This is a genomic window from Bacteroides faecichinchillae JCM 17102 (assembly GCF_000614145.1).
GTDB classification, from domain to species: Bacteria; Bacteroidota; Bacteroidia; order Bacteroidales; family Bacteroidaceae; genus Bacteroides; species Bacteroides faecichinchillae.
Genome location: NZ_BAKK01000027.1, coordinates 1 through 57671, shown reverse-complemented (window position 1 = coordinate 57671; position 57671 = coordinate 1). Strand labels below are relative to the sequence as shown.

The window sequence follows — 57671 nt, the reverse complement described above, 5'->3', positions numbered from 1 at the left end:
GTATGCGAGCTTCTCGTAGAAAATGGAGAAGTTACCGGATTAGTTACAGCCTGGGGCGTTACTTTCAAAGCCAAATGTATAGTACTTACGGCAGGAACTTTCCTTAACGGCCTTATGCACGTCGGTCGTCACAAACTTCCGGGTGGAAGAATGGCCGAACCGGCTTCTTACCAACTCACCGAATCCATCGCTCGTCATGGCATCAATTATGGTAGAATGAAAACCGGTACACCAGTACGTATTGATGCTCGTAGTGTTCATTTTGATCAAATGGAAATACAGGAAGGGGAAGCTGACTTCCACAAGTTTTCATTCATGAATACCAGTGTCAGGCATTTAAAACAACTGCAATGCTGGACGTGTTATACCAATGAAGAGGTACATCACATTCTTCGTGAAGGATTACCGGATTCTCCTCTATTCAACGGACAAATACAAAGTATCGGGCCACGCTATTGCCCGAGTATAGAAACGAAGATCGTTACTTTTCCGGATAAAAACCAGCACCAATTGTTTCTGGAACCGGAAGGGGAAACAACACAAGAGTTATATCTTAACGGTTTCTCCTCTTCCCTTCCAATGGATATACAAATCGCCGCACTAAAAAAGATTCCGGCTTTTAAAGATTTAGTAATCTACCGACCGGGATATGCCATCGAATACGATTACTTCGATCCTACCCAACTCAAACATTCGTTGGAATCGAAGATTATTAAAAATCTATTCTTTGCCGGACAAGTGAACGGAACTACCGGTTATGAAGAAGCAGGCGGACAAGGTATAATTGCCGGCATCAATGCGCACATCAATTGTAATGGTGGAGAACCTTTTACACTTGCACGTGACGAAGCTTATATTGGTGTATTGATCGATGATCTTGTGACCAAAGGTGTAGACGAGCCTTATCGTATGTTTACCTCGCGAGCAGAATATCGAATCCTTCTTCGCATGGACGATGCGGATATAAGACTTACCGAACGGGCATATAAACTAGGATTAGTCAAGGAAGAACGTTACAATCTGCTCAAGAGTAAAAAAGAAGCTATAGATCAAATCGTAGCTTTCACACATAGTTATTCGATGAAACCGGCATTAATTAATGATGGACTCGAAAAGATAGGAACAACTCCCCTACGTCAAGGATGCAAGTTGATAGAAATTCTAAACCGTCCGCAAGTGACAATTGAAAACATAGCACAATATGTTCCTGCATTCCAAAAAGAATTGGATAGAGTAACAGCAATGTTATCGGACCGCAAAGAAGAAATCCTTGAAGCTGCTGAGATATTAATAAAATATCAAGGTTACATCGATAGAGAACGTATGATTGCAGAAAAACTTGCTCGCTTAGAAAGTATAAAAATCAAAGGCAAATTTGACTACGCTTCTATCCAGTCTCTATCTACGGAAGCTCGTCAAAAGTTGGTTAAAATAGATCCGGAAACAATTGCCCAAGCAAGCAGGATTCCAGGAGTATCACCAAGCGACATCAACGTATTGTTGGTACTTTCAGGACGATAAGTGGCAACGTTTCACGTGAAACAAAAGAATTAAAGAAACGACATAAAACAATGATTATGAGCAAAGAAACGCTAATCAAAAGTATTCGTGAAATACCAGACTTCCCCATCCCGGGAATCTTGTTCTATGATGTAACCACCCTATTTAAAGATCCTTGGTGTTTACAAGAGTTATCCAATATCATGTTTGATATGTACAAGGATAAAGGCATTACTAAAGTAGTAGGTATAGAATCAAGAGGATTCATAATGGGACCTATACTAGCTACTCGCTTAAATGCAGGATTTGTTCCAATCCGCAAACCGGGAAAACTTCCAGCAGAAACTCTTCAAGAAAGCTACGATAAAGAATACGGAAAAGACACCATACAAATTCACAAAGACGCAATCGACGAGAACGATATAATACTTCTGCACGACGACTTATTAGCAACAGGAGGAACAATGAAAGCAGCTTGTGCACTTGTGAAAAACTTAAAGCCTAAAAAAGTATATGTGAACTTCATCGTCGAACTAAAAGATTTGAATGGAATCTCAATGTTCGGAGAAGATGTAGAAGTAGAATCAGTATTGTCATTATAAACTTATTGATTATATTTGCAGGGCGTAGCTGTATAGCTACGCCCTTTTTATTTCAGTACTTCATCTCTAAAGATTATGAATACAAATTCAGCAAACTCAACCAGCGAATACCTGAAAGGTATTGTAGCAAATCTTCCAGAAAAGCCAGGTATTTACCAGTATCTAAATACCGAAGGTACTATTATATACGTTGGAAAGGCTAAAAACCTAAAGAAAAGGGTCTATTCGTATTTTAGCAAAGAACACGAACCGGGTAAGACTCGTGTATTGGTTAGCAAAATTGCTGATATCCGTTATATCGTTGTCAATTCAGAAGAAGATGCACTATTATTGGAAAATAACCTGATAAAGAAATATAAACCTCGCTACAATGTATTATTGAAAGATGATAAAACCTATCCTTCAATATGTGTACAAAACGAGTATTTTCCCAGGGTTTTCAAAACAAGAAAGATTATCAAAAATGGTTCTTCCTATTATGGCCCATACAGCCATATCCCTTCTATGTATGCTCTACTCGATTTGATAAAACACCTATATCCATTACGCACCTGCAATCTGAATCTTACTCCTGAAAATATTCGGGCTGGTAAATTCAATGTCTGCTTAGAATATCACATTAAAAATTGTGCCGGCCCTTGCATTGGACTACAATCACAGGAGGAATATCTAAAGAATATCGATGAAATCAAAGAGATTTTAAAGGGAAATACTCAGGATATTAGTCGCATGCTACTAGAAAAAATGCAAGAGCTAGCAAGTGAGATGAAGTTTGAAGAGGCACAAAAGATGAAGGAGAAATACCTTTTGATAGAAAATTATCGTTCAAAATCTGAAGTGGTTAGCTCTGTTCTGCATAATATCGATGTCTTTTCTATTGAAGAAGATGATTCCAATTCAGCCTTCATTAACTATCTACATATTACAAATGGTGCCATTAATCAGGCATTTACTTTCGAATATAAAAAGAAACTGAACGAAACAAAAGAGGAACTATTAACACTCGGTATCATTGAGATGCGGGAGCGTTATAAAAGCCTGTCTCGGGAAATTATTATTCCGTTTGAGTTGGATATAAAACTGAATAACGTTAATTTCACCGTTCCTCAGCGAGGAGATAAAAAGAAACTATTAGAACTTTCGATTTTGAACGTAAAGCAATATAAAGCTGACCGTTTGAAGCAAGCAGAAAAGCTCAATCCGGAACAGCGAAGTATGCGTTTAATGAAGGAAATACAGCAAGAACTACATTTAAATAGATTGCCCATGCAAATTGAATGTTTTGATAACTCCAATATACAAGGTTCGGACGCTGTAGCGGCCTGTGTTGTATTCAAAAAAGCCAAACCATCAAAAAAAGATTATCGGAAATACAATATAAAAACTGTAGTGGGACCTGATGATTATGCTTCAATGAAAGAGGTAGTAAGAAGACGTTATCAACGTGCCATTGATGAGCAATCACCGCTTCCGGACCTGATTATTACCGATGGTGGTAAAGGGCAAATGGAGGTTGTTAGAGAGGTTATTGAAGATGAATTAAAATTGAATATACCTATCGCTGGATTAGCTAAGGATAATCGTCACCGTACTTCAGAATTATTGTTTGGATTTCCACCACAAACCATCGGAATCAAACAGCATAGTCCCCTATTCCGTCTACTCACTCAAATACAGGATGAAGTACACCGCTTTGCTATTACTTTCCATCGGGATAAACGCAGCAAACGACAAGTAGCTTCTGCATTAGATACCATTAAAGGTATCGGGGAAAAGACAAAAACAGCTTTATTGAAAGAATTTAAGAGTGTAAAACGAATAAAAGAAGCGTCATTAGAGGATATATCTACAATCATCGGTGAATCAAAAGCCAAAATCGTCAAGGAGGGATTAAACCAGAATATTTAGTACCTGAATTCACTTTTACATAAACGGGTAAAGTAGTATTATACCTCGATCACAGGGCTCTGCTCTTCAATATTAAGGACAATACCAAGAAATACACTCTAGTAAAACGGAGTTTATTCATCGTATAGGATAGTAATTAACTTAAAGCCTTTCTTAATTTGCCTAACCAGAGGTTTACACTATCAGAGATATTGAGGTTGAATCTTCAAACAGGTATAACGAGAATAATATTCCCTCTATTCCATCATTTTATTTACCGAATTTCGTAAATTTGCCTTCTGTAAATAATAACAAAAGAATCAATGAGAGTAGTAATTCAACGTGTTAGTCATGCTTCAGTAACCATTGATAAACACTGTAAGTCCTCTATCGGTAAAGGAATGCTAATATTAGTTGGAATTGAAGAAACTGACGGAAAAGAAGACATCGACTGGCTTTGCAAAAAGATAGTAAACCTTCGCATTTTTGATGATGAGAACGGTGTTATGAATAAATCTATACTGGAAGATGGAGGTGAAATTTTAGTTATCAGTCAGTTCACTTTACATGCTTCCACTAAAAAAGGAAACCGTCCCTCGTACATCAAAGCTGCCAAACCGGAGATCTCTATCCCACTCTATGACCAATTCTGTAAAGATCTGAGCGGTGCATTAGGAAAAGAAATTGGTACAGGAACTTTTGGTGCAGACATGAAAGTTGAACTTTTAAATGATGGTCCTGTTACTATATGTATGGACACTAAAAATAAAGAATAAAATCAATCTGTGATGAGAGGAACCAACACCTTCCTATCAATGATTCAAACCACTTAAACCATTATATTATGACTCTGGAAGAAGCTCAGAAGCAAGTAGACCAATGGATAAAAACATATGGTGTCCGTTACTTTAGCGAATTAACCAATATGACTGTCCTGACCGAAGAAGTAGGAGAATTAGCGCGTGTCATGGCACGGAAATATGGTGACCAATCCTTCAAAGAAGGTGAAAAAGACAACATTGATGAAGAAATAGCCGACATTTTATGGGTACTTCTTTGCATTGCTAACCAAACAGGAGTCAATGTTACTGAAGCTTTCCAGAAAAGTCTGGAAAAGAAAACAAAGAGAGACAATAAAAGACATATTAATAATCCAAAACTGAACGATCATGGAAGAGAATAACTCACAACCTAGTAAGTATGAAATCGCTTTGGCGAAATACAACACCAATCTAAATGATGCAGATATACAAGCTCGCGTAGCTGATCTGATTGAGAATACAGTGCCGATAAACAATACAGAAGAGGTTAAAAAACTCCTATTCAACTGTATTGATCTGACTACACTGAACACTACGGACAGCGATGAAAGTGTCATGCGCTTTACTGAAAAAGTGAATCAATTCGATGATGAGTTTCCCGACCTGAAGAATGTAGCCGCTATCTGTGTATACCCTAATTTCGCCGCTATTGCCAAGAATACATTAGAAGTAGAAGATGTTAATATTGCCTGTGTATCAGGAGGTTTTCCATCGTCTCAGACCTTCATTGAGGTGAAAATTGCAGAAACTGCATTAGCTATCGCTGACGGAGCAAACGAGATAGATATCGTAATTTCCGTAGGCGAATTCCTGAATGGTGATTATGAAACAATGTGCGACGAAATCCAAGAACTGAAAGAGACTTGCAAAGACCACCATCTCAAGGTGATTCTTGAAACAGGCGCTTTGAAAAGCGCTTCCAATATCAAAAAGGCTTCTATCCTATCCATGTACTCAGGCGCAGATTTCATCAAAACATCAACCGGAAAACAACAGCCTGCCGCTACACCTGAAGCCGCGTATGTGATGTGCGAAGCTATCAAAGAATACTACCAGAAAACAGGAAATAAAGTGGGATTCAAACCTGCCGGAGGTATCAATACCGTAAATGATGCACTCATTTACTATACGATCGTCAAAGAAATTCTTGGCGAAGAATGGTTAAACAATCAACTTTTCCGTCTAGGAACAAGTCGGTTAGCAAACCTTCTGCTTTCTGATATCAAAGGCGAAGAAATTAGATTTTTCTAAAAGTCACATTTACAATTTAAATATAACTACTGCCCAACATTCGTATTTATAACGAATGTTGGGCAGTAGTATTTATTTAAGAAAAACTAAAATTACTTATTGTTACTATTTACTTTTTCACTATCTTTGTGATACATTTAGTTATTACATTTTGGTATAACTAATTGAATTAGAGAACGTTTTATTTATTACCTACTCCTGGAATTCGGCAAAATTCAAAGTTATGAGCGGTGATAAGCAAACGGGTCTCACGCACCTTCACGTATACATTTTTGTTATATATCGAATGGAGCGTGGGACTGTTGCTTGTATCGTCATAACGGCTTGCCGAAGCCCCAGGAAAGATATCAAGTGGCAGTTCTCACGCTTTTCAATAAATCCTATACCATATTATAATAAGAAGTATATTGATGAAAATGCACTTAAAGACCTTACGATATAACTATAACCCTTTAAATCTGATTCTCAATACAAAGAGAAAACAAGGATTACGTATCGGCTATATGCATGCTACACTTGAAAACTTTTGCCTCAATAGTATTGAGACAGGATTACCCAAACAAGAAGTAATCAAACTTCTCGCCAATAAATTCAACTGTGTTGATACTGATTCGACCTGCAATATGTTACAATTCCTGATGAACGAAGGAGACAGAATATCTTATGCTATACAAACTCCCTTTTTGCTATCAACAGACAATTTGAACGAGTTTGAAACAATAATACGTAAACGCTTTTTCGGAGTAGAACGGTTTGTTCAACAAGGCAAGAATCTATATAACTTCGTAAAATACGCAGAGGAAAGAAGAGATCCAATCATTTGGATTAATGATCTTGAAAGGGGAATTATCGGATGTGATATGGGATTAGCAGTCACAATTGCTCGTGCAGCAAATGAATGTGGGTATATTACTAGAGAGGAAACTTGGGAATATATCGAACAAGCAAACACTTTTTGTGCTGAAGTCCTCAGTACTCCAGAAGAAATAGATAAAAGTTGTCTGATCGGAAGAGCTATAAAATCAGATAGAATAGAGGATTGGGAACAACTAATTTTATGCTATTCGCTTTTGAGTAAATTCAGGAAATGATCACTTCTCACGATCGACTACATAATCCAGATAAGTCTCCAAAGCAACCCGCACCTCTGAATCTGGTAATATACTTAACAAATCAAGAGCTTTTTGCTTATATGCATTCATTGTCTGAATAGCATATTCAATTCCCCCATTTTCTTTGGTAAACGAAATCAAACAAGCTATTTCTTCCATACTGGCTGTACCCTCTTTTATCTTAAATGCAATTTCACGTATTCGCGCATCCTGAGTTGCATTCAACACATACAAAGCCGGTAAAGTAAGTTTTCCCTCAAGCATATCATTACCCGTCGGTTTACCTATCTCTTTGCTATCAAAGTAATCAAAAATATCGTCTTTAATTTGAAAACAAATACCTATATATTCACCCAATAGACGGGCAAATTCAGTATCCTCCTCTCCTACTTCTACTGAATAAGCTGCCGCTTTTGTACAAGCAGCAAAAAGAGCTGCCGTTTTCTTACGAATCACATCAAAATAGACCTTTTCGGAAAAACTGTGATTGCTTACATTCGACAACTGAAGCAACTCTCCTTCAGCAAGATCCTGTCCCAACGAAGACACAACTTGTATGATATCATGACTTTTAGTAAGCCCAGCATGAACCAGACTGGTAGCTAACAGGTAATCTCCTGTTAATACCGACACCTTATTATTAAAAACAGCATTCACTGAAAGTTGTCCCCGACGCTCGGTACTCTCATCCACTACATCATCGTGCACCAAACTGGCAGTATGAAGAAGTTCTAAAGATACAGCTGCATGAAGAGTACTCGGACGGATTTCACCATAGAGACGTGCAACTAAAAGGACGAGAATAGGACGCATCATCTTACCATTCCTCTGACGTATATAAGCTATTACACTATCGAGCAATGCATTCGAACTAGAGAGAGAACTGTCAAAAAGGTCTCTGAAATCCTCAAGTTCAGTCGTTATTGGTTTTTTGATGCAAGTGATACTATCCATTCACACACAATTTGAGTACAAATGTAATAATAAAACGTTTAATACGGTATTTTTTTGTACTTTTACCATGAAAAATTAAATAAATCTATGGAGTCAGACAATAAATTATTTCTTTTAGACGCTTACGCACTGATATATCGGGCATATTATGCCTTTATTAAAAACCCTAGAATTAATTCCAAAGGATTCAATACTTCAGCTATCCTCGGATTTGTCAATACGCTTGAGGAAGTGCTGAAGAAAGAGAATCCTAGTCATATAGGAGTAGCTTTCGATCCTGCCGGTCCTACTTTTCGCCATGAAGCCTTTGAGCAATATAAAGCACAGCGAGAAGAAACTCCGGAAGCCATTCGCCTATCCGTACCTATTATTAAAGATATCATTCGTGCTTATCGGATACCTATCCTTGAAGTTGCAGGCTTCGAAGCTGATGATGTGATCGGAACTCTTGCTACCAAAGCCGGAAAGCAAGGTATCATTACTTATATGATGACCCCTGATAAAGATTACGGTCAGTTGGTAACGGACCATATATCATGTACCGCCCTAAACATACCGGCGGTTTTGAAGTAATGGGTATCGAAGAGGTAAAAGCTAAGTTCGACATTCAATCTCCTGCCCAAGTAATAGATATGCTTGGTCTGATGGGTGATTCATCGGATAATATTCCTGGTTGCCCCGGAGTCGGAGAAAAGACAGCCCAAAAATTGATTGCCGAATTCGGAAGTATCGAAAATCTTTTGGAGCATACCGATCAACTGAAAGGAGCTTTGAAAACAAAAGTGGAAACGAATCGGAAATTGATCACTTTCTCCAAATTTCTGGCAACGATCAAAATTGATGTTCCCATCCAACTTGAAATGGATTCACTCGTTCGCGAACAGGTAGACGAAAATTCACTTCGTCAGATTTTTGAGGAATTGGAATTTAGAACTCTCATCGACCGTGTCCTCAAAAAAGAGAACTTCGGAAGTGAAACGGCAAATGGAAATAAAACAATAAGTAAAAGTCCCCTCTCTCCTCTTCCTCTTTTCCCGACGAAGAAGGGCCCGTACAAGGCGATTTGTTTGCGAATTTCACGAGCAACGAGACGGATGATTCAAAAAAAACAAATCTAGATACGTTAGAAACGCTAGGATGCGATTATCAACTCATTGATACAGAAGAGAAAAGAAGTAAAATTATTCAAAAGTTACTTACATCTAAAATTCTTTCGTTAGATACGGAAACTACAGGAACCGAACCAATGGATGCCGAACTAGTAGGAATAAGTTTCTCTATCGAAGAAAATCAAGCTTTTTATGTACCAGTTCCATCGGAACGAGACGAAGCGTTAAAAATAGTCAATGAGTTCCGTCCGGTTTATGAAAATGAAGATTCTTTGAAAATCGGACAGAATATCAAGTATGATATGATCGTTCTCCAAAATTATGGAGTAGAAGTAAAAGGTTCGCTCTTCGACACAATGATTGCCCATTATGTTCTTCAACCGGAACTTCGACATGGAATGGATTACCTGGCAGAAATTTATCTCCATTATCAAACTATCCATATTGATGAGCTTATTGGTCCGAGAGGAAAGAATCAGAAAAATATGCGTGATCTGTCACCTAAAGACGTTTACCGTTATGCGTGTGAAGATGCAGATGTGACACTGAAACTAAAGAATGTTCTCGAAAAAGAGTTGAAAGCTAACGATGCTGAACGTTTATTCTATGACATTGAAATGCCTCTTGTACCGGTATTGGTTAATATAGAACGTAATGGAGTATTGCTGGATACAGAAGCACTTAAACAGTCGTCAGCTCATTTCACAGCCCAAATGCAAAACATTGAGCAAGAAATCTACCAATTGGCAAAGGAATCATTCAACATTGCTTCCCCGAAACAAGTCGGAGAGATTTTGTTTGATAAACTAAAGATTGTAGAGAAAGCCAAAAAGACGAAGACCGGTCAGTATATTACATCGGAAGAAGTACTCGAAAGCCTCCGCCACAAACATCCCATAGTGGAAAAGATTTTGGAACACCGCGGATTGAAGAAGTTACTGGGAACATACATCGACGCGCTTCCCCAACTTATCAATCCTCGTACGGGACGGGTACATACGTCTTTCAACCAAACGGTAACCTCTACCGGACGACTTAGTTCAAGTAATCCGAATTTACAAAACATTCCTATCCGCGATGAAAACGGTAAAGAGATTCGCAAAGCATTCATTCCCGATGAGGGTAGCCTTTTCTTCTCTGCCGACTATTCTCAGATTGAGTTACGCATCATGGCACACCTCAGTGAAGATAAGAATATGATTGACGCTTTTCTCAGTAATTATGATATCCATGCTGCTACAGCAGCCAAGATTTATAATATTGATCTGAAAGAAGTAGGATCGGATATGCGCCGCAAAGCTAAAACTGCTAATTTCGGTATCATTTATGGTATATCCGTATTCGGTCTTGCCGAACGGATGAATGTAGACCGTAAAGAAGCCAAAGAATTAATCGACGGCTATTTTGAGACGTATCCGGGAGTGAAGGCTTATATGGATAAAAGCATACAAATAGCTCGCGAAAAAGGTTATGTAGAGACAATCTTCCATCGGAAACGCTTCTTGCCGGACATTAACTCGCGTAATGCAGTCGTTCGTGGTTATGCAGAACGTAATGCTATTAATGCACCTATTCAAGGAAGTGCCGCCGATATTATAAAAGTAGCCATGGCACGTATTTACAAAAGATTCCGGACAGAAGGAATTCAAGCCAAAATGATTCTTCAAGTACATGACGAATTGAATTTCAGTGTTCCTATCAATGAAAAGGAACGAGTCGAAGAAATTGTTATCGAAGAAATGGAAAACGCTTATCGTATGCATGTTCCTTTAAAAGCTGATTGCGGGTGGGGTAAAAATTGGCTTGAAGCTCATTAAAACTCCTTACTGAAGGCATATTCAAGAGATAAAACAAAGGCTAAAAGAGGTAATAACATTATTTAACTCGTCATTCAGAAAGCAAGAGAAATGAATATTTATACAACTTAATGCTATATTCTATATCCGGCAACTTACTGCCGGATATTTTTTTACTACCAATTTTATCAAAAAGCAAGTTGCTTTAACCAAGCATTTATAACACTTTGATAACATTTCTCGTCGCAACCATTCCTATATCAAATTTATATATACCTTTGCAACAGAAAAACAGATACATTAGTAGACAAAAGAAAGGATGCAAGAAAGCGTGCATCACTAATTATCTAAAATGGGACTACAATATATATTTTGTACAGTTCTATTCTGAACAATAGTAAGATAAAGCAAAACAAATCTATATATAACAAAACTCTCTCATTCTAATATTCTAACAAATAGAGGACGCCGTTTCTGATGAAGAAATGGCGTTTTCATATTTTAGAAGAGTTAAGTACAAAGTAGCTGGAAATGAAACGACTGATCTAATTGATTTATTTTATTCTGAATATCAACGATATTAATCATTTTTTTAATACCTTTGTGCCCATATCATATTAAAAATGAGTAACTGACCTAATGAGTCCACTGAACTTTACCCACATTTTGACACAGGCAGTCGATGAGCTATCGGAAAGCGAATCTTACAAAGGACTGTTTCATCAACATAAAGATGGCGAACCACTGCCTTCTGCTAAAGTCTTGTATGAGATTATCGAGCTTTCACGCTCCATTCTTTTTCCCGGATATTATGGTAATTCTACAATCAACAGTCGTACAATCAATTACCACATCGGTGTAAATATCGAAAAGCTATATGATTTGCTATCTGAGCAAATCTTGGCAGGGCTATGTTTTGGAACAGCAGAAGGTAAATGTAATACTTGTTCCGACTCCAAAAGAGAGGAAGCTGCTCGACTTGCCGCTAAGTTTATCAGTAAGTTGCCTTGTATGAGAAAAATATTGGCAACTGACGTAGAAGCCGCATACAATGGTGATCCTGCTGCCGAAAGTTATGGTGAAGTGATTTGTTGCTATCCTGCCATTAAAGCGATCAGTAATTACCGCATTGCACATGAATTATTAGAGTTAGGTGTTCCATTGATTCCCCGCATCATTACGGAAATGGCACATAGCGAAACTGGTATTGATATCCATCCGGGAGCTAAGATAGGTAGTTATTTCACGATTGACCATGGAACGGGTGTAGTAATTGGTGCTACAAGCATTATCGGAAATAACGTTAAGCTATATCAAGGTGTTACATTAGGAGCTAAGAGTTTCCCCTTGGATGCAGACGGAAAACCCATCAAAGGTATTCCTCGTCATCCAATATTGGAAGACAATGTTATTGTGTACTCCAACGCCACTATCTTAGGCAGAATCACCATAGGAAAAGACGCCACTGTAGGAGGTAACATCTGGGTAACAGAAAATGTGCCTGCAGGTGCGAAAATAGTACAAACTAAAGCTAAGAAATAAATTCAAATTACAATATATGAGCGAACAATTCGAGATTATTGCCAAGACTTTCCAAGGATTGGAAGAGATACTTGCAGAAGAACTGACAACATTAGGAGCCAACGACATTCAGATAGGACGCCGCATGGTTTCATTTACAGGAGATAAGCGTATGATGTACAAAGCAAATTTCTGCCTTCGTACTGCCATTCGCATCCTGAAACCAATTAAGCATTTTACCGCTAAAAATGCCGATGAGGTTTACAGTCAGATTCAAGAAATTCCTTGGGAGGAGTATCTGGACGCTGACAAGACATTTGCTATAGATGCGGTAGTGTTTAGCGAAGAGTTCCGCCATTCGAAGTTCGTTTCATACAAAGTAAAAGACGCCATCGTAGATTATTTTCGTGAGAAAACTGGGAAACGTCCGTCAGTGCGCATCAATAATCCGGATATTTTATTGAATATACATATCGCACAGACTACTTGTACATTGTCATTAGACTCTTCAGGTGAATCTCTTCATCGTCGTGGATACCGTCTGGAAGCGGTAGAAGCTCCATTGAATGAAGTATTGGCAGCAGGCATGATCCTGATGACTGGATGGCGTGGAGAATGTGACTTGATCGATCCGATGTGTGGTTCGGGTACAATTCCTATCGAAGCAGCGCTCATTGCTCGAAACATTGCCCCAGGAGTCTTTCGCAAAGGATTTGCATTCGAGAAGTGGGTGGATTTTGATGCGGATATGTTCGACGATATCTATAATGATGATAGCCAGGAACGCAAATTTGAGCATAAGATTTACGGTTATGACAATAACCCGAAAGCTAATGAGATTGCAACTCACAACATAAAAGCTGCCGGTGTATCCAAAGACGTAGTACTGAAACTGCAACCATTCCAGCAATTCGAACAACCGAAAGAGAAATCAATTATCATAACAAATCCTCCTTATGGTGAACGTATCTCTACGAATGACTTGCTCGGATTGTATCAGATGATTGGTGAACGTCTGAAACATGCTTTTGTTGGAAATGAGGCATGGGTACTTTCCTACCGCGAAGAATGTTTTGACCAGATAGGTTTGAAAGCAAATCAAAAGATTCCATTGTTCAATGGTCCACTGGAGTGTGAGTTCCGGAAATATGAAATTTTTGATGGAAAATACAAAGAATTCAAGAGCCAGGAAACAGAAGAAGGTGGACAAGGAGAAGATAAAAACAAGGGGGAAGAAGGATTTACTCCAAAATTCAAAGAGAGAAAAGACTTCAGACCTCGCAGAGAAGGGGAATTTAAGCCACGTAAAGATGAAGAATCCAGACCGAGACGGGAAGGTGAGTTCAAGCCACGCAGAGAGGGTGGATCCAGAGAGGAAGGAAGAGATCCGAAAGCACCGAGAGAATTCAGAGGTAATCGGGAGCCTAGAATTCCTAAGAAGACTGAAGAATAGTTAGAATGAATAGTTAATGACAAGTTCAATCATTACTCCTCATTAACTAATTGATACACAGCTTTGGGGCATAAATTATAACCTAAAACTTAAATAACAGTATCGTCTGACAGAGAGAGCTACGAAAAGCTATGTGATGAATTATTTTTGGATTTCGCTAAATTAAATGCAGTCGTTCAGATAAAAACGACCACTCTTGGAAAAGTAACAATAGATAGATTTAAAATAAATAATAAAGAAGAAAACAATGAATAAAATTGGAAAAAGAACCATCTTGTTATTGATGGCACTGCCAATGGTAATCAATGTTATGGCACAAGAAATGAAAAAGCTGACACTGGATGACTTAATTCCGGGTGGCGAAACATACCGATATGCAGAAAACCTCTACGCGCTACAATGGTGGGGGGATGAATGCATTAAACCGGGTATTGATACAATTTATACAATTCAGCCCCAAACGGGTAAAGAAACAATGCTCGTTGCTCGGGAGCAGATCAACAAAGTACTAGAGGCTAACAAATTAGGAAAGCTATCTCATTTATATTCTGTTAGCTTCCCCTGGGCGAACAAGTCACAACTACTATTGACTCTACCGGGTAAATATATTGTATATGACTTTAAGACAGATCAACTAGTCAGTTCACTCAAACTGAAAGAGAAAGCAAGTAATCAAGATTATTGTGCAGCTAGTGGGAAAGTGGCATACACCATAGGAAACAACCTATATGTAAACGATCAGGCAGTGACCGATGAACCTGAAGGAATCGTTTGCGGACAATCGGTACACCGCAATGAGTTCGGTATTGAGAAAGGTACATTCTGGAGTCCAAAAGGAAACCTACTTGCCTTCTACCGCATGGATGAAAGTATGGTCACACAATATCCGCTTGTAGACATTACGACACGTGTGGGAGAAGTAAACAATATCCGTTATCCAATGGCGGGAATGACTAGTCATAAGGTAAAAGTAGGTATTTACAACCCGGAAACAGGAAAAAGTATCTATCTGAATGCAGGTGATCCTACCGATCGCTATTTCACTAATATTAGTTGGGCACCGGATGAAAAAAGCCTCTATCTTATTGAATTGAATCGTGACCAAAACCATGCCAAACTTTGCCAATACAATGCAGAAACGGGAGACTTGGTAAAGATTCTGTTCGAAGAAAGTCATCCCAAATATGTAGAGCCCCAACATCCGATTACTTTCCTACCTTGGGACAATAGTAAATTCATTTATCAAAGTCAAAAAGATGGTTTCAATCACCTCTATTTGTATAATACGGAAGGTAAGCTACTGAAACAACTAACAAAGGGAAATTGGTTAGTAAGTGAATTAATGGGCTTTAACACAAAAAAGAAAGAAGTTATCTTCACAGCCATAGAAGGTTTGAAAAGTGGACATTTTGTTGTTAATGTCAGCAACGGAAAGATAAATCAGCCATTCGATACTTGCAAAGAAAGTCAGCATAACGGAATACTCAATGCTTCGGGTACCTATCTCATTGACTTTTCTTCTGCTAAAAATAAAGCCCGTACTATCGATTTGGTAGATACTAAAAACTTCAAAAGTATCAATCTACTTCAATCTAAAAACCCGTATGAAGGTTATCAAATGCCTACTCTCGAAACCGGAACGATCAAAGCAGCGGACGGTACCACTGATCTATACTATCGATTGATGAAACCGGCAGACTTCGATCCGAACAAGAAATATCCTGTCATTGTCTATGTCTATGGTGGTCCCCACGCACAATGTGTGACAGGCGGATGGCTGAACGGTGCACGTGGATGGGACATTTACATGGCAAACAAAGGCTACATCATGTTTACTATCGACAACCGGGGTAGTTCTAACCGAGGTTTAGAGTTTGAGAATGCTACTTTCCGCCATTTGGGTATCGAAGAAGGTAAGGACCAAGTAAAAGGAATCGAATATCTGAAGTCTCTCCCTTATGTAGACGGTAACCGTATCGGTGTACATGGATGGAGCTTCGGAGGACACATGACTACTGCTCTCCTACTCCGTTACCCGGAGATATTTAAAGTAGGTGTAGCCGGAGGTCCCGTTATCGATTGGGGATATTACGAAATAATGTACGGCGAGCGCTATATGGACACACCTCAAAGCAATCCGGAAGGATATAAGGAATGCAACCTTAAAAACCTTGCAGGACAACTGAAAGGACGTCTTCTGATCATTCATGACGACCATGACGATACATGTGTACCACAGCATACGCTTTCGTTTATGAAAGCCTGTGTAGACTCACGTACTTATCCCGACCTGTTTATTTACCCCTGCCATAAGCACAATGTCTCAGGTCGCGACCGCGTACACTTACACGAGAAAATTACCCGATATTTTGAAGAACATTTATAATACCTACTGATTATGAAGATATTATTATTAGGCTCGGGCGGCCGCGAACATGCACTTGCATGGAAAATTGCCCAAAGTCCAAAAGTAGAAAAGTTGTATATTGCACCGGGAAATGCAGGAACCACCGCCGTAGGCGAAAACGTAAATATCAAAGCTACTGATTTTGATGCAATCGGTGCTTTTGCTGTAAAAGAGAATATCAATATGGTTGTTGTAGGTCCGGAAGATCCGTTGGTACAAGGTATCTACGACTACTTTCAGAATCATCCCGAATTGAAACATATTGCCGTTATCGGTCCTTCTGCCAAAGGAGCACAGTTAGAAGGGAGCAAAGAATTTGCGAAAGGTTTCATGATGCGTCATCATATCCCGACAGCACGCTACAAAAGCATTACAGCCAATAACCTTGAAGAAGGACTGTCCTTCCTTGAAACGCTGGAAGCTCCTTACGTACTGAAAGCAGACGGCCTTTGTGCCGGAAAAGGTGTTTTGATCCTGCCTACACTGGATGAAGCCAAAAAAGAATTGAAAGAAATGCTTGGGGGCATGTTTGGTTCTGCATCGGCAACTGTCGTTATCGAAGAGTTCCTGAGTGGTATCGAATGTTCCGTATTCGTACTTACAGATGGAGAGAACTACAAAGTACTTCCCGTTGCCAAAGACTACAAACGTATCGGAGAAGGTGACAAAGGCCTCAATACCGGTGGTATGGGTAGCGTAACTCCTGTCCCATTTGCAGACGAAGAATTTATGGAAAAAGTACGTACACGAATCATCGAACCTACCATCAACGGGTTGAAAGAAGAAAACATCACGTACAAAGGTTTCATTTTCCTCGGATTGATCAGAGTAAAAGGCGAACCGATGGTAATCGAATATAACGTTCGTATGGGCGATCCGGAAACAGAGAGTGTAATGCTTCGTATCCAGAGCGACTTCGTTGAATTGCTGGAAGGTACAGCCACAGGCAATCTTAACGAAAAGGAATTGGTTATGGACCACGCTCCGCAGGTTGTGTGATTCTTGTTAGTGGCGGTTATCCCGAAGCTTACGAGAAAGGATTCCCTATCAGCGGACTGGAACAAGCTACCACCACGGACAGTATCATTTTCCATGCCGGAACAACCGAGAAAGAGGGTCAGGTGGTAACAAATGGAGGACGTGTTATTGCAGTTTGCTCTTACGGTGCAACTAAAGAAGAAGCATTGGCTCAGAGCTATAAAGTGGCGGATATGATAGATTTCGACAAGAAATACTTCCGCCGCGACATTGGATTTGACCTGTAAAACAAGGGATAGTAAAACCGTTTGGTAAACATATATACTCATCATGGTGGGTATATATGTACGGTACGGTGGATCTATATGCCCACTACGGTATACAGATAGGGATAGTAAACGACTCAAAGACAGAGACTAAATACACAATAAATTTCTTGCTAAACTTTAATTAATGAGGAACAAAAGATTACAAGGCCAGATAACGGCAGGACGTTGGACATTACCAGCCGTCATCCTTATCTGCACTCTCTTCTGGGTGCTGACTTCCCTCTTATTGCCCGACCTCACTTCCTCATTAGGCAAAGAAGGAGGTTCTACTATCTGGCAGTCTACCCGTTCCCTATTGCTCCCCTCATGGGCAGACCGTATTTTCAGCTATCTGGTATATGCAATTATCGGCTATTTCCTGATCGAGATAAACAACCGTTTTACCATCATACGTATGCGGGCTTCCGTACAGACAGCGATTTACTTTCTGCTAGTTACTGTCTGCCCGGAAATGCACCTGTTATATGCCGGAGACATTGCTGCTCTTGCTTTTTTGATCTCCCTTTGTTTTTTATTCAACAGCTATCAACAATCGCAAACATCAGGCAATCTGTTTTATTCCTTCTTCTTTATCGGAGCAGGAAGTATCTTTTTTCCTCAGCTCACTTTCCTGTCGGTGTTGTGGTTACTCGGAGCTTACCGTTTTCAATCACTCAATCCACGCAGTTTCTGTGCAGCGATATTGGGATGGATGCTTCCCTATTGGATGTTATTCGGACACGCCTTCTTCTACAGTCAGATGGCCTTGTTCTACCAACCTTTCTACGATCTGATTTCGTTTGGAAATGTCTTCGATTTACAATCCTTGCAACCCTGGGAATTTGCAACACTTGGCTTCTTGCTTGTATTGTATATTGTCAGTACAGCTCACTGTATTGTTGCCGGTTTTGAAGACAAGATACGCACGCGCGCTTATTTGCAGTTTCTCATTGAGTTGACTGCTTTCCTCTTTTTGCTGATAGCTTTACAACCTATACAGTGCAACGACCTTCTACCACTTCTGATGATAAGCAGCAGTATCTTGATCGGACACCTTTTTACGCTGACCAACAGTAAAACATCCAATGTGTTTTTCATTATAACGATGGTTAGCCTCATCCTTTTATTCGGTTTTAATATATGGACGCTTTTATAGATTCAACCATACAGCTTCTCATTGATTGGGGATTGCCGGGATTGTTTATTTCGGCCATGTTAGCAGGAAGTATTATACCTTTCAGTTCTGAGCTCGTGCTAGTTACATTAGTAAAACTCGGCCTAAATCCTACTGCGTGTATACTTGCTGCTACTTTGGGCAATACGGTGGGTGGAATGACTTGTTATTACATGGGTCGTCTAGGCAAGATAAGCTGGATTGAGAAATACTTTAAAGTAAAGAAAGAGAAAATAGACAAGATGGTTACCTTCCTGCAAGGGAAAGGGGCATTAATGGCATTTTTTACCTTCCTGCCTGCCATTGGCGAAGTAGTAGCCATTGCACTGGGATTTATGCGAAGCAACACATGGCTTACTGTCACTTCCATGTTTATAGGTAAACTATTGCGCTATATTCTTCTACTATATGTATTGGAGAATGCTTGGAACATAGTTGCAGGATAAAAGAAAAGAAACATAAAGATAAGAAATTAAAATAGGATGAAAAGAGTAATTGAAAAAACCGACGACGGAAGTGCAACTCTGTTTGTACCCGAATTGAATGAGCATTATCATTCAATCAAAGGGGCACGTACAGAATCGCAACACATTTTCATCCACATGGGACTGGAAGCATCTGATATGCCCTCACCCCGAATTCTGGAAATTGGCTTCGGCACAGGACTAAATGCCTGGCTTACGCTTGAGGAAGCAGAAAGAAACCACCGGAATATACACTATACAGGATTAGAACTCTACCCTCTAGAATGGTCGATAATAGAACAACTAGGCTATATCAAGGATAGCGAACAACTAACCATAAATAACCAACCAGTAACAGCTATCGAACTGTTTAAACAGCTTCACATTTCACCTTGGGAAGAAGAAGTCTGCCTCAGTCCACACTTCACCCTGCGGAAAGTACAGGCAGACTTTAACGAATGGATCTTCCATTCTCTGCCAGACAGCCCTGATATCGTCTATTTCGATGCATTTGCCCCCGAAAAACAGCCGGAAATGTGGTCTCAAGAACTATTCAACCGTTTATATGTTTTATTAAGCAATGATGGGATTCTGACCACTTATTGTGCCAAAGGAGTAATCCGGAGGATGTTGCAAACCGCAGGATTTGTAGTCGAACGTTTACCGGGCTCCGGGAGGTAAACGGGAAATATTACGAGCCCGCAAACAAGTATAACAATCAAAGAAATTAAAAGAACCAGTCATGAAAAAACAACTAAAAAATAAATGTACTTTCTTGTTGCTCAGCACCTGTCTTTTACTGGCAGCTTGCACAGGAAATTCATCCAAGTCAAACGATAAAGAAGGTGAAAAACCGGTTATCACCGTTACCTTGGAACCGCAACGTTACTTCACCGAAGCAATTGCCGGCGACAAGTTTAAGGTAGTCAGTATGGTTCCCAAAGGTTCTAGTCCGGAGACTTATGATCCTGTCCCGCAGCAACTTGTATCCTTGGGGGATAGTAAAGCGTATTTCCGAATCGGCTATATCGGATTTGAACAAACATGGATGGATCGTTTAATGAATAATACTCCGCATATACAGATGTTCGATACTTCAAAAGGAGTAGATCTTATCCTGAGTAATGAAGATCCGGGACATGGACATACGTCTCATGATGGTCATATTCACTCTATAGAGCCTCATATATGGAATTCTGCGACCAATGCTTTGATCATTGCCGGAAACACCTATAAAGCACTCTGCACGCTCGATAAAGCCAATCAAGCTTATTATTTCGCACGTTATGATTCTCTCTGCCAACGTATACAATATACTGATAGTATCATTTGTGAGCAGTTGTCAAAGCCTGAAGCGGCTAAAGCATTTATGATTTATCATCCGGCTCTCTCCTACTTTGCCCGCGACTACGGGTTACATCAGATTTCTATCGAAGAGGGAGGAAAAGAACCCTCTCCTGCCCATTTGAAAGATTGATAGACTTATGTAAAGAAGAAAACGTACAAGTTATCTTCGTACAACCAGAGTTTGACAAAAGAAATGCAGAGACAATAGCGCAGCAAACGGGAACACGCGTGGTCCCCATCAATCCGCTAAATTATGATTGGGAAACGGAAATGTTGAATGTGGCAAATGCACTTATGCCTGTTGAGAAACCTTGATAAACGGACAATCTACACCCAAAGCCTCTTTGAATATTTCATTGGCTTGGGTGCGTAGCTGTTTGACTAACTTCTGGATTTTATCATTTAATTGCTTACCTTTGTTCCAATAATATCAAACTACAAGTAGGAAGTAACTATGGCTGCAACTCCCATCATCGAAATAAAGAATCTTTCTGCCGGGTACGACGGTCGTACCGTTCTTCATGATGTAAACCTCAATATCTACGAACAGGATTTCTTAGGTATTATCGGTCCCAATGGAGGAGGTAAAACGACATTAATCAAATGTATCCTAGGTCTGTTGAAACCTACCGGAGGGGAAATAATCTTTCATATCGGACAAAACGATAACCATTTTCAAATCCCAACTTCCAGCTCAGAAATTTCTCTCGGCTATCTCCCGCAATACAACAGCATCGACCGGAAGTTTCCTATTTCAGTAGAAGAAGTAATCTTGTCAGGTTTAAGCATTCAGAAATCGCTAACCTCACGCTTTACGCCGGAACAAAAAGAGAAAGGAAAACAAATCGTTTCCCGTATGGGACTGGAAGGTCTCGAACATCGCGCTATCGGACAATTAAGTGGCGGACAACTACAACGTGCTCTATTGGGACGTGCCATTATCTCCGATCCTTCCGCCTTGATTCTTGATGAACCAAGTACCTATATCGACAAACGTTTCGAAGCACGTTTGTACGAATTGCTGGCTGAAATCAATAAAGAGTGCGCTATTATTCTCGTCAGCCATGATATCGGCACAGTGCTTCAGCAAGTGAAATCCATTGCCTGTGTCAATGAGACACTGGATTATCATCCGGATACAGAGGTCACTACAGAATGGTTGGAAAAGAACTTTAATTGTCCGATCGAATTACTTGGACATGGAACACTTCCACATCGTATCCTTGGAGAGCATCATCACCATCATTAGGTTTCGTTTCCGGATGATGAAAAACACCTTTATGCCTTCTTGGTTATGTACAAACTCCACCTCCGTCACACTACAAATCAATACCAACTATGAGTACCAGCCAACATAGCTTCCGCCGCATCAAGCTTTTTCTATCCTCGACGTTTTGCGACATGAACACTGAGCGTGACTATCTCGTCACTTACATTTTTCCTCGTATCCATCAATATTGCGCTACCCGTTTCCTCGAATTCATTCCTATCGACTTGCGTTGGGGAATCCCCGAAGAGGAGAGTCGCAATGGTTTGGTGCTTACTACTTGCTTAGAGGAAGTCGACAACTCCCGTCCGTTCTTCATTGGCCTCCTTGGTTCTCGTTACGGCTGGATGCTACTGAATCGGAACTTACCGGACTTCGCCCATCAGTAGAAGATCAGCGTCCCTGGCTCAATGCCAAAGTAGCAGAATCGGCCAGTATCACCGAAATAGAAATAGAATATGGTGTGCTTCGTGATATGGACATCCCTCATGCTTGTTTCTTCATTCGCTCCGCTGAAATGGAGGTGCCCGACGAATTCAAAGAAGCTACCGGATCTGTGGCAGAATACCGCCTTTCTCTGCTCAAGAAGAAAATTCGCACCCAAAATAAATATCCTGTCTACGACTATTCCTCTCCCGAACAACTCGGCGAAACCCTCATGAACAAAATCATCGCTATGATTGAAACCGAATATCCTGCTGATACCGTTAATGCCGCTGATGTTCTTAAAGGTCGCCATGAGTTCGCCCTTAAACGTCGCTCCGATACCCTCTGCGAGATTTCTGAAACTCGCCGTAACTTCGATAAATGGATTGAAGACGGCAATCAGCTCCTTCTCCTCAAAGGTCCGTCGGGTTCAGGGACCTCTACCGGTCTGGCATATAGCGTCGTTGATCTCCGCCGCACATATCCAAACAATAAAATCATCTACTACGATTTTGAAATAGCCGATCCGGGACAGGATCCGGTCGATGCCTTTCTCGGTTTTTTGTCACTTGAACAGTGTCGCCTTTCCAAAGACGAATGGAGTATGATAGCAGTAGATAATTCTTCACAACTCGATGCCTCCGAAGTAGAACGCATCATGGAGTGGATCGACTCCCTGCCCAGCAATATTCATGTAGCATTTGCAGCCGCTTCCACATCGCCACTCATTACCATTCTTCAATATCGATACGCCTGCAAGTATCACCTTTCACGGCCTCACTCTACAGATGCAACCGGAGTTTATCAATAACTTTACCCGACGCTTCGGTAAGCGTCTTACCGAAAAACAAATCAAAGCCATTACTGCCGGACGTCACTCCAACGACCCTACTGTATTGAAGGTTCTACTCAATTCGTTAGTCAATTTCGGTTCAATAGAGCAATTGGATGACCGAATAGCAAAATTAGTCGATAGTTCCAGTTTCTCCATCTTTTCCGGACTTCTTTATGAAGGACGCGATACCTTCCATAAAATCGGTCTTTTACGTGAATTCGCAGAAGCCACTGTTGCTATCTCTCTAATGCCTATCGGCATATCCGAATCCGATCTTCTGAATGCCACCGGTATGTCACAAGCCAAATGGTCGGTGATCCGCCCTTACATTATTCAATTTTGTAAAGGCAATAACGATCGGCTGACTTTTGTAGAAAGTAGTTGGAATCAAGATGTGAAGAATTGCTGGGGAACTCCCTTCCGTGCTGCCATCGGTATTAAACTTATCGACTGGTATCTCGCGGACCCTGTTCGACTCGCGCGTGCCGCCAAAGCTGTAGCTTCTATCTACTCCGATATCTGGCATCTCCCCATGGAAGATGATGACCTCAAGAAATTGAACGAGAAAGTCTTCTCTATTGCTCTCTCACCCAGCACAGTCAGCGTCCTCAACAACACATATCTTTCAACATTGTGGAAGCTACTATCATCACAGTCAATGCAAGAGATACCCCAATTCTATATCGGTCGTCCACTCCCAGCTCTGTTGCCACAAGAAGTTATCAAGCACTACCTACGATTGGCTCACATTGCTTCCAGTCAATGTCGTGGAGCTGATGCCGCATTCTGCTACGAACGCATTGCTGAATTAAAAACAGGACTAAATCATCAAGATGCTCCTCTTTACCATGCTATGGCATGCTTGGAAATCGGACAGGCCTCCCGAGCACTTGAAATCATCGACACATCAAGATTGGCAGTCACGAAACGAACGTTATTCGCTCGCCTCTCTTTCCAAAAGTCCGATGTACATATTGCCCCCCATACACGACTTAAAGCTATATTACTACGCAGCAAAACTTTCTTGCTCAAAGGTGATTGGTTTACTTTCTTTAAAACAATGATGCAATTCATCGACCTTGCCGAAGAAATAGGCGAAAATACATCTCCTGCTGAAATTGAGACTTGTGCCGAAGGAACGGTGATGGTATGCTATGTACTCAGTTGCTACAGTACCGCCATTGAGGATCATAAACAAGCTATTGAATTCAGTCAAATGATAAGCGAATACGTTGAACGATTAGGCGTGGGGCACCCCCTGTCTTACTTATTTATGATGGCAAAAACATTTCGCCTATTCAGAGCCGGCAACTTCAACGAAATGCTCAATGCTGCCTATTGGACCGAACAGTCGGCATGTATGGCTTTCGGTAGGGAATCTTACCAATATGGTAGAGCCCACATACTTTATACCTACGCCCATTTCAAACTTCATGGCGATCATGGTGATCCTCATCAAGCCGGAACATTTATAACCCCAGAAACTATATTCGCTCGTTTGAAACATTCCGCAATAACAACATCGATTGGCAATCTGTCGACCTCGATGTCCGACAAGAAATCCTCCGCGAATGCAATTTATTCCGTAAGCTGATCAGAGACGTTCAACCGCTCCCCGAACAGCAACGTATGGATAGCGAATGCGACACACTACGCCAGCACTTCGGCTTATAGTCAGCTGAAAGCAATGAAATTCTTTTTATAATCACGAAATCGCCCCTCTGATACTTAATAAATCTTACTTTCTTCTACTTTATGCCCGTAAATCATTATCTTTGCGCCCATCTAATCTGTTTTTAACGAATAAACTACGATAAGTGCTAATGAAACAGTACAGAACCGTAAACAACCTGATGGGTTGGCTTACATTCATCATCGCAGCAACGGTCTATTGCCTTACAATAGAGCCGACTGCTAGTTTCTGGGATTGTCCCGAGTTTATAACCACCGGCTACAAACTGGAAGTCGGTCACCCACCCGGCGCACCTTTCTTTATGCTGATGGCAAATTTGTTTACTCAATTTGCTTCCGATGTAACCACTGTTGCTAAAATGGTAAATTATATGAGTGCCTGATGAGCGGTGCCTGTATTCTGTTCCTCTTCTGGAGTATTACCCATTTAGTTCGCAAGTTAGTCATCACCGACGAAAATAACATTACCAAAGGGCAACTCATAACAATTATGGGTAGTGGACTGGTAGGTGCTCTGGTCTATACATTCAGCGATACCTTCTGGTTTTCAGCAGTAGAAGGCGAAGTATATGCTTTCTCTTCCCTGTTCACCGCCGTCGTATTCTGGCTGATCTTGAAGTGGGAAGACGTAGCCGACCAACCTCACAGTGACCGTTGGCTTATCCTGATTGCTTATTTGACGGGATTGAGTATCGGCGTTCACTTGTTGAACTTGCTTTGTCTACCGGCGATCGTATTGGTATATTACTACAAAAAAACACCGAATGCCACTGCAAAAGGTTCATTGCTTGCCCTCATCGGATCGGGGGTACTAGTAGCAGCCGTATTATATGGTATCGTTCCAGGTATCGTGAAAGTAGGTGGTTGGTTTGAACTCATGTTTGTCAATGGAATGGGAATGCCGTTCAATACAGGTGTAGTGGTTTATATCATCATTCTGGCAGCTTCCCTTATCTGGGGTATATACGAAAGCTATACGGAGAAAAGCAGACTACGTATGGCTATCTCCTTTATCCTCACCATTGCCCTGTTGGGTATTCCGTTCTACGGACATGGAGCCAGCAGCATCCTAATTGGTATTTTAGTGATTGCCGTATTGACTATCTACCTTGCTCCACAGGTACAGAAAAAGATAAAAGAGAAATGGCGTATTTCCGCACGTACCATGAATACAACTTTGTTGTGTACCATGATGATTGTAATCGGATATTCGTCTTATGCACTGATCGTAATCCGTTCCACAGCCAATACTCCGATGGATCAGAACTCCCCGGAAGACATCTTCACTTTAGGTGAATACCTGGGTCGTGAGCAATACGGAACACGTCCGCTCTTCTACGGTCCTGCTTACTCATCAAAAGTAGCACTCGACACAAAAGATGGCTATTGCATACCTCGCCAATCAGAAACCGGAGTAAAATATATCCGTAAGGAAAAGACTTCTCCGGACGAAAAAGACTCTTATATCCAACTTCCCGGACGCATCGAATACGAATATGCACAGAACATGCTATTCCCCCGTATGTACAGTGCCTCACATGCCGGACTCTACAAACAATGGGTAGATGTGAAAGGTTATGATGTTCCTTACGACCAATGCGGTGAAATGGTGATGGTAAACATGCCGACGCAATGGGAAAACATCAAATATTTCTTCTCTTACCAATTGAATTTCATGTACTGGCGTTACTTCATGTGGAACTTCGCCGGACGTCAAAACGATATTCAAGGTAGTGGAGAAATCGAACATGGCAATTGGATCACAGGTATCCCATTCATAGATAACCTATTAGTAGGCAACCAGGAATTACTACCACAAGATCTAAAAGACAATAAGGGACGCAACGTCTTTTACTGTCTACCGTTGATACTTGGTTTGATCGGCCTGTTCTGGCAAGCTTATCACAGCCAACGCGGTATTCAACAATTCTGGGTTGTTTTCTTCCTGTTCTTTATGACAGGTATTGCCATTGTGCTCTACCTCAACCAAACACCTGCACAGCCTCGTGAACGTGACTACGCGTATGCAGGTTCCTTCTATGCCTTTGCCATCTGGATAGGTATGGGAGTAGCGGGTATCATTCATTTATTACGGGAATACTGTAAGATGAAAGAACTTCCGGCGGCGGCATTAGCTTCCGTACTTTGCTTATTGGTTCCTATTCAAATGGCAGGACAAACCTGGGATGACCACGATCGCAGCGGACGCTTCGTTGCGCGCGACTTTGGTCAAAATTACTTGATGACCCTTCAGGAAGAAGGTAATCCGATCATCTATACGAATGGTGATAACGATACCTTCCCTCTGTGGTACAATCAGGAAACAGAAGAATTCCGCACTGATGCGCGTACCTGTAATCTGAGTTATTTGCAAACCGATTGGTATATCGACCAGATGAAACGTCCGGCCTACGATTCACCTTCACTCCCTATCACATGGGATCGCGTGGAATACGTAGAAGGTCAGAATGAATATATCCCTATCCATCCGGAGGTAAGATCACTTATCGACAACTATTTCAAACAGGCAAATGAATTAGCTGCCCAAGGGGATACTACCGTACTTTCACTTGTTCATTCCATCTTTGGTGAAAATCCTTATGAACTGAAAGAAATCATTAACCGTTGGATACTCGGCAAGAATGACCAACTTAAAGAACTGCTCAAAAAGACAGGACAGGACATCAAATTACCGCTTATTCCTACAGATAGTATTGTCATGAAGATCGATGAAGAGGCTGTCCGCCGCTCCGGAATGAAGATACCGGAAGCATTGGGTGACTCTATCCCCGAATATATGACTATCTTACTGAAAGATGCAAACGGTAGTTCAAAACGTGCACTCTACAAGAGTGAACTGATGATGCTCGAAATGCTTGCCAACGCTAACTGGGAACGTCCTATCTATATGGCAATCACTGTAGGTAGCGAAAATAACCTGGGTATGACCAATCATTTCATACAAGAAGGTCTTGCCTATCGTTTTACTCCGTTTGATACTGATAAGCTGGATAGCAAAATCGACAGTGAAAAGATGTACGACAATCTGATGAACAAATTCAAGTTCGGAGGTATTGACAAACCGGGTATTTATATTGATGAAAATGTGATGCGTATGTGTGATACACACCGTCGTATTTTTACTCAGCTTGTCGGCCAGCTCATCAAAGAAGGTAAGAAAGACAAAGCTCTTGCCGCACTTGACTACGCTGAAAAGATGATACCTGCTTACAACGTACCTTACGACTGGAGAAACGGTGCCTTCCAAATGGCAGAATCATACTATCAACTAGGCCAGACAGAGAAAGCAGATAAGATAATCGATGCACTTGCCAACAAATCGCTCGAATATATGATTTGGTATCTCAGCCTCAATGATAATCAGCTTGCAATCTCAGGCGAAAACTTCATGTACAATGCAAGCTTGCTTGACGCTGAAGTCCGCTTAATGGAAAAATACAAATCAGAAAAACTCGCAAAACATTATTCCGCACAACTCGAACAATTATACAACGAGTACGTGACGATAATGAAAGGAAAACAATAATAAATTAAGCATGAGAATAAAGAATGAAGAATTGGTTGCGCACCTTATGTCGCACTGGATTCTTCATTCTTCATTCTGCATTTTTTATTCAATTAGTTTATGTTTATAGAACAACCGCCTTGGCTTTTCCGAGCGTTGTACCCACAAGCCATCTTCCGCATGGACCCGAACGAACGGGCAGTTTATCTGACTTTCGACGACGGACCTATCCCGGAAGTAACTCCTTGGGTGTTAGAGTTACTGGAAAAGTATGATATTAAAGCCACATTCTTCATGGTAGGCGATAATATCCGCAAACACCCGGATGTATACCGGATGGTGGTAGAACACGGACATCGCATTGGTAACCACACTTTCAACCACATCCGAGGATTCGAATATTCCAATCCGGAATACCTAGCAAACACAAAAAAGGTAGACGAAATGATTCATTCCGAACTGTTCCGCCCACCACATGGCACATGGGATTCCGGCAGTACTACACATTGCGACATTATTACCGAATCATTATGTGGGACCTTGTGACACGCGATTACAGTAAACGGATGCGTCCCGAACAAGTCCTGAATAATGTGAAACGTTATGTAAGAAATGGCTCTATCATTACTTTTCACGACTCTCTGAAGTCCTGGAATAACGGGAATCTTCAATATGCACTTCCACGAGCCATCGAGTTTCTGAAAGCAGAGGGATACGAGTTTAAAGTATTATAAGCTGCAAGATACTAAACTCTGGTTTACCACAAGATATTTATAACGAGACAAGTATTTTTATATGAATAAACTTCTCTCTTCCGAACAAATAAAAGCCGAAGCCACTCGCCTCGGCTTTTCCGCTTGTGGACTGGCACCTGCCGAGTCTGTCAATGAATCAGCAGCGACTTTCTTCCGCCAATGGTTGGCTAATGGCTGTCAGGCAGAAATGGCTTATATGCAAAATTATGAAGATAAACGCCTTGATCCTCGTCTATTAGTTGAAGGAGCACGTACAGTCATCAGTGTCGCATTAAACTACTATCCGGAAACTAAACTTCCGATAGAGGAATATCAGATTGCTTGGTATGCCTACGGAAAAGATTATCACGATGTGATGAAGAAAAAACTCAATGCTCTACTGGAATTTATCATACTCTCATCAACTAGCTCAGAAACAATCGTTCCAGCTACTTCTCCCCTAACGGTTAGCGGTCGTATCTTTTGCGACACAGCACCTATACTCGAACGGTATTGGGCATGGCGCGCCGGACTCGGATGGATAGGAAAAAACACACAACTGATCATTCCTCATGCCGGTTCCTGCTTCTTTTTAGGAGAAGTAATTATCAATATAGTAGCCGATAATTATGATATTCCACAGAAAAGCCGGTGTGGTTCATGCACCCGCTGTATGGACGCTTGTCCAACAAAAGCTTTAGAAGCCCCTTTCCGGCTTAATTCCGAGAGATGTCTTTCATACCTTACCATTGAATATCATGGGGACCTTTCGCCTAATATAGGGCAAAAAATGGATAAAAAGATATATGGGTGTGATGAATGCCAGCATATCTGTCCATGGAACCGCTATTCCACTCCTTGCAAAACAGAAGAATTTCACCCTTCTCCTTCTCTGCTGCAAATGAAAAAAAGTGATTGGCAAAGTCTGACAGAAGAACAATATAAAACCCTCTTCAAAGGGAGTGCCGTGAAGAGGGCTAAATATTCGGGATTAATGCGAAATATCCGTATCGTAAAAGAATCACCAGAATCTAAATAATCAGTTCATTAATAGGATACAGTAAGTGGAGCATGCAGTTTCTGCACATATTGAGCCATATACTCATTCCAAGCATCAACTGTCTTAATAGCTGCCTTATCCCATGCAGAACCCCAATAATAAGTATATTCAGCACCTGGTTGGTAATCACTGATCGCCAATAAATGACCATCCGCTCCGGCACGCTCTTCTTTCTTCTCCTTCTCTGAGAAAAGTACGACCTTGGCTTCATTAATTTGAACAGGAAAAGCAGTTCCGATAAATATCTTACCATTACCAGTTTTCGGATTCCCGGTCGGATCTACATAAGTCATATATCCATTAGTAACATCAGTCTTTATTGTCCCATCCGGCTCATGAAGAACAATTCCAGTAACTACGGGTACTGATTCTTTCAGATTCGTATAAGAAACCACCGTTTTATTCAAATAAGAATGGGCATCCAACGTAATCACACGAGTCTCCACAACATTAGAATCACCACGTACCACTAACGGATTATACTCCAACTTCACAGTAAAACGTAAGGGGCCATTATCCAGTATTTCCTGTGTACGATAGCAATAAGGATATATAATGGTATCCCCCACCATCAAGCAGATGTACCGCCTCCCAGTGTAGGACCTACATTATAACAATCCATTCCATTGCCATGATCGATATGATAGGAAATAGCACGCTCCAGTTCTCCGGCAGCCTTAGGATCGGTCTTCTTCAATTCTGCTATTTTTGCTCGTTTCTCCTCACTCACTTCATTGGCATAACGAGCTTCTACAACAGGCTCTGTTGTATTATATTTAGTAAACACATCATAACCGAACCCACGTTCGCCACGTTGCTGCAAAGCCGGACCATATGCACGAAAAGCAACCAAATCATTCTCCCAAGCCACATCATCCAAACGTTCCGGATAGTATCTGCCGCATGCTATCACATTATAAGGCTCCGGTATACCTTCCAGAACGGTATAAGTTACTGTACCATTGGCTTTCACCTTTGCTGGGAAAATAACTTTCTGATCATAGGTTATCTGGTAAGGAACTTGCTGCCCATCCATGTCAAGTATCACAATCTGTGCTGTATCTGCCAATTTCAATTTAGCAACTACATCACTCATTGCCACCTCAACCATCTCATCTATACGCTCCACTCCCAAAGGATTAGACACTGTCACCGTCATTGTTTGTTTGCTATCTGCACAGGAAGAAATACAACTCATGATGATAACAGCCATTAGAATTAATATCTTGCTCACTTTCATTGGTTGATAAATAATGAAGTTTGGACTAAAAATTAAGAAATTGATAATGGATACTCATGGCCATACAGCCACCATTACCCATTATCAATAATCCGTTAAAAAACTATTTTGGTTGTTTACCGATGTATGCAAGGATACCTCCGTCTACGTAGAGTATATGTCCATTGACCGCATTAGAAGCTTCTGAAGCCAGGAAAACAGCAGGACCTGTAAGTTCCTGAGGATCTAACCAGCGACCGGCAGGAGTCTTGGCACAAATAAATGAATCGAATGGGTGACGGCTTCCATCCAGTTGTTTTTCACGCAAAGGGGCAGTTTGCGGAGTAGCAATATAACCCGGACCAATACCATTACATTGGATGTTGTACTCACCATACTCAGAACAGATATTACGAGTCAGCATTTTCAGACCGCCTTTGGCAGCTGCATATGCTGATACAGTTTCACGACCTAACTCTGACATCATAGAACAGATGTTGATAATCTTACCATGCCCCTTTTTCATCATTGCCGGCAAAACAGCCTTAGACATGATAAAAGGAGCGTTCAGATCAATATCGATTACACGACGAAAATCAGCAGCTTCCATCTCATGCATAGGAACACGCCGGATGATACCTGCATTATTTACAAGAATATCGATGCTACCCACTTCTTTTTCGATGGTAGCAACCATAGCCTGAACAGCCGGTTCGTCTGTTACATCGCATACATAGCCATGAGCCTTAATTCCCTTTTCGGCATAAGCAGCCATTCCTTTATCTACTAATTCCTGGCTGATATCATTGAAACAGATAGTAGCGCCTTGTTCTGCATAAGCAGAAGCAATAGCAAAACCAATACCATAAGAAGCACCTGTTACGAGAGCGACTTTACCTTCCAGAGAAAAATTCAAAAACTGATTCATAATCTTTTGTTATTAAATTATAGAGAATTATTTTAATTGTTATTTCAAGTCTGTAATCAATGAGAAATCTTGATCACCGTAATCAAGGTTCTCTCCACCCATCCCCCAAATAAAGGTATAATTGTGAGTAGCAGCAGCCGAGTGAATAGACCATTCAGGAGAAAGAACTGCCTGGTCACCTTTCATCCATACGTGACGGGTCTCGTCTACTTCACCCATAAAATGACAGATGGCATGATCTTCGGGAATCTCAAAATAGAAATAAGCTTCCATCCGACGGCTATGGACATGAGCCGGCATCGTATTCCAAACACTTCCCGGAGCCAACTCCGTCATTCCCATCTGTAATTGGCAGGTAGGAAGTACCTGATTCACCAACATCTTATTAATATTACGGTGATTGGAGCCTTCCAACGAACCCATTTCGGCTACTATTGCATCAGCCTTTGTCACTTTACGATCGGGGTAATTTCGGTGTGCTGTCAAAGAGTTGAAGTAAAACTTAGCAGGGCAGGAAGCATCCTTACTTTCAAAAGTCACCATACGGTCTCCTGACCCCAGATAAAGAGCTTCCTTATAATCAAGTTCAAAAACTGCATCACCAGCCTTTACTACACCCGGTCCTCCAACATTGTAAATACCCATTTCACGACGAGTCAGGAAGAATGGGGCTTTCAACGGATCAATCGCTTCAAGAGTCAGTACCTCCCCTACTGGCAATGCACCTCCCACTACCATACGGTCATACATGGAATACACCATATTCACTTCATTGGGAGCAAATATCTTTTCGATTAAGAAATCGCGACGGATTCTTTTAGTATCATAATTTTTTGCATCCTCCGGATGGGCAGCATAGCGAATCTCATAGTTCGTTTTCATATCTTATTATTTTAATTATTGAATAAGTTCTCTATTCCAGATGTACTTCGTTTGCGTACACGATGCAAAAATAATAAAAGAAAACGTCTTTGCATTACAATTTCGTTTTAATTATCCACCAAAAATGTCTGGAATTGATGCGATATATATCTTTTTAACGAACTATAATACGATTTGATTGGGAACAGGTCTTTCATATTTAATTAAAAAATCAGCACTCAGATTATATTAGTCACAACAACAGAATTCCCCGGAATTTCCAGAATGAGAAACTGAAGCAGAACTAACGGGATTCCCATTCTTTGTTAAGTTCATCCAAATCATAATAAAAGACATCATCTGTCTTGCTCTCAATGATATAGAATCTATTCCGGACCATATCCAGCCATATGCTACTTATATAATGATCTACCTTCAATTTATCTATTAAATTGCCACTCCAATCAAACACATAGATTGTATTGATATCTCCCCATTGTACTTTGCCCCAATACAATGCATATATATAATTGTCATCAGCCTGTACAAGTCCATAGAAGTTTCTTAATTGTTTTTTTCCTTTAAAAACCGAGAAATCCAAACCATAGTTAAGGCGATATCCGACAACCTCTCCTGTTTGCACATCAACAATATTCAATTGAGGAAGACGTATCATAGCTTGTACTATTTTAGTGCCGTCCGGTTTAAATGTATTATTAGAGTTAAAAAAACACTCGGGCATAAGAGGCAATTCCTCATTTTTAATAGTTTGTTTATAACTTTGATAGTCCTTCAAAGATTTATTAGTATCAAGAGTTCGCTTCTGGAAAAAAGGCAAAGTTGCATCATCATCACTAATAGGAAAAGCACTGACTTTAGTCAATAACGTGTTGCTATCTTGAAGAAACATTTCATTATAACAAGCACCTTTATTTTTATCCCTCCACGCATAAGGAATAATCCTATCCATCACTGTCTTGCCTTGCTCCAAGGATTGAGTTATATTCCAAATCAACAGTCTTTCCTCATTGGGAGCAAAAAGAAGGGTTTTCAATTCATTTCCTTCTTTAAAAAGCTGAAAGATAGGCCCCACAGATGCAGCCTCTTCCGGCCCACTCCCTTTATTACAGAAAGTACCAAGTTCTTCTCCCATATCTATGTTGAATACATTGAAAAACTGATTAGGTAATTTAGGATTCATAAAAAACATAAGTGAATCGTAAGCAGCAATCCACCCATAATTCGCTCCATTCAGAGGCAAGGATTTCAATTGTAAATTTCTGGCATCCTTTATGCCATCCTCAATATTTTGAATCTTTCCATTGAAGTACATGCTATCATCATGATGCATTCTACTACAATTGGTATTGGTACAAAGAATCAAGATAGACATAAAATAAAACACTCCTTTAATTCTTTTCATCTTCCAAACATTTCACTATAAGTTAAATTATTTAAGATATTTATATTTCAAGAGCAAATACCGAAATCATTATTAATTGGTAAATAAAAGAAAACAATATATGCTCTTGAATTTTCCAGACACTCAGAAATCAACTACTTTGTACATCTGTCTCTTGAGTTTTCTAAATATGGGCCATATGTCGTAGTTTGCGGACACGGATAGATAGTACTGTTATCTGTACGTCTATCACAGAATAATTTGTGATCTCTATCAGAAGAAGTTGGTTCTTCCAGATAGCAAGTACCTACACTAGTTCCCTCATTGTCAGCAGCCAATGCCTCAACATTCTCTAATCCCAAGTCTGTCAGGCGAACACCCTTCATACTTTTCTTCACACAAACTGCACTTACTACAGTAATAGCAAGTACAACTAAAAAAACTTTTTTCTTCATAATAGATAAAATTTAATTTTCTCATTGACAGAATTAAACCAGTGCAAGTTCAACCTATCAAATAAAATTCATGTTAATTAATTGTTTATATAAAAACCGTAAGTGCACTAGTTTGATTAGATAAATCTTTGTAAACAACCTACAGTTTTACCGCCATTTTAATGCTCTACCAAAGCCATTCTCCAAATTATCTTTTATGTCTCATTTATCTTTAGCTTCTCCTATCACACTTATTTGCAAAGGAGAAGAATCTATATTACAAAACACATCTACAGTTTTTTGAAAGTATCCACTGTTATCTGCTTCATAAATAATCTTTAATACTCTTTTATCTCCTACAGGAATAGGGGTCCTTTCAAACTCCAGTTTAGTACATCCGCATGAAGTAGTTACATCTTGTATTACCAACACTTCTGTACCCGTATTCTTTAATTCAATTATTCGTTCCTGCTTCTCTGTTTTAGGAAAAATGCCAAAGTCCACCTTATTTTCACTCAATTCTCCCATAGTCACTACTTGTTTTTCCGTTGTTTTGGCTTCACCTCTTATCAATTTCAAATATAATTCTCTCACCTTGGGATTAAGGATAGGATTACCAATCGCTATCACTCTATTATCTCGATCTAATAAAAATGTCTGAAAAGTTATCTCTGATGGGAAATGATTTAGTTTATTAAATTCATCTTGCTCATCTATACAAACAGGATGAACAAAATGCTCATAACATAAAACATTTTGTAACATCTCTCTGTTTTGGGGACAAAAACAAAATACGAATGAAACAGCTTTATTTTGATCTCGCAAAGAATCCACTTCTTGCATAAAAGTTTTCCATTTAGAAAGCTGTAGTTTACAACTAAGGTAACCCATCGAATCCGCATATATTACAATTTTATATGTAGAACGAGAATAGTCAAAACAAACCGTATCTTTGCCTTGAACTGTAAAAGCTAAATGGGATGGAAATTGTATTTCCTTTCCGTTCCACTCATTTACTAAATTAGAGAGTCGATTCTTTTTTGAGTCATGGCATGATATTACCAAACATAGAAATAGAATTAAAGTAAACCCATTTTTCATTTCTGTCGTTTTAGCATTGTATTAAATTCATTAGTTAACCTCTTATTACATAACCCAGACTAATAACAAAGGAACTTTTATTAATTTGTCTTTCAAAGTGATTATCAAATTAGTAATGCTGCTTTTATAAGAATAAATAAAGTTGTTCTTCAGTATTACAAAATCAAGTGAGCAGAACAAAAATAAAGCATAAATTGTATTTTACCAAAAAAGAAGGCTGACCATTTTGGACCAACTCATCTTTTGTACTAAAGTATCGATGAAAACAGCATTTTTGGGAGATCGTTTTTCTAATGAATTACACAAACATCCTTTTTTATCACACTAATACATTGAAGTAACGCACCTAAGTAAGTACGGCCAAGAAGTGAGAATTGAAAATTTCTCGAATGAAAAACGTTACTACATATCATCCGTTGGGCTATATACCGAAAAGTGGCAGGATGGGATAATTCATCCATTTCAAATTGAGCAATACCATAGAAGTTAGTTCCAAACTCCATCGTCATCTTGAAGAGAATAACCCTTGGCAGTTTCTCCAAATGTTGTACAAGAACAATCTGGAACATGTACTAGTATTAAACAACTGAAGTACTACAATTGGACAACTGAAGTACTAGAATCAGCTGAAAGATGTATTAGAGTCGGACAACTCAAGTACTAGTTTGTTCTTCTATAATCTATAAGAAGATTGTTTTCAATCTATTCGATCTTTTTTTCAAACATTACGGTGTTTGATAACAATCTATTCAATGTTTTTTAGGAAGAACGGCTTATTTTGAATAAATGAAAAGACTTTGCTTCATTGTCATATTATTATATATTCCGTTAATATTCAAATGATTACATTGCGCCATCTTTTTTCACATGAAGTGTCTCAATCATTCACGACTCTTTTAAGACATTTTCCGAATAACCGTATTCTGTATTTTTGATCTGTCTATTTACTTTCTATATTATTGTATCTAGAAATCATAATAAAAAGATGACGCAATGCAATCATCTGTATAGTAGCGATATATACAAAAATATGACGATGAACATAAATGCTTTTACATTGATAATGCGCGTCGTTTTTGACCAATTTCGACCTAACAATTTATTTATCAGACAATTATTTTCTCCGAATCTTAAACGTAACAAGATTCCCTTTATGATCTGTTGGCCAGATACAAGAAGGTGTTAAAAACTTATCTTTAGAATTGTTTTCTGTTATTTTTCCACGAATAACAGTTTCCGAAGGACCTACCAGCAAGCAGTTTTTCATCGATAGCTTTGAGTTCATCGGATAATAATAGATAAAGTCAATACGATCCCGTTCGTCAGCATCCGGAGCCCAAGCCAGTATTTCTAATTTAGCCTGTTCAGCTACTTTATTTCCGGCAGGAAAGGTAAATCCGGGATATTGAACAGGATTCGGATATTTCTCTCGATAAGTATCTTTGAAGCCCGCCTCATGAAGCATCATAGAACAGTCCCAATGGATAATTGCTCCGTTATGATCCCACAAATCTTTTGTATCTGCTTGCCAATCCAAATGAGAAGGTTCATTAAAATCTCCACCCATAATCACCGGACGCCCTTGTTTAATATCCGACTGAACCTCTTGAACAAAAGAACGGATTGTCTCATCTCTATAAGCCATTCGGTTTGCTTTTAGAACTTCATTCTCGTCCGTAATCGGCTTATCCATCTTCTTCCAAGTAGTACCATCATAACCACGAGGCATATAACATTCATAATGCAAATAATCTAAATGACAAGAGTAGAAAGATATCGATTGTCCGTCTATCGTAGTTACCATCTTCAACATTGCACGAACCTCATCACCGGGCACAATGCAGCATCTCATCAGACTATCCGGTTTGAACTTACTCAGTACACCGACTACCATACCTAAAGTCTCTCCATAGTAATGTTTCCCCCTAGCTTCCAGATCCTTTAATACACGAGGCATAAACTTATTCCCATTAAAATCTCTAATTTCACACAAGAAAACAACATCTGCATCCACCTGATCCAACACATCTACAATCCCTTGATAGCCGTTAGGAACCTTAGAACCCTCATGCCAAAGGTTCAACTGCAAAACTGTAAATGTCTTTGTCGGCTTCGCAATGCAAACACTAATCAAGCCCAACAAACAAAACAATAATAACAAACTCTTTTTCATATTATGTCTTTCTTTTTTATATTCTTTCTCCAATCCCCGAAAATGAAAAAGCCCCGAAAGTATTACCTTCCAGGGCTTTTCTTTAATTAGTAGTTGTCCTACCAAGATTCGAACTTAGACAAACAGAACCAAAAACTGTTGTGCTACCATTACACCATAGGACAAACTCGAGTGCTTTCTGTTAAAAAGCGGTGCAAAGATAGGGTTATCCAACTAAATCTCCAAATATTTCGATATTTTTTTTATCAGAAACCCTCTTTTTCTTATTTCGCGATCAGCAAATAATAGTTCTTTTTGCCACGTTGAACAAGCAAATATTTCTCATCCAGCAGGTCAACAGTTGTAATTGTCTGATCAAAAGCCGTTAGCTTCTCTTTATTCAACGAAACGCCTCCACCTTGAACTAACTTACGCATTTCTCCTTTTGAAGCAAATACAGCCGCATGATCCACAAACAGATCGACAGCCTTCACTCCTTCTGCCAACACATCACGAGAAATTTCGAACTGAGGGACTCCTTCGAACACTGCCAGCAAAGTATCTTCATCCAGTTTGCGTAAAGCTTCAGAGGTAGCATTACCAAACAAGATATTAGATGCATCTACTGCTGCATTGTAATCATCTTCAGAGTGAACCATGATCGTTACTTCTTTTGCCAAACGTTTCTGAAGTACACGTAGATGCGGATTCTCACGATGTTCAGCAATCAACGCATCAATTTCCTCCTTACCGATAGAAGTAAAGATCTTAATATAACGTTCTGCATCAGAGTCGCTTACGTTCAACCAGAATTGATAGAACTTATAAGGTGAAGTATAACGGGCATCCAACCAGATATTACCGGATTCCGTTTTACCGAACTTACCGCCATCCGCCTTTGTAATTAATGGACAAGTCAAAGCAAATACCTCTCCTCCATTAGTACGACGGATCAATTCAGCACCGGTAGTAATATTACCCCATTGGTCAGATCCACCCATCTGAAGCTTACAACCTTTTGTTTCATACAAGTGAAGAAAATCATACCCTTGCAACAACTGATAGGTAAATTCTGTAAATGACAAACCATCGCGCGCCTCACCATTCAGTCGTCTTTTCACTGAATCTTTCGCCATCATGTAGTTCACAGTGATATGTTTGCCTACTTCGCGGGCAAAGTCCAAGAAAGTAAAGTTCTTCATCCACTCATAGTTGTTCACCAACTCAGCACGATTCGGAGCATCCGATTCAAAATCAAGAAATTTAGCCAGTTGCTGTTTGATGCATTCTTGGTTATGATACAGCGTTGCTTCATCCAGCAAGTTACGCTCAGCCGATTTACCGGAAGGGTCACCAATCATACCTGTTGCACCGCCTACAAGTGCCAATGGCTTGTGACCGCAACGTTGAAGATGACGAAGCATCATCACACCGCAAAGATGTCCGATATGCAACGAATCAGCAGTCGGGTCGATTCCCAAATAAGCCGTAACTTGCTCTTTGTTCAACAACTCTTCTGTTCCCGGCATCATGTCATTCAACATACCGCGCCATCTTAATTCTTCTACAAAATTCATCGTATTACTCTTTTTATTAGGTTTTTATTGTTTTTCTTTTCCACTTTCGGCAAAAGTACGACTCTTTCTCCGAAGATACAACTCTTACGCCTTAAAAAAGACATTTTGTACATTTTCCTGAATCGTCTTCCGGAGCGCCTCTACCTCCACTCCACGTACCTTAGCTGCCCGTTGAAGAAGTACTTCAATATCAAGTTGACTATTATCTGTTTCCAGAAACAAACGTTCAGGCGGTACTGCCAACATTGTCTCATCCGGATAATACGCTCCGAAAGACAGATAGAAACCTAGCTTCAATAACTGCTTTGCCTGCTCCGGTTTTCCCCGAAAGCCATGCCAGACCCAAGGTTGTTTAGCACGAAATTCCTTTTTTACCGCCAGCAGTTCTTCCATTGCTTTCACACAATGAATAATTATTGGCAACTTAAACGTTTCGGAAATGTCTACATGTGCCTTGAAAATAGAAAGCTGTAAATCCATCGAGGCCTGAGCCAGTTTGTCTAGTCCTGTCTCACCGATAGCAATCATTTGCTTGGAAGGTTGCAATTCGCTCATGCGCTCCCACTGTTTTTCCAGATTATTTTGACTTAATTCCCAGGGATGAATTCCCATTGAATAAAAGTGTCCTTCCTTCAGCGCTTCTTTGTTAATGAAAACCGGTCCATCCAACAAACCTCCTACCGAAGGCTTTGCTGATATCAATTGCTGTAAAGCAAGCTTTCTTTTTATATCAGCTTCCGGATTAGGTGCCGGTGGCATATGTATTGGAGAAATCCACAACAGAGGATAGTTATAAATAGAACGTTCATCGCTCTTCAAATTATGTGTGTGAATGTCCAGAATCTTTTTTGTATTTTCTTTTGCGACCTTTTTCATATTCTAAATCTTTGTCGAATCATTCAGGGGACCGGATCATAGCCGGATCCACCCCAGGGGTGACATCGCAGGATACGACGGACAGCCAGAAAGAACCCTTTAACAGGACCATGTTTTTTTATTGCTTCGACAGCATAAGCCGAACAGGTAGGAGTAAACCGACAGGAAGGAGGAGTCAGAGGTGAAATACAAACTCGGTAAAAGTAGATGGGAAGCAACAATAAAAATGAAAATACTTTTCTAAGAACCATTCTTATATTTCCCCAGATGACTGATATCCAGCGAACATAAGCTTTCATAATGATAGCTTTTCAGAAATGCGCAAAAGCGCTGTTCTTATCTTTTCTTCTAACTCGGAAGTAGCAACAAACTCGTCCGAGAGATAAATAAAAGCAATGGCAAGATGTTGATTACAGCATTGTAACTGATCCAGCAACAGATGTTTGTTTTTGCGGTAAGCTTCACGAATCTGACGTTTCACCCGATTGCGTTTTACCGCCCGTTTGAATCGCCGTTTCGAAACGCTGATAAGAATAGAAACCGAAGCTTCTCCTTTTTCGACAGGCATATATACAATGCGTATCGGAAAGATGGAAAAGGATTTGGAAACACCTCCTTCAAACATCTTTCCGACCAGAATTTTACTATTCAGCCTTTCGGCTTTACGCAATGTATATAAACTCACTATGAATTATTTATTGTTTTCCTTGATAAACATATCAAGTGCAGCAGTCATCGACGGAGCCTTCACTGTAGGAGCTTCAAGATCTAGACGAAGTCCGGCATCGCGTACTGCTTGTGCTGTAGTCGAACCGAAGGTACCGATTTTGATCTCTTTCTGGTCAAAATCCGGAAAGTTCTTCTTCAAAGAAGTTACTCCGGCAGGGCTAAAGAACACTAACATATCATAATCGAAACCCTCCTCGGCTGTAAAGTCATTGCTGACTGTACGATACATCACAGCTTCAGCATGTTGGATATTATGCTTGTCGAGTAAATTCTTCACATCATCATTGTGCACATCAGACATAGGCACGAGATATTTCTCGGTCTTATGCTTCAAAATAGCAGGAACAAGGTCTTCAATCTTTCCGGTAGCACCGAAGAAGATCTTACGTTTACGATACTGAACATATTTCTGGATATACAGTGCAACCGCTTCAGTTACACAGAAATATTTCATTGTTTCCGGGATTGTGACACGAAGTTCTGTACACAAATGGAAGAAATGATCAATTGCATGACGGGAAGAAAATATTACGGCAGTATAGTCAAGAATCGAAATCTTCTGTTGCCGGAATTCCTTCGCCGAAAGGCTTTCCACCTTGATAAAAGGCCGGAAATCTATCTTTACGCCATACTTTTCAGCGATGTCGTAATAGGGAGATTTCTCTGACGCAGGCTTAGGCTGCGATACTAGTACTTTTTTAATTTTCAACGTCCTAAAATTTTATTAGCAATATGTTGTTTATTTGAATCAGTACCTGATAGAGTAGCAGACAAGGTACTATTTCAAGAGCGCAAAAGTACAAAATTAATAGGAAAAGAGTATTTAATTGGTGAAAAAAAAGCTTTATCCACTTATAAAACATCAATATTTTAGTAAAAATTAGAATCGTCAGTCCAAATCTAATCAGATTCGTTAGAGTTAAATCGAAATAAACGAGAAATAAAACAAAAGGGAAAAGTGCAAATCCAGCATAATATATGAGTGTAGAATAAGATTCAAGCCATATATTTGTCCTATTTTTATCAAAGAACACCCATCCCAAAAACATATAAATAATCCATTTCAGGAAAAAGTAAACCAAGCAAGAACCGACATAAACCCCTAAAAGAAGCAGGGGAGAAATCCGCTCCATCAACATCGGTTGTTTATCATGAAAATAATTGAAAAATACAATGCCAGACAGCACACAAGTCTGGACAGTAAGCACAATCAGGTAACGCACATCGGCAGCTGTAGAGCTATCGAAAATACTGGTTCGTTCGCGGTGCAATACAAAGTCTTTCACTTGCTGTGTGAGGAATTTCTTTCCTCTTGCCAATGCAATGGAAGAAAGAAAGAAACATGCTAGTAATGTCAAAGAGATCACATCATCTGTACGCGGAGAGTAGGAAAGGGGGCCCCTTCAAAACCGGAGACATATTCTTGTGTGGAATGATATTCCGTCAGCTGGAGACTATCTTCCGACACAAATTGCCCTTGATAGAAAAGAGGCAATGTATCCGAAGGAACCACAGATGTGGTATCTCTCAGCAACATTGTTGTCGTCGAGTCCGTCTGCAGCGAATCATTCGGTGATTGCGCAAGGGTATCTGTAAAATATATGAGTGCTCCGGGTCTCATATCGCAGCAAATTTACGAATAGAGATATCCCAGACAGGTGTAGTATAAAGCAATTCAACAGCTTCCTCAGGCGTGTTAGCTACCTTCCAGATATCACCATGCTGACGACGCATGAAGTTTTCATCAATGGCTCTACCAAGCATATTGAGTAAAGGATCATAAAAGCCATTGACGTTCAGAATCACCACCGGATTGAGGTATAAGCCAAGCTGCTTCCAGGTAATTACTTCAAGCAACTCTTCCAGCGTCCCACAACCTCCGGGCAAGGCAATGACCGCATCACTCAGGTCTGCCATCTTCTGCTTACGTTCATGCATGGAAGTTACTTCGATCAATTCCGTTAGCCCCGTATGCTGCCAGTTCTGCTCTACCATAAAATGAGGAATGACACCAGTCACTTCTCCGCCATCACTGAGCACTGCATCGGCTACAGAACGCATTAGACCGATACTTCCCGCACCATTGACCAAACGGATATGATGTTCGGCAAGCAAACGTCCAAGTTGTTCGGCTGCTTCGAAATATACAGGATCTATCTTTGTACTGGAGGCGCTGTACACGCATACGGAATGTATCTGATTCATCACTACTTACGGGTTTACGGTTGTGGATGCAAAATTAGGAAAAAATAATAAAGGTCGCCCCCTCGTGACTGCAAAAATCATACGCAGACCGAAAACGGACGACCTTTCTATAAGGTTACTTCCAGCTTACAGACCGAAAGCTGCTTTTATCTTATCTACGTAGTCAAGTTTCTCCCACGTAAACAGTTCCACTTCCACTGTCTTGTTACCTTCATAACGAGAATGGAAAGTTTTCGACACTATCTGAGGCTCACGTCCCATATGACCATATGCAGCTGTTTCCTGATAAATCGGATTACGAAGTTTCAGACGTTCTTCAATCGCTTTCGGGCGAAGGTCGAACAGTTGGTCGATAACGCGAGCTATTTCACCGTCGCTCATGCTTACATGGGCACGTCCGTAGGTATTTACATAGATATTGATCGGGCGAGCAACTCCAATAGCATAAGAAACCTGTACCAGCATTTCGTCTGCCACACCTGCTGCAACCATATTCTTTGCAATATGGCGAGCTGCATAAGCTGCGCTGCGATCTACCTTGCTAGGATCTTTTCCGGAGAAGGCTCCACCACCGTGAGCACCTTTGCCACCATAAGTATCCACAATAATCTTGCGTCCTGTTAAACCGGTATCTCCATGCGGTCCACCAATCACAAACTTACCGGTCGGATTTACATGATAGACTATACGGTCATTGAACAGTGCCAATACTTTATCATGATGAATAGAAGCAATGACACGCGGCATAAGTATCTCGATCACATCCTTGCGGATAATTTCCAGCATTTCTTCGTCAGCTTGCAGTTGAGCAGCGTCAGTATTATCAGCAGGCTGGATAAAGTCATCGTGTTGCGTAGAAACTACAATCGTATCAATACGGACAGGAGCTCCGTTATCATCATACTCAATCGTAACCTGGCTTTTGGCGTCCGGACGAAGATAGGTCATCACCTTGCCTTCACGACGGATATCAGCCAGCACTTGTAGAATACGATGTGCCAGATCAAGTGAAAGCGGCATATAGTTTTCCGTTTCATTGGTTGCATAGCCAAACATCATTCCCTGATCGCCTGCACCCTGTTCCATCGGATCCTGACGTTCTACACCACGATTGATATCGGGACTCTGCTCATGAATGGCAGAAAGCACACCGCAAGAGTTACTTTCGAACATATACTCTCCTTTGGTATAACCGATTTTCTTAATTACTTCACGTGCGATAAGTTGAAGATCAACGTACGCTTTTGTTTTCACCTCACCCGCTAGTACCACTTGTCCGGTAGTTACCAGTGTTTCGCAAGCTACTTTCGAACTGGGGTCGTAAGCCAACAGTTTGTCAAGTACGGCATCCGATATTTGATCGGCTACCTTGTCGGGGTGTCCTTCTGACACCGATTCGGATGTAAATAAGTATCCCATCTTCTTATAAATTAAGAATTAAAACTAGAAAATGATCAATGAATGAGTAGGAAGGGTGAGTGCTGCAAGAACCAGCCGGAAGGGCATCAACAAGTTATGTTTTAGCATTTTTTTCCGTGGTTGCAAGCTACTCAAATCTGTCCACACTTTCATTTCGAGCACAAAGATAAGTATTATTCGAATATTCTTTTTATCTTTGGGCAATGTTTAACATATAAATATTCGTTTTATAGAACGTAAGTATGTTAGGTACGCCTTCAAAATTAAATCACTCAATGGTCATTAATAAGAAATTAAAAACAATATTTGTTCTGGCACTCTATGTGGGGTTTACCATAGCAATCTATGCAATTGTCTGTCATTTTATGGACATCGAATTTGAAGATATTCATTTGCTATATGCAACTTTGATTGGATGTATAGCATATATGCCACGCTTCATTGTGGAGAAGAAAAGAAAATAATCAATTGATAATCAACATATAAGAAACCTATTAGTGGATATATAGATACAGCAGGGTAGGTATATATGCCCAGCATAATGAATATATAGATCCTGCAAAAGCTTTATAAATCGCTTAAAATCTTCTTCATTGTCTTTCTCAAAACAGGATGTATCAGGTCAGGTGCAATTTCTGCTAAAGGGCGCATCACAAAGTCACGCTTCGCCATTAAAGGATGAGGGAGATTTAACTCAGCACCTGAAGGAGACTGAGCAGATAAAACCAAATCATCATAAAGCAATAAGTCTATATCGATCACCCGATCACTATACGTTCCATTAACCGATTTATGGATACGTCCCAAATCACATTCTATCCCTTGCGTTTTCTGTAATACCTCCAATGGGGATAACGCTGTATCCACACACAAGGCAGCATTCAAAAAACTATTATCAGAAGTAAACCCCCAAGGGGCAGTTACATAAAAAGCAGACAGGGAAATCACTTTCCCTATCTGCTCTTCTATTTTTTGTACGGCAATCCGGAGATTCTGTTCCTTATCTCCCAGGTTTGTACCGAGTCCCAGATATACTTTCGACATCGCAAACTACTTCTTTCCGGCAGGAAATGCTTTAATAGCATACTCTTTATCCATAGGAACAAAGAATTCTACTTTACCGCACTGAGGACAAACATACAAATGAAACGCCTCACGATTCTGAAACAGTTCGAAGAAGTTTCCAAAGAAACCGGTATTCATACCCTCATGAAACTCATATTTGCCGGAATATTCCATTTTGATATGACAACGTAAACAATCTATCGGCCGTTCTCCATGATCGACCAGCTGCCCAGAAATTTCTGCTATATCCAATACTCGACCGTCCGGAAAGCTATAGTTACAACTCCAGCAGATATCGAAGTTATCTTCTACTTCTTCATGACATTTCGGACATATCTTCATAAAGCTCCGTTTATTTATCCAGAATCAACATTGCATCTCCATAAGTACCGAAACGGTAACCTTCTTTCAATGCTACATGATAGGCATCCATCACCTGGTCATAACCACCGAAAGCAGCCACAATCATCAGCAAAGTAGAAAGAGGCATATGGAAATTAGAAATCATCGAATTTGCTACCGTAAAGTCATATGGTGGGAAGATGAATTTATTCGTCCAGCCTTCAAACTCTTTCAGGTGTCCGTCTGTGCTGACTGCACTTTCTATGGCACGCATCACAGTAGTACCTACCGCACATACACTCTTACCATTATCTTTAGCACTATTCACCATATTCACCGCTTTTTCATCAACAAGCATCTGTTCGGAATCCATCTTATGCTTTGTCAAATCCTCTACATCAATATCACGGAAGTTGCCTAATCCGGCATGTAATGTGATATAAGCAAAATCAATGCCTTTAATTTCCAGACGCTTCAACAACTCACGACTAAAGTGTAAACTGGCAGTCGGAGCAGTTACCGCACCTTCGTTTTTAGCAAAGATAGACTGGAAACGTTCCGCATCTTCCGGCTCTACAGGACGATTGATGATAGAATGGGGCAGGGGAGTTTCACCCAACGCATACAATGCCTTCTTAAACTCATCATGAGGTCCGTCATAAAGGAAACGAAGCGTACGGCCACGTGAAGTTGTATTATCAATTACTTCGGCAACCATAGAATCATCCTCGCCAAAGTATAACTTATTACCGATACGAATCTTACGCGCAGGATCTACCAATACATCCCACAAACGAAGTTCTTCATTCAACTCACGTAACAAGAATACTTCGATACGAGCACCTGTTTTCTCCTTGTTACCATACAAGCGGGCAGGAAATACCTTTGTATCGTTGAATATAAATACGTCCTTATCATCAAAGTAGTTCAGAACATCCTTGAACATCTTGTGTTCAATTTCACCAGTACGACGGTGCAACACCATCAAGCGCGACTCATCTCTATACTTCGTAGGATGCAAAGCGATCTTATCCTCGGGTAACTTAAATTTGAATTGTGATAGTTTCATATCTATTCTTTATTACGTTAATTATTATCTTCTTCATTTTCTATTTCTTGCTGGTCAATCCACTCCTTAAAGTGTTCCGGATCCAGACAATCTTCCAACCGAGCATCGCCGACACGAGTACGAATCAATCCTGTCAGATGGGCTCCGCTCTGAAGCGCTTCGCCAATATCACGTGCCAAAGCACGAATATAGGTTCCTTTACTGCATACAACACGAATCCGGATCATCGGTTCAGGAGTATCCAACCGGCACTCCAGCAACTCTATTTCGTCAATCACCAATTGCTTCGGTTTCAACTCTACATCTTCGCCTTTACGTGCTAATTCGTAAGCCCGTTTACCCTCCACCATACAGGCAGAAAAGGCTGGGGGAACTTGTTCGATAGCACCGATAAAGTGCGTCAATACTTCTTCTACCTTTTCCCTTGTGATATGTTCTGTAGGGTAGGTAACGTCTATCTCATGTTCCAAATCATAGGATGGAGTAGTAGCGCCCAACCGAAGTGTGGCGACATACTCTTTCGTATGATATTGAAACTCTTCAATCCGTTTTGTAGCCTTACCAGTACAGATAATCATCACTCCTGTTGCGAGAGGATCAAGCGTTCCGGCATGACCGACTTTTAATTTTTTCATACCTATGCGGCGGCAAATATGGTAACGGACATGACCGACTACCTTAAATGAAGTCCAGCCGAGAGGTTTATTGAAAAACAGTACTTCTCCTTTTTTAAAATTCATCAGCTCAGTATAATCGTCACCAATCCTGCAATTGCGCAATAAATAGCAAAATAGATCAGCTTTCCTTTCTTCACAATATTAATCATCCATTTACATGCCAAACAGCCGGCAACAAAAGCAGCTAAAAATCCTATTACCAATGATAACGTAGGAATATCTCCCATCACTGATTCTCCCTTTGCCATCTTAATGCCATCAAGCACTGCTTCTCCCAAAATAGGGGGAATTACCATCAGAAAAGAGAACTGTGCTAACTTCGCCTTATTATCACCCAATAAAAGTCCGGTAGCAATAGTAGAACCCGAACGTGACAATCCCGGCATGACTGCACAGGCCTGTGCCAAACCGATAATAAACGCATCTTTCATCGAGATCTTGTCTTTCTGACGTGGTTTATAATAGTAAGAGAACGTCAATAGAACGGCTGTCAGCAACAGCATACAGCCCACAATCAACAATCCCGAACCAAATATATCTTCTACATAATCTTTAAAGAACACGCCTACAATTCCTATTGGAATCATTGAAATTATTATATTAATCACATAGCGGGTTTCTTCATTCATCTGAAACTTGAATAGTCCGCGGAAAATCCAATCGATCTCTTTCCACAATATAACCAGCGTACTACATACCGTAGCCACATGTACGGCAATTGTAAACGCCAGATTGTCCTCTCCCTCTATTCCAAACAATGCCGATCCGATAGCCAAATGTCCACTACTACTTACAGGCAAATATTCAGTCAATCCCTGAACCAATCCAAGGATCAATGCTTCTAACCAACTCATTGTACTTCTTTATTAATATCAGTCGTGTTGTTATAATCAGTTTGATTCGTTTTCGGTTTGCGTAGTACAGCGTAAATCATCCATAAAAAACCAAACAAGCAAACTGCAGGTGCCACTTTGATTCTACGTACACTAAAAATATCCGGTTCAAAAGCCGTTTCGGACGACGAAGGTCCTGTCATCAATAGAAATCCGATAATAACAACCGCCATCCCTATTGCCAGTAAGATAAAGTTTACCTTATCAAAAGCAAATTTCTGCTTGTCAGCCATAGTTTTATTTAATTATTAATTAAAAATCCAAGAATCAACTATTATAAATCCCCCTTAACATTACAACTATATCAAATATAGTATAACGTATTTGCTTTCATCCTCAAGTATTTATTGATAGAAATGTAAGCGCACAGCCAGGTAATCACTATTCCAAACACCAGCACACTTCCGCATACAATCAACATCACCTCAGGAGTAATGACTTGAATCAACTCCCGTTCATACGTCACTGCCCAATAAGCAGCACCCATCAATATTGTATCAGCTATCACTGCTGCAAACACCCCACTCCACACATTTTTCCGAAGGAACGGACGCCGGATAAATCCCCAACTGGCTCCCACCAACTTCATTGTATGAATCAGGAAACGCTTGGAATAAATCGCAAGCTTGATCGTATTGTTTATCAATGCAAAAGAAATAAATGTCAGTACCACCGCGAGCGCCAACAACACAAGCTGATATTCCGAATATTCTCATTGACAGCGTCAATCAGTTCTTTCCGGTATAACACATCCTGTATGTTAGAATTCTTTTTGATTATCTTCTCAATTTTCGCAATGCTATCCGAGTTTGCATAATCAGAGTGAAGTTTTATTTCGAGAGAAGCCGTAAAAGGATTATATCCAAGAAACTCTTCCGGATCAGTTCCCATGGCTTCGGTCTGTTCTTTCAAAGCCTGTTTCTTGGATATATATTCGGATTCCTTCACAAAAGCTTCTTTATTCAACTTCTTCTGAAGTTTCAGAATATCTACCTCCTTCATATCATCGCTAATCAGAACAGAAAAGCTAATATTTTCGCGTACATATACAGAAAGATTATGCGCTGCCAGCACAAAAAACACAACCAATCCCAGCAACAACAATACTAGTGTCGTACTGATACTCGACGTGATAAACTGCATGTCGAAAAGTGAGGTCGGTTTATGTCTGTTCTTATTTCTCATGCGTTATCTTTTTTTCCGGAATACATAAATCATAGAACTACTACGTTCTTTACGTCCCATTGCACTGAGCCAAGCAATGCTTCCTACATACATACCTTTCAGGAAGCTGAAAGAATTACCACGATGTTTTTCACTCAGCATGGATACATAGAATCCATCAAACGGCATCGGATGACGGGCTGCCATAATAAAGCCATGACGGGAAGCCAACTTCTGAATAGTAGTAGGAGTAAAGTGCCAAAGATGACGAGGAACATCATAAGCCGCCCAATCCTCTTTATAATGCTCTGCATCATAAGAAGAACAATTAGGTACTGCCACAATCAACAAACCTTTTTCAGTCAGCAACTCACGAAGCAACTCCCATGTTTCATTAAGTGACTCCAAATGCTCCATCACATGCCAGAGTGTAATTACATCGAAGCTGCCCGACTCAAACTCTTTCAAAGCCGACTCCGGCTTTACTTCCAAGCCGAAATGTTCTAATGCAAAAGCACGTGCCTGCGGACTCTTTTCCACCGCTTCCACTTGCCATCCGCGACGCAACATGGTATCTGCAAAATAACCGGTCCCTGTTCCGATATCGAGCAGACGCCCCGTTTTACGATATGCTTCTTTTACTACCAGACGCGCTTTACGGCCCAGCATATAAGAACGTACATAGTGATAAACAGAATTCATTGCGCCTTTGCGCGTATCAGTATGAGATATGTAATCGGGAGTTTCATAATACTTGCCAATTTCTGCTTCCACCGGAACATCTTGCGTGAATGTAAATCCGCAATCTTCACACGAATACAGTTCAAACTGTTCGCCCGAAGCATAAGAATCCGTGCAAGTCATGACACCTTTCAAGTGCGTACTACCACACAACGGACAAGCATTTATAGTGAGTTTCTCCATTAATTCTGCACAAAATTAAGTGTTGCCCTCCAATCAAAAGACAACACTATACCCTAATTTGGTGCAAAGAAACAAATAAAAAGTGACGTAATAACCTTTCTTTAAGGACTTTTAATAGAAAGAAGGAGGGATAAGTCTATAACACTTCTTCTCCCTTTAGCGTTGCTGAACTCGCTTCCATGATACGCACATTCACAAAATCACCGACACGATGTGTTCCTCTATCAAACACAACCACCCGATTCTGCTCTGTACGCCCAAAAAGTTGATCTCTCGAACGCTTGGATACCCCCTCTATCAACACTTCATAGGTTTTACCGACACACCGCTGGTTAGCCTCTGCCGACAGACGATTTTGCAAAGCAATGATTTCGTTCAGGCGACGAACTTTCACATCTTCCGGCACATTATCTTCAAGATGTTTGGAAGCATACGTACCCGGACGTTCGGAATATTTAAACATAAAAGCAGCATCATATCCACATTCTTCCATCAGAGAAAGAGATAATTGATGATCTTCTTCCGTTTCAGAATGAAAACCGGAGAAAATATCAGTAGTCAGTCCACATTCGGGAATGACACGTTTGATAGCAGCTACCCGCTCTAAATACCATTCACGAGTATATTTACGATTCATCAGTTTTAAGATACGAGAACTTCCGCTCTGTACCGGCAAATGGATATGTTTGCAAACATTCGGCATTTGAGCAATTACTTCCAACGTTTCATCACTCATATCCTTCGGATGAGAAGTTGTGAAACGAACACGTACTCCTGGAGCGGCTTCGGCTACAGTACGGAGCAACATCGGAAATGTTACCACTTCCCCAGAGGTTTTCTCAAAACGATAGGAGTTTACGTTTTGTCCCAGCAAAGTAACTTCTTTATAACCTTTCGATATCAGATCGGCTACTTCATTCAAGATACTTTCCACATCACGACTACGTTCACGCCCGCGTGTATAAGGCACAATACAATATGTACAAAAATTATTGCACCCGCGCATGATAGAAACAAAGCCTGAAATATGATTTCCACAAATCCGGGAAGGAATCACATCGCGGTAGGTTTCGGTAGTGGAAAGTTCCACATTAATCGCTTTCTCGCCGGCTTCCACAGCTGCAATCAAATCAGGAAGTGTCAGATAAGCGTCCGGACCTACTACCAGGTCTACATGATGATTCGTTATCAAATCATCCTTTACACGTTCTGCCATACAACCTAATACTCCCACAATCAGATGTTTCTTCTTTTTCTTCAGTGAATGGAAAAACTCTAGGCGGTTAAGAATCTTCTGCTCCGCATTGTCACGGATAGAGCAAGTGTTCATAAACACTGCATCAGCTTCCTCAAGCGTATCGGCCACCGAATAACCCGCCATTTTCATTACGGAGGCTATCACCTCACTGTCGGCTACATTCATCTGGCAGCCATAAGTTTCGATGAACAACTTCTTGTTGTCATCAGCAGTTGCGGATTTAAAGTCCGCTCCCGTTAGTTCATTCATACGTTATTCTTGTTAAATTCGTCTGCAAAGATACGGCTTCGCTTTCAATTCATCGTAAAAATGAACTGAAATTCAAGGTAGACAGGTTAAAATTCATCGAAAAGCGGAGCAAGAAAACAAAATTTGTTTTTCTTAGAAAGAGGATCACTCATATTTTTTCATTTATTTTGTAACAAACCCTTTCCTTATCTCGTCTCCCTATTGAAAGTCCCTCAAAAAGCGCGCAAACGAAGGGCTATCGAAAAAATGAAATATTAACATAAAATACTGAGTACAATGAAAAAAATACTTGTGATAGCTATAATCGCTCTTATTGCCCAATTGAGTTACGGACAACAGAAGGTGGAGCAGTTATTCAATAACTTCCGGACAGAGAGTGACATTACTTCTGTCAATATGGATACCATAGCAACGAAGCTTGCTTTATTCAAAAAGTCAATGGGAGTGGAAGGCATAGAAATTCTAAGATTCAATGACTGTGAACAGAATGTGAAGGAACGTCTGGACACCGCAATCAAGAACCTGAAAGATCCGGCATACGAAACAATGATCAAGTCCAACAAGAATAACAGTCGTACGAGAATCTTAGTCAAAATAGAGGAGAACAAGATTCGGGAACTAGTGATTCTCACAACCGGAGATGATTATGCACTCATTCGCCTCAAAGGAAATATGGATCCTCGACATATGGGAAAGTTTATCAATGACCATAAAGACGATGGACGTTGAGATATTCAAAAAACGGTTTCTCCCGTTTCACCCTAAGCTCTATCGGATTGCTTACGCTTTAGTAGAGAACCAGGCAGATGCAGAAGATATCCTTCAAGAAGCATACTGCAAGTTGTGGAACAAACGGGAGGAACTGGAAGGTATCTTGAACCCGGAAGCATTTTCGGTAACACTGGTCAAGAATCTCTGCCTGGATTTTCTTCGCTCACCAAGAGCACGACACGATGAAGGGGAGGAATCATTAGAAAGGATTGTGATTGCAACCGATTCGTCACCGGAGAAAGAGCAGGAGGAAAAAGATGATATCCGGTATGTGCAAAAGTTAATCGAACTGCTGCCTAATAATCAGCGACAAGTACTCCGTCTATACAGCATGGAAGACTATTCCTACGAGGAGATTGAGCAACTAACAGGACTAAGTACCGCGAACATACGAACCTTGCTCTTTCGGGCAAGGAAATTTATTCGAGAGAAATTTGATAAATCAAACAGTTATGGATGAGAAGAAAATAGAAGAATTAATAAACAAAGCATTACGGGAGAAATCATCTCTACCGGATGGGCTATCGGAAAGGCTGGAACAGAAGATTGATCTTCTGGCGAAGGAAGAAATGCAAGTCGGCAGGGCAAGTAATACCGGTAAGCGATTCTCACCTAAACGACGATTATGCTATTGGGCGGGAGGAATAGCTGCCACCCTACTCGGTGCCGTACTGTTTGTCTTTTCTGAAACAAATAGTACTGAAACATCTCTGACCGATACATATACTGACCCGCAAGAAGCAGCAATCGTTGCTCAAAATGCATTGGCTATGATGTCGGCAAACTTGAACAAGGGACTTACCAAAGTCAATAAAACCAGTGAAGAAATTTATAAGGTGAATAAAATATTAAATAAACAATTAAACAATGAATAATATGACCAAGAGATATTTATATACCCTAGTATTGCTGTTTTGCGCAAATCTTTGTTTTGCCCAGCATACGTTGTTCGACAAATATGCCGACAAAGATAATGTGACCTCTATCTTCATCACGAAAAAAATGTTCCAGATGATGCCTTCTGTCAGTACTCCGGGATTGAACTTAGAGAATATGAAAGGCAAAATAGAATCCCTCCATATCCTCACCTCTGAAGACAAAAGGATAAAGGAAAGTATGAAGAAAGATTTTACTGCCCTGATGAAGAAGGATTATGAAGAACTGATGCGGATAAAAGACGAAAATGCAAAAGTAAATTTCTATATCAAACAGAAAGGGAATCTTATCAGCGAAATGGTTATGATAGCAGATTCGACAGAGGATGATTTTACGGTCATGCGCCTATTGGGCAGTTTCACACTTAAAGAGATGCAGGAAATTACGAAGACACCCCAAAAAAAGTAGAGATTTTAGAAGCTAATTGTACGAATCAGTAAAATCCGATATCTAAAATGATGATTATACCTTTAAGGATATAGTATATAAGTATCGTACAAAGAATTATTAGTCTCTTCTACTTTATTTGCCCCCAATAAGGCAAAAAATTGTATATTAAGGGATAGAATTGTAATTAATGTTAATAGAATAAACATTTCCCAACTTATTTCTTGGTAATTTTAATTTTATTTTTCACTTTTGTGCAATGAAAGAAACATTAGATTTTTTCATAGTTAAGGTTTAGGTTAAAAAAATTAAGGGGAGCTGTGAAGCTGCCCTTTTTTCATACCAAAAAGTTAGCCTGAATCAGATATTATATTTACCTTTGGCGGACAACTATTTAGAAATGCAACATTATGGAAGATATTTTTAAGTTTCTCTTGCTAGCAGGTGTTATTATTGTAGGAATAGTCAAATCGTTGAAAAAAGCAGTTGATAATACAGAAGATAAACGTTCTGTCTCCCCTACGCAACCCACTGTCGAAACTGTTCCGGATGCTGTTCCCTTGCCTGAGGCGTGGGGCAAAATATTCTCACCCAAAGATATCTTCCAATCGGCAACAACTCCGAAGGAATCTACTTCTCCTTCACAAAAACCAAAGAACCAGAAAAAGCATGTCGCCCGGTTTGGTTCCGAAAATAACACTGTACAACAGAATACCGAATCTCAATCGAGTCACCCGCATATTTCTTCATCTATCGTTTCTCAGGAACTCTCAGAAAACGAAGAAGACTTTACTATCCACTCCATAGAAGAAGCACGACGTGCTATCATTTGGGGAGAAATCATGCAACGTAAGTATTAATGAGAAAGTAAGAACCTATAAAAGAAAATTGTAATCTAACACGAATTTATACTATTTATGTCATTCAATCTTATTTCAGCAGCAGAAGCTGCAAGCCTGATCAAACATGGCTACAACATCGGTTTGAGCGGATTTACTCCTGCAGGAACCGCTAAGGCTGTTACAGCCGAACTTGCAAAAATAGCTGAGGCAGAGCACGCAAAAGGTAATCCTTTTCAAGTTGGTATATTCACAGGAGCTTCCACAGGAGAATCATGTGACGGAGTGATGGCACGCGCCAAAGCAATTCGTTACCGAGCTCCTTACACAACGAATTCCGACTTCCGCAAAGCTGTAAACAACGGAGAGATTGCTTACAACGATATCCATTTGTCGCAAATGGCACAAGAGGTACGCTACGGTTTCATGGGCAAAGTAAATGTTGCCATCATCGAAGCTTGCGAACTGACTCCGGACGGTAAGATTTACCTGACTGCTGCCGGTGGCATTTCTCCTACTATTTGTCGTCTGGCAGACCAAATTATCGTTGAGTTGAACAGCGCACATAGCAAAGCTGGTATGGGATTGCACGACGTATACGAACCTCTGGACCCGCCTTACCGCCGTGAAATTCCTATCTACAAACCAAGTGACCGTATCGGATTACCTTATATTCAGGTAGACCCCAAAAAGCTTATTGGTGTGGTAGAAACAAATAAGCCAGACGAAGCACGTTCTTTTGCTGCTGCCGACCCATTGACTGATAAAATCGGTCAAAATGTTGCCGACTTCCTTGCTGCTGATATGAAACGTGGAATTATTCCTGCAAGTTTCCTTCCTTTGCAATCAGGAGTTGGAAATATCGCTAATGCTGTACTCGGTGCGTTGGGACGTGACAAAACAATTCCTCCGTTCGAAATGTACACTGAAGTGATCCAGAACTCTGTAATCGGTTTGATTCGCGAAGGACGTATCAAGTTTGGTAGTGCTTGTTCTTTAACTGTTACCAATGACTGCCTGGAAGGTGTTTACAATGATATGGATTTCTTCCGCGACAAATTGGTTCTCCGTCCTTCGGAAATCTCCAATAGTCCTGAAGTGGTTCGTCGCCTTGGCATTATTTCTATCAATACTGCTATTGAAGTAGACCTTTACGGTAATGTGAATTCTACTCATATCGGAGGAACGAAGATGATGAATGGTATTGGCGGCTCGGGAGACTTTACACGGAATGCTTATATTTCGATCTTCACCTGTCCGTCAGTTGCGAAGGAAGGAAAGATTAGTGCAATTGTTCCGATGGTTTCTCACCAGGATCACAGCGAGCATTCTGTAAATATTGTTATCACTGAACAAGGCGTTGCCGACCTGCGCGGAAAGAGCCCGAAAGAACGTGCACAAGCTATCATCGAAAACTGTGCACATCCTGACTACAAACAATTGCTGTGGGATTATCTCAAACTGGCAGGAGACAAAGCGCAGACTCCACATGCTATTCAAGCAGCATTGGGTATGCATGCCGAACTTGCCAAGAGTGGTGATATGAAGAATACAGATTGGGCCGCTTATAGCAAATAATTATAAAGTATAATCACATACGTGATTACCGGAAGGTGACTAGGAACGAAGAAACTACTTCTTAGCACCTTCTTTTTTATGTCCAAACGGAGTAAATATAAAAACGTAAACATATAGAGACAAATAATTGTACTTTTCACATTTTTGAACTATTGCATGCCACCTCCCTATCGCGACATCATACTGTCTCGTCCCATAATCAATACTAGCCGATTCCATCCTTCTAATCCAACTCCTTACTATTATACTTGTAAGACTGAACATTATTCGTAGAAATAAAGGTACTTCCGAAAGGATAACATGCATTTGTCTTCTCCACATTACCATCCTTGTCTGCCACAACCCTTACATTCCCCTGATGATCCTTCAAATAGAAATGGAACTTCTTATCA

At 40.4% G+C, this 57671-nt stretch carries 46 protein-coding genes, 1 tRNA gene and 9 pseudogenes (1 of these 56 running past the window's edge); 30 read left to right on the top strand and 26 right to left on the bottom strand.

What is annotated here, in order from left to right; all coding sequences use genetic code 11:
- The 7 genes from mnmG to JCM17102_RS13775 all read left to right on the top strand — a co-directional run.
- On the top strand, nucleotides 1–1521 hold the 3' portion of the coding sequence (gene mnmG / locus JCM17102_RS13805) for a tRNA uridine-5-carboxymethylaminomethyl(34) synthesis enzyme MnmG (protein WP_025075560.1). It extends 366 nt beyond the left edge of the window; only the last 1521 of its 1887 coding nucleotides appear in the window; its start codon lies beyond the left edge, outside the window; its stop codon occupies nucleotides 1519–1521.
- A gap of 50 nt (nucleotides 1522–1571) precedes the next feature.
- Nucleotides 1572–2102, top strand: coding sequence for an adenine phosphoribosyltransferase (locus JCM17102_RS13800; protein ID WP_136498574.1), 531 nt, complete (start codon nucleotides 1572–1574; stop codon nucleotides 2100–2102).
- A 75-nt stretch (nucleotides 2103–2177) separates the two neighbouring features.
- On the top strand, nucleotides 2178–4010 hold the full coding sequence (gene uvrC / locus JCM17102_RS13795) for an excinuclease ABC subunit UvrC (protein ID WP_025075558.1): 1833 nt from the start codon (nucleotides 2178–2180) through the stop codon (nucleotides 4008–4010).
- A gap of 302 nt (nucleotides 4011–4312) precedes the next feature.
- Nucleotides 4313–4765, top strand: a complete 453-nt coding sequence (dtd, locus tag JCM17102_RS13790; protein ID WP_025075557.1) for a D-aminoacyl-tRNA deacylase — start codon at nucleotides 4313–4315, stop codon at nucleotides 4763–4765.
- Nucleotides 4766–4833: 68 nt separating this feature from the next.
- Nucleotides 4834–5172 carry a nucleotide pyrophosphohydrolase gene (locus tag JCM17102_RS13785; RefSeq protein WP_025075556.1) on the top strand — a complete coding sequence of 113 codons (339 nt, stop codon included), beginning with the start codon at nucleotides 4834–4836 and terminating at the stop codon, nucleotides 5170–5172.
- Complete coding sequence (gene deoC, locus JCM17102_RS13780; RefSeq protein ID WP_025075555.1) at nucleotides 5159–6061, top strand: deoxyribose-phosphate aldolase; 903 nt, start codon at nucleotides 5159–5161, stop codon at nucleotides 6059–6061. Before JCM17102_RS13785 ends, deoC begins: the two co-directional genes overlap by 14 nt.
- 410 nt (nucleotides 6062–6471) lie before the next feature.
- Complete coding sequence (locus JCM17102_RS13775) at nucleotides 6472–7152, top strand: DUF1266 domain-containing protein (RefSeq protein WP_025075554.1); 681 nt, start codon at nucleotides 6472–6474, stop codon at nucleotides 7150–7152.
- Here JCM17102_RS13775 and JCM17102_RS13770 read toward each other — a convergent pair whose 3' ends face one another.
- Nucleotides 7153–8127, bottom strand: a complete 975-nt coding sequence (locus JCM17102_RS13770) for a polyprenyl synthetase family protein (RefSeq protein WP_025075553.1) — start codon at nucleotides 8125–8127, stop codon at nucleotides 7153–7155. It lies immediately after the preceding gene.
- Between the two features lie 87 nt (nucleotides 8128–8214).
- Between JCM17102_RS13770 and polA the strand changes: the two are divergent.
- The 16 genes and pseudogenes from polA (at nucleotide 8215) to queG (ending at nucleotide 30203) form a co-directional block, all read left to right on the top strand.
- Nucleotides 8215–11053: pseudogene (gene polA / locus JCM17102_RS27690) on the top strand (DNA polymerase I).
- Between the two features lie 618 nt (nucleotides 11054–11671).
- The gene (locus tag JCM17102_RS13760; protein ID WP_025075552.1) at nucleotides 11672–12574 is read left to right on the top strand and encodes a serine O-acetyltransferase; all 903 of its coding nucleotides are present in this window, start codon (nucleotides 11672–11674) and stop codon (nucleotides 12572–12574) included.
- A gap of 16 nt (nucleotides 12575–12590) precedes the next feature.
- Entirely contained in the window at nucleotides 12591–14006 is a 1416-nt protein-coding gene (locus JCM17102_RS13755) for a THUMP domain-containing class I SAM-dependent RNA methyltransferase (protein WP_025075551.1), read from the top strand.
- Between the two features lie 247 nt (nucleotides 14007–14253).
- On the top strand, nucleotides 14254–16392 hold the full coding sequence (locus JCM17102_RS13750) for a S9 family peptidase (protein ID WP_025075550.1): 2139 nt from the start codon (nucleotides 14254–14256) through the stop codon (nucleotides 16390–16392).
- A 12-nt stretch (nucleotides 16393–16404) separates the two neighbouring features.
- Nucleotides 16405–17678 (top strand): annotated as a pseudogene (purD, locus tag JCM17102_RS27685) (phosphoribosylamine--glycine ligase).
- Between the two features lie 166 nt (nucleotides 17679–17844).
- Nucleotides 17845–18855 (top strand): hypothetical protein, encoded by a 1011-nt coding sequence (locus JCM17102_RS13740; protein WP_025075549.1) that lies wholly within the window; start codon nucleotides 17845–17847, stop codon nucleotides 18853–18855.
- A complete protein-coding gene (locus tag JCM17102_RS13735; protein WP_025075548.1) occupies nucleotides 18840–19319 on the top strand; it encodes a YqaA family protein in 480 nt (159 codons plus the stop codon). The genes JCM17102_RS13740 and JCM17102_RS13735 overlap by 16 nt, the downstream gene beginning before the upstream one ends.
- A gap of 36 nt (nucleotides 19320–19355) precedes the next feature.
- A pseudogene (gene mnmC2 / locus JCM17102_RS27680) lies at nucleotides 19356–20052 on the top strand (tRNA (5-methylaminomethyl-2-thiouridine)(34)-methyltransferase MnmC2).
- A gap of 27 nt (nucleotides 20053–20079) precedes the next feature.
- Nucleotides 20080–20999, top strand: a pseudogene (locus JCM17102_RS27675) (metal ABC transporter solute-binding protein, Zn/Mn family).
- A gap of 139 nt (nucleotides 21000–21138) precedes the next feature.
- Nucleotides 21139–21933, top strand: coding sequence for a metal ABC transporter ATP-binding protein (locus JCM17102_RS13720; RefSeq protein ID WP_025075547.1), 795 nt, complete (start codon nucleotides 21139–21141; stop codon nucleotides 21931–21933).
- An 89-nt stretch (nucleotides 21934–22022) separates the two neighbouring features.
- Nucleotides 22023–22340, top strand: coding sequence for a DUF4062 domain-containing protein (locus tag JCM17102_RS32515; RefSeq protein ID WP_081800221.1), 318 nt, complete (start codon nucleotides 22023–22025; stop codon nucleotides 22338–22340).
- A gap of 74 nt (nucleotides 22341–22414) precedes the next feature.
- Nucleotides 22415–23188, top strand: a complete 774-nt coding sequence (locus JCM17102_RS32630; RefSeq protein ID WP_444542049.1) for a hypothetical protein — start codon at nucleotides 22415–22417, stop codon at nucleotides 23186–23188.
- On the top strand, nucleotides 23166–24806 hold the full coding sequence (locus tag JCM17102_RS13710; protein WP_025075545.1) for a hypothetical protein: 1641 nt from the start codon (nucleotides 23166–23168) through the stop codon (nucleotides 24804–24806). The genes JCM17102_RS32630 and JCM17102_RS13710 overlap by 23 nt, the downstream gene beginning before the upstream one ends.
- Before the next feature lie 229 nt (nucleotides 24807–25035).
- Nucleotides 25036–28451: pseudogene (locus JCM17102_RS27670) on the top strand (glycosyltransferase family 117 protein).
- Nucleotides 28452–28550: 99 nt separating this feature from the next.
- Nucleotides 28551–29164 (top strand): annotated as a pseudogene (locus JCM17102_RS27665) (polysaccharide deacetylase family protein).
- A gap of 61 nt (nucleotides 29165–29225) precedes the next feature.
- Nucleotides 29226–30203: a tRNA epoxyqueuosine(34) reductase QueG gene (queG, locus tag JCM17102_RS13695; protein ID WP_025075544.1), complete on the top strand. Its 978-nt coding sequence runs from the start codon at nucleotides 29226–29228 to the stop codon at nucleotides 30201–30203.
- Between the two features lie 8 nt (nucleotides 30204–30211).
- Here queG and JCM17102_RS27660 read toward each other — a convergent pair.
- The 16 genes and pseudogenes from JCM17102_RS27660 to metK form a co-directional block, all read right to left on the bottom strand.
- Nucleotides 30212–31458 (bottom strand): annotated as a pseudogene (locus tag JCM17102_RS27660) (BT3233 family polysaccharide utilization protein).
- Between the two features lie 109 nt (nucleotides 31459–31567).
- Complete coding sequence (locus JCM17102_RS13685; protein WP_025075543.1) at nucleotides 31568–32371, bottom strand: gluconate 5-dehydrogenase; 804 nt, start codon at nucleotides 32369–32371, stop codon at nucleotides 31568–31570.
- Nucleotides 32372–32410: 39 nt separating this feature from the next.
- Entirely contained in the window at nucleotides 32411–33253 is an 843-nt protein-coding gene (gene kduI, locus JCM17102_RS13680) for a 5-dehydro-4-deoxy-D-glucuronate isomerase (protein ID WP_025075542.1), read from the bottom strand.
- Between the two features lie 283 nt (nucleotides 33254–33536).
- A complete protein-coding gene (locus JCM17102_RS13675) occupies nucleotides 33537–34655 on the bottom strand; it encodes a BF3164 family lipoprotein (protein ID WP_025075541.1) in 1119 nt (372 codons plus the stop codon).
- A gap of 134 nt (nucleotides 34656–34789) precedes the next feature.
- The gene (locus JCM17102_RS13670) at nucleotides 34790–35089 is read right to left on the bottom strand and encodes an NVEALA domain-containing protein (protein WP_025075540.1); all 300 of its coding nucleotides are present in this window, start codon (nucleotides 35087–35089) and stop codon (nucleotides 34790–34792) included.
- Between the two features lie 201 nt (nucleotides 35090–35290).
- Nucleotides 35291–36169, bottom strand: coding sequence for a DUF1573 domain-containing protein (locus JCM17102_RS13665; protein ID WP_025075539.1), 879 nt, complete (start codon nucleotides 36167–36169; stop codon nucleotides 35291–35293).
- A 1114-nt stretch (nucleotides 36170–37283) separates the two neighbouring features.
- Nucleotides 37284–38342, bottom strand: coding sequence for an endonuclease/exonuclease/phosphatase family protein (locus JCM17102_RS13655; RefSeq protein WP_025075537.1), 1059 nt, complete (start codon nucleotides 38340–38342; stop codon nucleotides 37284–37286).
- A gap of 93 nt (nucleotides 38343–38435) precedes the next feature.
- A tRNA-Gln gene (locus JCM17102_RS13650) sits at nucleotides 38436–38506 on the bottom strand.
- A 99-nt stretch (nucleotides 38507–38605) separates the two neighbouring features.
- Nucleotides 38606–39898 (bottom strand): tyrosine--tRNA ligase, encoded by a 1293-nt coding sequence (gene tyrS / locus JCM17102_RS13645; protein WP_025075536.1) that lies wholly within the window; start codon nucleotides 39896–39898, stop codon nucleotides 38606–38608.
- A gap of 84 nt (nucleotides 39899–39982) precedes the next feature.
- Nucleotides 39983–40774 (bottom strand): TatD family hydrolase, encoded by a 792-nt coding sequence (locus JCM17102_RS13640; protein ID WP_025075535.1) that lies wholly within the window; start codon nucleotides 40772–40774, stop codon nucleotides 39983–39985.
- Between the two features lie 23 nt (nucleotides 40775–40797).
- The gene (gene yidD / locus JCM17102_RS13635; protein ID WP_033886875.1) at nucleotides 40798–41025 is read right to left on the bottom strand and encodes a membrane protein insertion efficiency factor YidD; all 228 of its coding nucleotides are present in this window, start codon (nucleotides 41023–41025) and stop codon (nucleotides 40798–40800) included.
- A gap of 44 nt (nucleotides 41026–41069) precedes the next feature.
- Complete coding sequence (gene rnpA, locus JCM17102_RS13630; protein ID WP_025075533.1) at nucleotides 41070–41459, bottom strand: ribonuclease P protein component; 390 nt, start codon at nucleotides 41457–41459, stop codon at nucleotides 41070–41072.
- Nucleotides 41460–41465: 6 nt separating this feature from the next.
- Nucleotides 41466–42212, bottom strand: a complete 747-nt coding sequence (locus JCM17102_RS13625; RefSeq protein ID WP_025075532.1) for a uroporphyrinogen-III synthase — start codon at nucleotides 42210–42212, stop codon at nucleotides 41466–41468.
- A 4-nt stretch (nucleotides 42213–42216) separates the two neighbouring features.
- A pseudogene (locus JCM17102_RS27655) lies at nucleotides 42217–43037 on the bottom strand (DUF4271 domain-containing protein).
- Between the two features lie 83 nt (nucleotides 43038–43120).
- Nucleotides 43121–43708 (bottom strand): LOG family protein, encoded by a 588-nt coding sequence (locus JCM17102_RS13615; protein WP_025075531.1) that lies wholly within the window; start codon nucleotides 43706–43708, stop codon nucleotides 43121–43123.
- Nucleotides 43709–43834: 126 nt separating this feature from the next.
- Nucleotides 43835–45127 carry a methionine adenosyltransferase gene (gene metK / locus JCM17102_RS13610; protein ID WP_025075530.1) on the bottom strand — a complete coding sequence of 431 codons (1293 nt, stop codon included), beginning with the start codon at nucleotides 45125–45127 and terminating at the stop codon, nucleotides 43835–43837.
- Between the two features lie 275 nt (nucleotides 45128–45402).
- On the opposite strand from metK, the gene JCM17102_RS32240 reads away from it, so the two are divergent.
- Nucleotides 45403–45591: a hypothetical protein gene (locus JCM17102_RS32240; protein WP_025075529.1), complete on the top strand. Its 189-nt coding sequence runs from the start codon at nucleotides 45403–45405 to the stop codon at nucleotides 45589–45591.
- A gap of 103 nt (nucleotides 45592–45694) precedes the next feature.
- On the opposite strand, the gene folK is transcribed toward JCM17102_RS32240, so the two are convergent.
- The 9 genes and pseudogenes from folK to miaB all read right to left on the bottom strand — a co-directional run bounded on the left by folK (nucleotide 45695) and on the right by miaB (nucleotide 52768).
- Nucleotides 45695–46171 carry a 2-amino-4-hydroxy-6-hydroxymethyldihydropteridine diphosphokinase gene (gene folK / locus JCM17102_RS13600; protein ID WP_025075528.1) on the bottom strand — a complete coding sequence of 159 codons (477 nt, stop codon included), beginning with the start codon at nucleotides 46169–46171 and terminating at the stop codon, nucleotides 45695–45697.
- Nucleotides 46172–46177: 6 nt separating this feature from the next.
- Nucleotides 46178–46534 carry a hypothetical protein gene (locus tag JCM17102_RS13595; protein WP_025075527.1) on the bottom strand — a complete coding sequence of 119 codons (357 nt, stop codon included), beginning with the start codon at nucleotides 46532–46534 and terminating at the stop codon, nucleotides 46178–46180.
- Nucleotides 46535–46544: 10 nt separating this feature from the next.
- Entirely contained in the window at nucleotides 46545–47603 is a 1059-nt protein-coding gene (queA, locus tag JCM17102_RS13590; RefSeq protein WP_025075526.1) for a tRNA preQ1(34) S-adenosylmethionine ribosyltransferase-isomerase QueA, read from the bottom strand.
- A 17-nt stretch (nucleotides 47604–47620) separates the two neighbouring features.
- Nucleotides 47621–48343, bottom strand: a complete 723-nt coding sequence (gene truB / locus JCM17102_RS13585) for a tRNA pseudouridine(55) synthase TruB (RefSeq protein WP_025075525.1) — start codon at nucleotides 48341–48343, stop codon at nucleotides 47621–47623.
- Nucleotides 48343–49134: an undecaprenyl-diphosphate phosphatase gene (locus tag JCM17102_RS13580; protein ID WP_025075524.1), complete on the bottom strand. Its 792-nt coding sequence runs from the start codon at nucleotides 49132–49134 to the stop codon at nucleotides 48343–48345. The genes truB and JCM17102_RS13580 overlap by 1 nt, the downstream gene beginning before the upstream one ends.
- Nucleotides 49131–49406 (bottom strand): DUF3098 domain-containing protein, encoded by a 276-nt coding sequence (locus JCM17102_RS13575; protein WP_025075523.1) that lies wholly within the window; start codon nucleotides 49404–49406, stop codon nucleotides 49131–49133. Before JCM17102_RS13575 ends, JCM17102_RS13580 begins: the two co-directional genes overlap by 4 nt.
- Nucleotides 49407–49477: 71 nt before the next feature.
- Nucleotides 49478–50358: pseudogene (locus JCM17102_RS27650) on the bottom strand (cell division protein FtsX).
- Between the two features lie 3 nt (nucleotides 50359–50361).
- Nucleotides 50362–51261 (bottom strand): methyltransferase domain-containing protein, encoded by a 900-nt coding sequence (locus JCM17102_RS13565; RefSeq protein ID WP_025075522.1) that lies wholly within the window; start codon nucleotides 51259–51261, stop codon nucleotides 50362–50364.
- Nucleotides 51262–51397: 136 nt separating this feature from the next.
- The gene (gene miaB / locus JCM17102_RS13560; RefSeq protein ID WP_025075521.1) at nucleotides 51398–52768 is read right to left on the bottom strand and encodes a tRNA (N6-isopentenyl adenosine(37)-C2)-methylthiotransferase MiaB; all 1371 of its coding nucleotides are present in this window, start codon (nucleotides 52766–52768) and stop codon (nucleotides 51398–51400) included.
- 276 nt (nucleotides 52769–53044) lie between these two features.
- Between miaB and JCM17102_RS13555 the strand changes: the two genes are divergently transcribed.
- The 6 genes from JCM17102_RS13555 (at nucleotide 53045) to JCM17102_RS13530 (ending at nucleotide 57279) form a co-directional block, all read left to right on the top strand.
- A complete protein-coding gene (locus JCM17102_RS13555) occupies nucleotides 53045–53497 on the top strand; it encodes a DUF4252 domain-containing protein (protein WP_025075520.1) in 453 nt (150 codons plus the stop codon).
- Nucleotides 53487–53999, top strand: coding sequence for a GFO_1088 family ECF-type sigma factor (locus JCM17102_RS13550; protein WP_025075519.1), 513 nt, complete (start codon nucleotides 53487–53489; stop codon nucleotides 53997–53999). Before JCM17102_RS13555 ends, JCM17102_RS13550 begins: the two co-directional genes overlap by 11 nt.
- Nucleotides 53992–54414 carry a hypothetical protein gene (locus JCM17102_RS13545; RefSeq protein WP_025075518.1) on the top strand — a complete coding sequence of 141 codons (423 nt, stop codon included), beginning with the start codon at nucleotides 53992–53994 and terminating at the stop codon, nucleotides 54412–54414. The genes JCM17102_RS13550 and JCM17102_RS13545 overlap by 8 nt, the downstream gene beginning before the upstream one ends.
- Before the next feature lies 1 nt (nucleotide 54415).
- Nucleotides 54416–54883, top strand: a complete 468-nt coding sequence (locus tag JCM17102_RS13540; protein WP_025075517.1) for a DUF4252 domain-containing protein — start codon at nucleotides 54416–54418, stop codon at nucleotides 54881–54883.
- Between the two features lie 389 nt (nucleotides 54884–55272).
- A complete protein-coding gene (locus tag JCM17102_RS13535) occupies nucleotides 55273–55722 on the top strand; it encodes a hypothetical protein (RefSeq protein ID WP_025075516.1) in 450 nt (149 codons plus the stop codon).
- A 57-nt stretch (nucleotides 55723–55779) separates the two neighbouring features.
- The gene (locus tag JCM17102_RS13530; protein ID WP_025075515.1) at nucleotides 55780–57279 is read left to right on the top strand and encodes a butyryl-CoA:acetate CoA transferase; all 1500 of its coding nucleotides are present in this window, start codon (nucleotides 55780–55782) and stop codon (nucleotides 57277–57279) included.
- Nucleotides 57280–57671 lie beyond the last annotated feature (392 nt).

Coding starts and splice junctions, on each gene's coding strand:
- JCM17102_RS13800 (WP_136498574.1), top strand. CDS start 1,572: ATGATTATGAGCAAAGAAACGCTAATCAAAAGTATTCGTGAAATACCA.
- uvrC (WP_025075558.1), top strand. CDS start 2,178: ATGAATACAAATTCAGCAAACTCAACCAGCGAATACCTGAAAGGTATT.
- dtd (WP_025075557.1), top strand. CDS start 4,313: ATGAGAGTAGTAATTCAACGTGTTAGTCATGCTTCAGTAACCATTGAT.
- JCM17102_RS13785 (WP_025075556.1), top strand. CDS start 4,834: ATGACTCTGGAAGAAGCTCAGAAGCAAGTAGACCAATGGATAAAAACA.
- deoC (WP_025075555.1), top strand. CDS start 5,159: ATGGAAGAGAATAACTCACAACCTAGTAAGTATGAAATCGCTTTGGCG.
- JCM17102_RS13775 (WP_025075554.1), top strand. CDS start 6,472: ATGAAAATGCACTTAAAGACCTTACGATATAACTATAACCCTTTAAAT.
- JCM17102_RS13770 (WP_025075553.1), bottom strand. CDS start 8,127: ATGGATAGTATCACTTGCATCAAAAAACCAATAACGACTGAACTTGAG.
- JCM17102_RS13760 (WP_025075552.1), top strand. CDS start 11,672: ATGAGTCCACTGAACTTTACCCACATTTTGACACAGGCAGTCGATGAG.
- JCM17102_RS13755 (WP_025075551.1), top strand. CDS start 12,591: ATGAGCGAACAATTCGAGATTATTGCCAAGACTTTCCAAGGATTGGAA.
- JCM17102_RS13750 (WP_025075550.1), top strand. CDS start 14,254: ATGAATAAAATTGGAAAAAGAACCATCTTGTTATTGATGGCACTGCCA.
- JCM17102_RS13740 (WP_025075549.1), top strand. CDS start 17,845: ATGAGGAACAAAAGATTACAAGGCCAGATAACGGCAGGACGTTGGACA.
- JCM17102_RS13735 (WP_025075548.1), top strand. CDS start 18,840: ATGGACGCTTTTATAGATTCAACCATACAGCTTCTCATTGATTGGGGA.
- JCM17102_RS13720 (WP_025075547.1), top strand. CDS start 21,139: ATGGCTGCAACTCCCATCATCGAAATAAAGAATCTTTCTGCCGGGTAC.
- JCM17102_RS32515 (WP_081800221.1), top strand. CDS start 22,023: ATGAGTACCAGCCAACATAGCTTCCGCCGCATCAAGCTTTTTCTATCC.
- JCM17102_RS13710 (WP_025075545.1), top strand. CDS start 23,166: ATGCAACCGGAGTTTATCAATAACTTTACCCGACGCTTCGGTAAGCGT.
- queG (WP_025075544.1), top strand. CDS start 29,226: ATGAATAAACTTCTCTCTTCCGAACAAATAAAAGCCGAAGCCACTCGC.
- JCM17102_RS13685 (WP_025075543.1), bottom strand. CDS start 32,371: ATGAATCAGTTTTTGAATTTTTCTCTGGAAGGTAAAGTCGCTCTCGTA.
- kduI (WP_025075542.1), bottom strand. CDS start 33,253: ATGAAAACGAACTATGAGATTCGCTATGCTGCCCATCCGGAGGATGCA.
- JCM17102_RS13675 (WP_025075541.1), bottom strand. CDS start 34,655: ATGAAAAGAATTAAAGGAGTGTTTTATTTTATGTCTATCTTGATTCTT.
- JCM17102_RS13670 (WP_025075540.1), bottom strand. CDS start 35,089: ATGAAGAAAAAAGTTTTTTTAGTTGTACTTGCTATTACTGTAGTAAGT.
- JCM17102_RS13665 (WP_025075539.1), bottom strand. CDS start 36,169: ATGAAAAATGGGTTTACTTTAATTCTATTTCTATGTTTGGTAATATCA.
- JCM17102_RS13655 (WP_025075537.1), bottom strand. CDS start 38,342: ATGAAAAAGAGTTTGTTATTATTGTTTTGTTTGTTGGGCTTGATTAGT.
- tyrS (WP_025075536.1), bottom strand. CDS start 39,898: ATGAATTTTGTAGAAGAATTAAGATGGCGCGGTATGTTGAATGACATG.
- JCM17102_RS13640 (WP_025075535.1), bottom strand. CDS start 40,774: ATGAAAAAGGTCGCAAAAGAAAATACAAAAAAGATTCTGGACATTCAC.
- yidD (WP_033886875.1), bottom strand. CDS start 41,025: ATGGTTCTTAGAAAAGTATTTTCATTTTTATTGTTGCTTCCCATCTAC.
- JCM17102_RS13615 (WP_025075531.1), bottom strand. CDS start 43,708: ATGAATCAGATACATTCCGTATGCGTGTACAGCGCCTCCAGTACAAAG.
- metK (WP_025075530.1), bottom strand. CDS start 45,127: ATGGGATACTTATTTACATCCGAATCGGTGTCAGAAGGACACCCCGAC.
- JCM17102_RS32240 (WP_025075529.1), top strand. CDS start 45,403: ATGGTCATTAATAAGAAATTAAAAACAATATTTGTTCTGGCACTCTAT.
- folK (WP_025075528.1), bottom strand. CDS start 46,171: ATGTCGAAAGTATATCTGGGACTCGGTACAAACCTGGGAGATAAGGAA.
- JCM17102_RS13595 (WP_025075527.1), bottom strand. CDS start 46,534: ATGAAGATATGTCCGAAATGTCATGAAGAAGTAGAAGATAACTTCGAT.
- queA (WP_025075526.1), bottom strand. CDS start 47,603: ATGAAACTATCACAATTCAAATTTAAGTTACCCGAGGATAAGATCGCT.
- truB (WP_025075525.1), bottom strand. CDS start 48,343: ATGAATTTTAAAAAAGGAGAAGTACTGTTTTTCAATAAACCTCTCGGC.
- JCM17102_RS13580 (WP_025075524.1), bottom strand. CDS start 49,134: ATGAGTTGGTTAGAAGCATTGATCCTTGGATTGGTTCAGGGATTGACT.
- JCM17102_RS13575 (WP_025075523.1), bottom strand. CDS start 49,406: ATGGCTGACAAGCAGAAATTTGCTTTTGATAAGGTAAACTTTATCTTA.
- JCM17102_RS13565 (WP_025075522.1), bottom strand. CDS start 51,261: ATGGAGAAACTCACTATAAATGCTTGTCCGTTGTGTGGTAGTACGCAC.
- miaB (WP_025075521.1), bottom strand. CDS start 52,768: ATGAATGAACTAACGGGAGCGGACTTTAAATCCGCAACTGCTGATGAC.
- JCM17102_RS13555 (WP_025075520.1), top strand. CDS start 53,045: ATGAAAAAAATACTTGTGATAGCTATAATCGCTCTTATTGCCCAATTG.
- JCM17102_RS13550 (WP_025075519.1), top strand. CDS start 53,487: ATGGACGTTGAGATATTCAAAAAACGGTTTCTCCCGTTTCACCCTAAG.
- JCM17102_RS13545 (WP_025075518.1), top strand. CDS start 53,992: ATGGATGAGAAGAAAATAGAAGAATTAATAAACAAAGCATTACGGGAG.
- JCM17102_RS13540 (WP_025075517.1), top strand. CDS start 54,416: ATGACCAAGAGATATTTATATACCCTAGTATTGCTGTTTTGCGCAAAT.
- JCM17102_RS13535 (WP_025075516.1), top strand. CDS start 55,273: ATGGAAGATATTTTTAAGTTTCTCTTGCTAGCAGGTGTTATTATTGTA.
- JCM17102_RS13530 (WP_025075515.1), top strand. CDS start 55,780: ATGTCATTCAATCTTATTTCAGCAGCAGAAGCTGCAAGCCTGATCAAA.